Source organism: Streptosporangium sp. NPDC003464 (assembly GCF_053588315.1).
Window position 1 is genome coordinate 1 of record NZ_JBSFPS010000009.1, and the last position, 56,228, is coordinate 56,228.

Annotated in this window: 50 protein-coding genes, 1 tRNA gene and 1 pseudogene (1 of these 52 running past the window's edge); 31 read left to right on the forward strand and 21 right to left on the reverse strand. The window is 69.1% G+C overall.

The genetic code is table 11. The features are described from left to right. On the reverse strand, positions 1-1,054 hold a 1,054-nt coding region (locus ACWDS7_RS03555), incomplete at its 3' end, for a M28 family metallopeptidase (RefSeq protein ID WP_399965755.1). Between the two features lie 145 nt (positions 1,055-1,199). Then, a complete protein-coding gene (locus tag ACWDS7_RS03560) occupies positions 1,200-2,750 on the reverse strand; it encodes a M28 family metallopeptidase (RefSeq protein WP_451927950.1) in 1,551 nt (516 codons plus the stop codon). A 228-nt stretch (positions 2,751-2,978) separates the two neighbouring features. On the opposite strand from ACWDS7_RS03560, the gene ACWDS7_RS03565 reads away from it, so the two are divergent. Together ACWDS7_RS03565 and lipB are read left to right on the forward strand one after the other, a co-directional pair. Then, a complete protein-coding gene (locus ACWDS7_RS03565) occupies positions 2,979-3,170 on the forward strand; it encodes a PspC domain-containing protein (protein ID WP_306860073.1) in 192 nt (63 codons plus the stop codon). A 9-nt stretch (positions 3,171-3,179) separates the two neighbouring features. Next, positions 3,180-3,818: a lipoyl(octanoyl) transferase LipB gene (gene lipB, locus ACWDS7_RS03570; RefSeq protein WP_306860071.1), complete on the forward strand. Its 639-nt coding sequence runs from the start codon at positions 3,180-3,182 to the stop codon at positions 3,816-3,818. Positions 3,819-3,837: 19 nt separating this feature from the next. Here the strand turns inward: lipB and ACWDS7_RS03575 are convergent, their stop codons facing one another. Next, positions 3,838-5,403 carry an amino acid permease gene (locus tag ACWDS7_RS03575; protein ID WP_451927951.1) on the reverse strand — a complete coding sequence of 522 codons (1,566 nt, stop codon included), beginning with the start codon at positions 5,401-5,403 and terminating at the stop codon, positions 3,838-3,840. Positions 5,404-5,452: 49 nt separating this feature from the next. Then, positions 5,453-6,391, reverse strand: a complete 939-nt coding sequence (locus tag ACWDS7_RS03580; RefSeq protein WP_451927952.1) for a phosphotransferase family protein — start codon at positions 6,389-6,391, stop codon at positions 5,453-5,455. Between the two features lie 75 nt (positions 6,392-6,466). On the opposite strand from ACWDS7_RS03580, the gene ACWDS7_RS03585 reads away from it, so the two are divergent. The 4 genes from ACWDS7_RS03585 to ACWDS7_RS03600 all read left to right on the forward strand — a co-directional run bounded on the left by ACWDS7_RS03585 (position 6,467) and on the right by ACWDS7_RS03600 (position 12,030). Then, on the forward strand, positions 6,467-9,067 hold the full coding sequence (locus ACWDS7_RS03585) for a GcvT family protein (protein WP_451927953.1): 2,601 nt from the start codon (positions 6,467-6,469) through the stop codon (positions 9,065-9,067). Between the two features lie 260 nt (positions 9,068-9,327). Continuing rightward, positions 9,328-9,861, forward strand: a complete 534-nt coding sequence (locus ACWDS7_RS03590; protein WP_451927954.1) for a PH domain-containing protein — start codon at positions 9,328-9,330, stop codon at positions 9,859-9,861. Further along, the gene (locus ACWDS7_RS03595; RefSeq protein WP_451927955.1) at positions 9,858-11,369 is read left to right on the forward strand and encodes a PH domain-containing protein; all 1,512 of its coding nucleotides are present in this window, start codon (positions 9,858-9,860) and stop codon (positions 11,367-11,369) included. Before ACWDS7_RS03590 ends, ACWDS7_RS03595 begins: the two co-directional genes overlap by 4 nt. Before the next feature lie 49 nt (positions 11,370-11,418). After that, on the forward strand, positions 11,419-12,030 hold the full coding sequence (locus tag ACWDS7_RS03600) for a GNAT family N-acetyltransferase (protein ID WP_451927956.1): 612 nt from the start codon (positions 11,419-11,421) through the stop codon (positions 12,028-12,030). A 139-nt stretch (positions 12,031-12,169) separates the two neighbouring features. Here the strand turns inward: ACWDS7_RS03600 and ACWDS7_RS03605 are convergent, their stop codons facing one another. The 3 genes from ACWDS7_RS03605 to ACWDS7_RS03615 are packed head-to-tail and all read right to left on the reverse strand — an operon-like array spanning position 12,170 to position 14,159. Next, positions 12,170-12,802, reverse strand: a complete 633-nt coding sequence (locus ACWDS7_RS03605; protein ID WP_306860057.1) for an HAD-IA family hydrolase — start codon at positions 12,800-12,802, stop codon at positions 12,170-12,172. Further along, on the reverse strand, positions 12,735-13,403 hold the full coding sequence (locus ACWDS7_RS03610) for a hypothetical protein (protein WP_451927957.1): 669 nt from the start codon (positions 13,401-13,403) through the stop codon (positions 12,735-12,737). The genes ACWDS7_RS03605 and ACWDS7_RS03610 overlap by 68 nt, the downstream gene beginning before the upstream one ends. A 51-nt stretch (positions 13,404-13,454) precedes the next feature. Then, positions 13,455-14,159: a hypothetical protein gene (locus ACWDS7_RS03615; protein ID WP_451927958.1), complete on the reverse strand. Its 705-nt coding sequence runs from the start codon at positions 14,157-14,159 to the stop codon at positions 13,455-13,457. A gap of 155 nt (positions 14,160-14,314) precedes the next feature. On the opposite strand from ACWDS7_RS03615, the gene ACWDS7_RS03620 reads away from it, so the two are divergent. The 4 genes from ACWDS7_RS03620 (at position 14,315) to ACWDS7_RS03635 (ending at position 20,523) form a co-directional block, all read left to right on the forward strand. Beyond that, positions 14,315-18,100, forward strand: coding sequence for a protein kinase domain-containing protein (locus tag ACWDS7_RS03620; RefSeq protein ID WP_451927959.1), 3,786 nt, complete (start codon positions 14,315-14,317; stop codon positions 18,098-18,100). Positions 18,101-18,264: 164 nt separating this feature from the next. Next, positions 18,265-18,618: a hypothetical protein gene (locus ACWDS7_RS03625; protein WP_451927960.1), complete on the forward strand. Its 354-nt coding sequence runs from the start codon at positions 18,265-18,267 to the stop codon at positions 18,616-18,618. A gap of 151 nt (positions 18,619-18,769) precedes the next feature. Further along, a complete protein-coding gene (locus tag ACWDS7_RS03630) occupies positions 18,770-19,573 on the forward strand; it encodes an MEDS domain-containing protein (RefSeq protein ID WP_451927961.1) in 804 nt (267 codons plus the stop codon). Continuing rightward, positions 19,570-20,523, forward strand: a complete 954-nt coding sequence (locus ACWDS7_RS03635) for an anti-sigma factor RsbA family regulatory protein (protein WP_451927962.1) — start codon at positions 19,570-19,572, stop codon at positions 20,521-20,523. The genes ACWDS7_RS03630 and ACWDS7_RS03635 overlap by 4 nt, the downstream gene beginning before the upstream one ends. Positions 20,524-20,537: 14 nt before the next feature. Here ACWDS7_RS03635 and ACWDS7_RS03640 read toward each other — a convergent pair whose 3' ends face one another. Then, positions 20,538-20,903, reverse strand: coding sequence for an STAS domain-containing protein (locus ACWDS7_RS03640; RefSeq protein ID WP_451927963.1), 366 nt, complete (start codon positions 20,901-20,903; stop codon positions 20,538-20,540). A gap of 321 nt (positions 20,904-21,224) precedes the next feature. Further along, the gene (locus ACWDS7_RS03645; RefSeq protein ID WP_451927964.1) at positions 21,225-24,830 is read right to left on the reverse strand and encodes a galactose-binding domain-containing protein; all 3,606 of its coding nucleotides are present in this window, start codon (positions 24,828-24,830) and stop codon (positions 21,225-21,227) included. Positions 24,831-25,274: 444 nt separating this feature from the next. Between ACWDS7_RS03645 and ACWDS7_RS03650 the strand changes: the two genes are divergently transcribed. From ACWDS7_RS03650 to ACWDS7_RS03660, 3 genes are all read left to right on the forward strand, one after another. Then, positions 25,275-25,439, forward strand: a complete 165-nt coding sequence (locus ACWDS7_RS03650) for a hypothetical protein (RefSeq protein ID WP_451927965.1) — start codon at positions 25,275-25,277, stop codon at positions 25,437-25,439. A gap of 112 nt (positions 25,440-25,551) precedes the next feature. Then, positions 25,552-26,043, forward strand: coding sequence for a hypothetical protein (locus ACWDS7_RS03655; RefSeq protein ID WP_451927966.1), 492 nt, complete (start codon positions 25,552-25,554; stop codon positions 26,041-26,043). A 398-nt stretch (positions 26,044-26,441) separates the two neighbouring features. After that, positions 26,442-27,635: an FAD-dependent oxidoreductase gene (locus tag ACWDS7_RS03660; protein ID WP_451927967.1), complete on the forward strand. Its 1,194-nt coding sequence runs from the start codon at positions 26,442-26,444 to the stop codon at positions 27,633-27,635. 303 nt (positions 27,636-27,938) lie between these two features. On the opposite strand, the gene ACWDS7_RS03665 is transcribed toward ACWDS7_RS03660, so the two are convergent. Further along, complete coding sequence (locus ACWDS7_RS03665; RefSeq protein ID WP_451927968.1) at positions 27,939-29,270, reverse strand: MFS transporter; 1,332 nt, start codon at positions 29,268-29,270, stop codon at positions 27,939-27,941. A 99-nt stretch (positions 29,271-29,369) separates the two neighbouring features. On the opposite strand from ACWDS7_RS03665, the gene ACWDS7_RS03670 reads away from it, so the two are divergent. The 3 genes from ACWDS7_RS03670 (at position 29,370) to ACWDS7_RS03680 (ending at position 31,818) form a co-directional block, all read left to right on the forward strand. Beyond that, positions 29,370-30,341: an ArsR family transcriptional regulator gene (locus ACWDS7_RS03670; protein WP_451927969.1), complete on the forward strand. Its 972-nt coding sequence runs from the start codon at positions 29,370-29,372 to the stop codon at positions 30,339-30,341. Positions 30,342-30,436: 95 nt separating this feature from the next. Next, a complete protein-coding gene (locus tag ACWDS7_RS03675; RefSeq protein ID WP_451927970.1) occupies positions 30,437-30,775 on the forward strand; it encodes a glyoxalase superfamily protein in 339 nt (112 codons plus the stop codon). Between the two features lie 272 nt (positions 30,776-31,047). Then, positions 31,048-31,818, forward strand: coding sequence for an alpha/beta fold hydrolase (locus ACWDS7_RS03680; protein ID WP_451927971.1), 771 nt, complete (start codon positions 31,048-31,050; stop codon positions 31,816-31,818). Positions 31,819-32,132: 314 nt separating this feature from the next. On the opposite strand, the gene ACWDS7_RS03685 is transcribed toward ACWDS7_RS03680, so the two are convergent. Next, entirely contained in the window at positions 32,133-32,681 is a 549-nt protein-coding gene (locus ACWDS7_RS03685; protein WP_451927972.1) for a GNAT family N-acetyltransferase, read from the reverse strand. A 263-nt stretch (positions 32,682-32,944) separates the two neighbouring features. Between ACWDS7_RS03685 and ACWDS7_RS03690 the strand changes: the two genes are divergently transcribed. Next, on the forward strand, positions 32,945-33,631 hold the full coding sequence (locus ACWDS7_RS03690) for a hypothetical protein (protein WP_451927973.1): 687 nt from the start codon (positions 32,945-32,947) through the stop codon (positions 33,629-33,631). A 555-nt stretch (positions 33,632-34,186) separates the two neighbouring features. After that, a complete protein-coding gene (locus ACWDS7_RS03695) occupies positions 34,187-34,510 on the forward strand; it encodes a hypothetical protein (protein WP_451927974.1) in 324 nt (107 codons plus the stop codon). 184 nt (positions 34,511-34,694) lie between these two features. Here the strand turns inward: ACWDS7_RS03695 and ACWDS7_RS03700 are convergent, their stop codons facing one another. Next, entirely contained in the window at positions 34,695-35,174 is a 480-nt protein-coding gene (locus ACWDS7_RS03700; RefSeq protein ID WP_451927975.1) for a GNAT family N-acetyltransferase, read from the reverse strand. Positions 35,175-35,980: 806 nt separating this feature from the next. On the opposite strand from ACWDS7_RS03700, the gene ACWDS7_RS03705 reads away from it, so the two are divergent. Further along, positions 35,981-36,109, forward strand: a complete 129-nt coding sequence (locus ACWDS7_RS03705; protein WP_451928002.1) for a helix-turn-helix domain-containing protein — start codon at positions 35,981-35,983, stop codon at positions 36,107-36,109. Positions 36,110-36,707: 598 nt separating this feature from the next. On the opposite strand, the gene ACWDS7_RS03710 is transcribed toward ACWDS7_RS03705, so the two are convergent. Beyond that, positions 36,708-37,154, reverse strand: a complete 447-nt coding sequence (locus ACWDS7_RS03710) for a cytidine deaminase (RefSeq protein ID WP_306860007.1) — start codon at positions 37,152-37,154, stop codon at positions 36,708-36,710. A gap of 521 nt (positions 37,155-37,675) precedes the next feature. On the opposite strand from ACWDS7_RS03710, the gene ACWDS7_RS03715 reads away from it, so the two are divergent. Both ACWDS7_RS03715 and ACWDS7_RS03720 read left to right on the forward strand, forming a co-directional pair. Then, positions 37,676-38,263 carry an exonuclease domain-containing protein gene (locus ACWDS7_RS03715; RefSeq protein WP_451927976.1) on the forward strand — a complete coding sequence of 196 codons (588 nt, stop codon included), beginning with the start codon at positions 37,676-37,678 and terminating at the stop codon, positions 38,261-38,263. A gap of 188 nt (positions 38,264-38,451) precedes the next feature. Further along, a pseudogene (locus ACWDS7_RS03720) lies at positions 38,452-38,763 on the forward strand (tyrosine-type recombinase/integrase); the annotation flags it as partial. Positions 38,764-39,787: 1,024 nt separating this feature from the next. Here the strand turns inward: ACWDS7_RS03720 and ACWDS7_RS03725 are convergent. Further along, the gene (locus ACWDS7_RS03725) at positions 39,788-40,567 is read right to left on the reverse strand and encodes a L,D-transpeptidase (RefSeq protein ID WP_451927977.1); all 780 of its coding nucleotides are present in this window, start codon (positions 40,565-40,567) and stop codon (positions 39,788-39,790) included. Between the two features lie 216 nt (positions 40,568-40,783). On the opposite strand from ACWDS7_RS03725, the gene ACWDS7_RS03730 reads away from it, so the two are divergent. Then, entirely contained in the window at positions 40,784-41,563 is a 780-nt protein-coding gene (locus ACWDS7_RS03730; RefSeq protein WP_451927978.1) for a hypothetical protein, read from the forward strand. Positions 41,564-41,623: 60 nt separating this feature from the next. On the opposite strand, the gene ACWDS7_RS03735 is transcribed toward ACWDS7_RS03730, so the two are convergent. After that, the gene (locus tag ACWDS7_RS03735) at positions 41,624-42,046 is read right to left on the reverse strand and encodes a 2-oxo acid dehydrogenase subunit E2 (RefSeq protein WP_451927979.1); all 423 of its coding nucleotides are present in this window, start codon (positions 42,044-42,046) and stop codon (positions 41,624-41,626) included. Between the two features lie 1,483 nt (positions 42,047-43,529). On the opposite strand from ACWDS7_RS03735, the gene ACWDS7_RS03740 reads away from it, so the two are divergent. Continuing rightward, positions 43,530-44,099, forward strand: coding sequence for a TRADD-N-associated membrane domain-containing protein (locus ACWDS7_RS03740; protein WP_451927980.1), 570 nt, complete (start codon positions 43,530-43,532; stop codon positions 44,097-44,099). A 7-nt stretch (positions 44,100-44,106) separates the two neighbouring features. Here ACWDS7_RS03740 and ACWDS7_RS03745 read toward each other — a convergent pair whose 3' ends face one another. Continuing rightward, the gene (locus ACWDS7_RS03745; protein WP_451927981.1) at positions 44,107-45,399 is read right to left on the reverse strand and encodes a hypothetical protein; all 1,293 of its coding nucleotides are present in this window, start codon (positions 45,397-45,399) and stop codon (positions 44,107-44,109) included. A gap of 344 nt (positions 45,400-45,743) precedes the next feature. Between ACWDS7_RS03745 and ACWDS7_RS03750 the strand changes: the two genes are divergently transcribed. After that, a complete protein-coding gene (locus ACWDS7_RS03750) occupies positions 45,744-46,034 on the forward strand; it encodes a hypothetical protein (RefSeq protein WP_451927982.1) in 291 nt (96 codons plus the stop codon). Positions 46,035-46,295: 261 nt separating this feature from the next. After that, a complete protein-coding gene (locus ACWDS7_RS03755) occupies positions 46,296-47,027 on the forward strand; it encodes a GntR family transcriptional regulator (protein ID WP_451927983.1) in 732 nt (243 codons plus the stop codon). Here ACWDS7_RS03755 and ACWDS7_RS03760 read toward each other — a convergent pair. Continuing rightward, the gene (locus ACWDS7_RS03760) at positions 47,024-47,530 is read right to left on the reverse strand and encodes a GNAT family N-acetyltransferase (RefSeq protein WP_451927984.1); all 507 of its coding nucleotides are present in this window, start codon (positions 47,528-47,530) and stop codon (positions 47,024-47,026) included. The genes ACWDS7_RS03755 and ACWDS7_RS03760 overlap by 4 nt on opposite strands. Before the next feature lie 178 nt (positions 47,531-47,708). Continuing rightward, complete coding sequence (locus tag ACWDS7_RS03765) at positions 47,709-47,996, reverse strand: hypothetical protein (protein WP_451927985.1); 288 nt, start codon at positions 47,994-47,996, stop codon at positions 47,709-47,711. 176 nt (positions 47,997-48,172) lie between these two features. Here ACWDS7_RS03765 and ACWDS7_RS03770 point away from each other — a divergent pair, with 176 nt between their 5' ends. Beyond that, the gene (locus ACWDS7_RS03770) at positions 48,173-49,153 is read left to right on the forward strand and encodes a tyrosine-type recombinase/integrase (protein ID WP_451927986.1); all 981 of its coding nucleotides are present in this window, start codon (positions 48,173-48,175) and stop codon (positions 49,151-49,153) included. A gap of 99 nt (positions 49,154-49,252) precedes the next feature. On the opposite strand, the gene ACWDS7_RS03775 is transcribed toward ACWDS7_RS03770, so the two are convergent. After that, positions 49,253-49,326: transfer RNA gene (locus ACWDS7_RS03775), tRNA-Gly, on the reverse strand. 109 nt (positions 49,327-49,435) lie between these two features. Here ACWDS7_RS03775 and dcd point away from each other — a divergent pair. The 3 genes from dcd to ACWDS7_RS03790 all read left to right on the forward strand — a co-directional run bounded on the left by dcd (position 49,436) and on the right by ACWDS7_RS03790 (position 52,095). Then, positions 49,436-50,011, forward strand: a complete 576-nt coding sequence (dcd, locus tag ACWDS7_RS03780) for a dCTP deaminase (protein WP_306859990.1) — start codon at positions 49,436-49,438, stop codon at positions 50,009-50,011. 461 nt (positions 50,012-50,472) lie between these two features. Beyond that, complete coding sequence (locus ACWDS7_RS03785) at positions 50,473-51,090, forward strand: DUF47 domain-containing protein (RefSeq protein ID WP_012887642.1); 618 nt, start codon at positions 50,473-50,475, stop codon at positions 51,088-51,090. Then, positions 51,091-52,095 (forward strand): inorganic phosphate transporter, encoded by a 1,005-nt coding sequence (locus ACWDS7_RS03790; protein ID WP_306859989.1) that lies wholly within the window; start codon positions 51,091-51,093, stop codon positions 52,093-52,095. A 151-nt stretch (positions 52,096-52,246) separates the two neighbouring features. Here ACWDS7_RS03790 and mshD read toward each other — a convergent pair whose 3' ends face one another. Continuing rightward, positions 52,247-53,170, reverse strand: a complete 924-nt coding sequence (mshD, locus tag ACWDS7_RS03795) for a mycothiol synthase (RefSeq protein ID WP_306859988.1) — start codon at positions 53,168-53,170, stop codon at positions 52,247-52,249. A gap of 131 nt (positions 53,171-53,301) precedes the next feature. Between mshD and ACWDS7_RS03800 the strand changes: the two genes are divergently transcribed. Beyond that, entirely contained in the window at positions 53,302-55,098 is a 1,797-nt protein-coding gene (locus tag ACWDS7_RS03800; protein WP_451927987.1) for a bifunctional metallophosphatase/5'-nucleotidase, read from the forward strand. Positions 55,099-55,293: 195 nt separating this feature from the next. Here ACWDS7_RS03800 and ACWDS7_RS03805 read toward each other — a convergent pair whose 3' ends face one another. Next, positions 55,294-56,007 (reverse strand): response regulator transcription factor, encoded by a 714-nt coding sequence (locus ACWDS7_RS03805; RefSeq protein WP_306859986.1) that lies wholly within the window; start codon positions 56,005-56,007, stop codon positions 55,294-55,296. A gap of 205 nt (positions 56,008-56,212) precedes the next feature. Between ACWDS7_RS03805 and ACWDS7_RS03810 the strand changes: the two genes are divergently transcribed. Beyond that, positions 56,213-56,228, forward strand: partial view of a MoaD/ThiS family protein gene (locus tag ACWDS7_RS03810; RefSeq protein WP_451927988.1) — the 5' end (the start) only. 236 nt of this gene lie beyond the right edge of the window; 16 of the gene's 252 nt are visible here — the first part of the coding sequence; the start codon lies at positions 56,213-56,215; the stop codon falls past the right edge of the window.

Sequence of the window (56,228 nt, forward strand, 5' to 3'; positions counted from 1 at the left end):
ACCGGCCGAGGGTGGCGGTGTCGGTGCCGCCGGGGTCGGCGGTCCAGCCGGTCGCCGTCTCGAAGGTGTCCTGCCAGACGGTCACGGGCGGGGTGGCCGTCGCGGTCGTCCACACCGCGTAGGCGATCGCGTCGGCGTTGCGGTTCAGCGCGGTGTCGTTGATGTTCGCCGTGGTGTCGCACGCCCGGTGGTAGCAGGAGTCGAACGACTGCCCCGCCGTACCGCCCCAGAGGGTGGCCTGGGCGCTGGACTTGATGCCCTCCGCGCCGGTGAACGTGCCCCCGGCGGGGATGCCGACGCTGATGAACGGGCCGTAGTCGGAGCGGCCGTCGAAGTCGGTGCCCCGGGTGGCCACGCCGATCGAGGTGAAGTAGGCCTGGATCGTCGCCTCCAACTGCGCGGAGCCCGCCGGGCCGGGGCCCGAGCCGACGCCGTCGGAGTTGTCTCCGTCGTAGACGAAGTAACCGGCGTTGGGCGAGCCGACCATGTCGAAGTTCAGGTAGCCCTTGACCTTGGCCCGCTCGGTGGCGGGGAGGTTGTTGACGTAGTACTGCGAGCCGCGCAGACCCAGCTCCTCGGCGCCCCACCAGGCGAAGCGGAGGTGTTTGGTCGGGGCCAGGGCCTGGCGGGAGACCTCCAGCGCGGTCTCCAGGATGGCGGCGCTGCCGGAGCCGTTGTCGTTGATGCCCGGTCCCGCGGTCACGCTGTCGAGGTGCGCGCCGACCATGAGGATGTCGTTGGGGTCGCCGCCCGGCCAGTCGGCGATGACGTTGTAGCCGGTCGCGCCGTTGTAGGTGAACGACTGGAGGGTGGTGGTGAACCCGGCGCCGTCGAGCAGACCCTTGACGTAGTTCGCCGAGGCGAGATAACCGGGGCGGCCGTGCGCGCGGTTGCCGCCGTTGGCGGTGGCGATGGACTGGAGCTGGGTGAGGTGTGCCTTCACGTTGGCCAGCGAGATGTCCGGTGGGACGGCGGCCGACGCGGCCGGCGCGGTGAGCGCCAGGGGGATGGCCAGGATCGCCGCCATCCCGATGGTCCACAGGTTGCGCATCATGCTCCTCGGGTTGGGAGGGTGTGGGGGTCCCCCGAGCGGCGCGCACCTGGCGGGTGCGCGCCGTACAGCGTGGTGGTGCGCTTGGGTGGTGTCCCTCGGATCCGTCGCCTGCGGCGGCCGTCAGGTGGGGTCCGCGGGACACGGGTCAGCGGGCCGCGTCCTCCGGCGCCCGCTTGGCGGCCGTGGCGGACCTCGCCAGGGCGGCGGCGTCACGGTCGGGGATCGTGGACAGGTCGTAGGCGTAGAACGCGGTGGCGTAGCCGATCGCCTTGGAGTTGCGGTCGAGCGCGGCGGCGTTGATGTTGGTGATGGCGTCGCAGGCCGCGTGGTAGCAGGGGTCGTACGGGGCGTCCGCCGTACCGCCGAACACGGCGGCCTCCTCGGCGGTCTTGATGCCTTCGGCGCCGGTGAAGATGCCGCCGGCCGGGATGCCCGCCGCCATGAACGCGCCGTAGTCGGAGCGGCCGTCGAAGTCGGTCCCCTTGAAGCTCAGACCGCGCTTGCCGTAGAACTTCTCCAGCAGCTTCTCGATCTCGGCGGAGCCGGCCGGGCCGGGGCCGGAGCCCTCGGCGTCGGAGTCGTCACCGTCGTAGAGGAAGGTGACGTCGTTCGGCGAGGCGACCATGTCGAAGTTGAGGTAGAGCCGGATCTTGTCCCGCTCGGCCTGCGACAGGCCCGCGACATACTGGTCGGAGCCGAGCAGGCCCAGCTCCTCGGCGCCCCACCAGGCGAAGCGGAGCTTGTGCTTGGTGGGCAGGTGGGCCAGCTTCAGCGCGGTCTCCAGGATGGCGGCGCTGCCGGAGCCGTTGTCGTTGATGCCGGGCCCTTCGGTGACGCTGTCCAGGTGGGCGCCGGCCATCACGATCTCGCCCTTCTTGCCCCACGGGGAGTCGGCGATGAGGTTCTTGGTCTGGCCGACCGTGGTCTTGGCGTCGACCTTCAGGTGGACGGTCGTGCCCGGGGTGTCGGCCAGGTCGAGGCCGACGGCGGTGGAGGCGATCACGATCGGGAAGCCGAAGCGCCACTCGCGGATGTCGAACGAGAAGGGGTCGGTACGGCCCGGCTGACCCTCGTTGAAGAAGATCACACCGGCCGCGCCGGCCGCCTTCGCGTTGGTGGCCTTGTCGACGAACGGGCAGGTGCCCCGCTGGATGAGGGCGATCCGGCCCGGCACGAATCCGGCGAAGTCGGCGGCCTCGCAGCCCGCGGTGGAGGTGTTGGGACTCGGCGCCGGCGGGATGACCGCGTCGACCACCTGGACCTGCGCCGTGACGTCCCCGGGACTTGAGGAGACGACGGTGACGAAGTCGGCGGGGTTGGCGTAGGTCTTGGCCTCCGGCGTCACCTGCTGCAGGACCGAGGGGGAGAACTCCTCCCACGAGACCGGGAACTCCACGTCGGTGGTGGAGACCTTGTAGCCGGCCCGGCGCAGCTTGTCCTTGACGTAGGCGAGGGAGGCGTCGTATCCGGGGGTGCCCGCGGCGCGGGTGCCGCCGTTGGCGTCGGCGATCTGCTGGAAGCTGTCGAGGTGTTTCTTGACGTTCTTACCCTTGACCTGGGAGGACAGGGCCTCGGCCAGGACGTCGGGGAGGCCGGTCGCGGCCGCGCTCGCGGGTGGGACGAAGGCGAGCGGAAGAGTGACGGCCGTGACCAGGGTGGCGGTCCGGACCAGCGTGCGTTGCAGGCGCAGGCGCATAAAGCTCCTCGGGGAGTGAAACTGTGGGCCCCAATCCGTGTTAAGGCGGAAGCTACCTTGATCAATGACCTTCGCCTAGGCCCATTGGGGAGGAGTTGCGCGAATAGTTACGTGGCCCGCCCGGTCCCCGGGCCGACCCTGACAGGGTTTTCTCAGGGATGTCCCGGGAACGTGGGGGTCTTCGCCCTCCGTTCAGAAGGTGAAGACCAACGATCCGGGGAGACAGAGATGCACCGTTCGAGAAATCACAAAATCATCGCCGGCGTCTGCGGTGGGATCGCGGAGAGCCTCGGCTGGTCGCCCACGGTCGTCCGGGTGCTGTGGCTGCTGCTGTCCCTCATCCCGGGGCCGCTGTGGGTCGTCTACGTGCTCATGTGGATCCTCGTCCCCAAGGCTCCCGCGGTCCACTACGGAAAATAAGCTGAGGACATGAGGCAACGCCCCCTGTCCCTTGTCCAGGACGACCTGGTCGACTACGAGAAGGCCATGGAGCAGATGACCGACCTGGTCGGTCAGCGGCAGCGCGACGAGCGCCCCGACACGCTCTGGCTCCTCAGCCACCCGCAGGTCTACACCGTCGGCAGGCGCACGCTGGAGCAGCACCTGCCCGACCCGTCCCACGGCATCCCGGTCGTGAGCACAGGCCGCGGCGGTCAGCTCACCTATCACGGCCCCGGCCAGCTCGTCGGCTATCTCGTCGTCAAGCTCGGCGAGGGGGAGGGGATCGTCGACTACGTCCGCGAGGTCGAGCTCCGGCTCGTCCGCGCCCTCGGCGCGCTGGGCGTCCCGGCCGAACGCCGGGACACCCCGCCGGGTTCGGAGCTGCTGACGGGCGTGTGGACGGCGGAGACGGGCCGGAAGATCGTCTCGATCGGCATGCGGCAGAGCCGCGGCGTGACCAGCCACGGGTTCGCCCTCAACGTCGACGGCGACCTGGCCCCGTGGGACTGGGCGGTGCCCTGCGGCATGCCGGAGGTCGACATGACCTCGCTGAGCCGGGAGGCCCCGGCCACCGCGGACATGGACCGGGTCCGGGCCGCGGTGGCGGAGGCGTTCGAGGCGGTCTGACCGGGGGACCGCGGCCTGATCAGGCGATCGGCTGCCCCTCCTCGACCTCGACCGTGCGGCGCGGCCCGGTGAACCAGTGCCGGGCCGACAGCGCCCACCACAGGCCCACGGCGAGGACCATCAGCCCGACCACGATCGGCGCGTAGTTGACCGCGGTCCAGGTGAACGTCTCGTCTCCCGGCGTGGCGGGGTCGTCCTTGTTGAACGGCACCCCCGCCGGGGCCAGCGGCATGATGAAGTAGATCGAGACCACGACGATCTCGATGACGGCGATCCAGCACATGACCTTGTACTTCGCGCCCAGCGTCCACGGGCCGGGCTCGAAGCGGTCGCCCATCCTCAGCCGGAGCCAGATCGGGATGGCGAAGGCGATGTAGAGGCCGACGACCGCGACCGAGACCACCGCGTAGAACGCAAGGGGGGTGCCGGTCGGGGCCTTGTAGAGGGCCGGGAGGGTCAGCACGAGCGCCGCGACGCAGCCGAAGACGATCGCGTTGACCGGGGTCCGGTCCTTGTTCACCTTCGACCAGAGCCGCCAGCCGGGGATGCCGCCGTCCCGCGAGAACGCGTAGGTCATCCGGGACATCGAGGTCACGCAGCTCATCCCGCAGAAGAACTGCCCGATCGTGGAGATGCCGAAGATCACCGTGGCCAGGACCGGGGTGAGCGACGAGGTGAAGACGGCCCCCACGAAGCCGAACTCCTTGTTGACCGCGTCAACGTCGGTGGCCGCGAACAGGAACGCCAGCAGCAGGACCCAGCCGCCGATCGCGGAGTAGAAGATCGACTGCCAGAGCCCGCGGGCCGCCGCCCTCGAGGCGCCCTGGGTCTCCTCCGAGACGTGCGCGCAGGCGTCGAAGCCGGTGATCGTGTACTGGGTCAGCAGGAAGCCGAGCGGCAGCACGTAGAACCAGAACGACGTGTCGGGGAAGCCCGAGTTGTTGAAGCGCTCGGTGAAGACGAACGACAGCGACTGGTGCCGGTCCGGGCCGAAGATCAGGATGGCCACCACCACGGCCGCCCCGAACACGTGCCACCACACCGAGACGTTCTGCAGCACGGAGATGAGCCGGTGGCTGAAGATGTTGATCAGCGCGTGCAGCACCAGGATGACTGTGAAGAGGATGAAGGTGTTGCCGAGGGAGATCTCGAAGCCCTCGGCGAACCGGTTGATCGTGATGTTCATGAACGTCGCGCAGCCGTAGTCCACCGAGGCGGTCACCGCGATCAGCCCGACGAGGTTGAACCACCCGGTGAACCAGCCGTGGACCGGCCTGCCCAGCTTGGCGGCCCACCAGTAGATGCCGCCGGCGGTCGGGTAGGCCGACACCAGCTCCGACATGCACAGGCCGATGATCAGAATGAAGATCGAGATCAGCGGCCAGCCCCAGGAGATGGCGATCGGCCCGCCGTTGTTCCACGCCTGGCCGAAGGTGGTGAAACACCCGGCCAGGATGGAGATGATCGAGAAGGAGATGGCGAAGTTGGAGAAGCCGCTCCAGGTGCGGGAGAGCTCCTGCTTGTAACCGAGCTCGGCGAGCCGCTGCGCGTCCGTGTCCACAGGTGGCACCACTGGCTTGGTCATGCAAGCCTCCTTGCGTCTTACATGGGGGGTTTACTCCGGGATGAGGGGGTCATCCCGGGGCGGGGGTCCGGGGAGCCGGCGCGCGCCGGCCCCGGACGTCGTCGACGAGCCGTCCGAACCCCGGGTCGTCCAGGTCCCGTACGGCCCGCGCGAACTTGTCGGCCGCCTCCGCGTCGTAGTCGAAGTCGGCGGCCGCCGCCTGTTCCCGTAGCAGCCCGTGATGCACGGCGAACCAGAGGGACCAGGTCAGGTTGGACATGATCAGATTGAGCCTGACCCGCGCGATCAGCCGCGGGTCGGCCTCGCCGAAGTAGGCGTGGGCCAGCCGGCCGGCCAGGTCCGGATCGTAGTCGGCCTCGGCGGCGATGTCGCCCAGCTCGAAGGCCGGGTCGTTGTTCCCGGAGAGCTGGTAGTCCACGATCTTGATCTCCGTGCCGCAGTGGATGAGGTTGCCCGGCAGCAGGTCGTTGTGGCAGGGCACCGCCGGCAGCGGGTGGGCGGTCAGCGCCCGCTCGATCTCCGCCGCCGCCCGCCGCCGGTCCTCGTAGCCGTCGGGTGTCGGCAGCGCGTGGGTATGGCAGAGGGCGAGGAACTCCTCAAGCTTGCGGAAGATGGAGAAGTCGTTGACGAACCGGGGCCCGGCGTGCAGGCGGCGGCAGGCCGCCGCGATCGGTCCGGGGAGCGTCCGCACGCCGTGCGCGTCGAGGGTGGCGCCGTCGAGATACTCCAGCAGCAGCGCGCCGGGCATCCGGTGCAGGACCCGCGGGCCGACCCCGGCCTCGGCCGCGCGGAGCGTGTTGGCGATCTCCTGGTCGAGGGGGATGCCGAGGCCCGCCCCCGAGACGCGCGGATCGAGCACCCGCAGCAGCCAGCGCTGCCCGTCGGCCGCGTCCAGCCGGGCGATCCGGTGGCTGAGCCCACCCTTGATCGGCGTCTCGGTGACGGGCTGTCCGGCCCACTCCCGGACGGCTGCGAGAGCATCTGGCATGCCGCACTCCTTTGGCCTACCTTCAGACCATTGATCCGATTATCCGGACGAGTTGTTACAGAGGGGTTGCCGATCTTGGAACTTCCCAACTCTGCGCGGGCCGTCGTGATCGGCGGCGGGGTGGCCGGGTGCAGCGTGGCCTACCACCTGGCGAAGCTCGGCTGGAGCGAGGTGATCCTGGTGGAGCGGCACGGGCTGACCGAGGGGACCACCTGGCACTCGGCCGGATTCGTGGGCCAGCTCCGCTCGACCGTCACCCAGACCAAGATGATCATGTATTCGGCCGGCCTCTACCCCGAACTGGCCGAGCTGACCGGGATGGACCCCGGCTGGCGCGGGGTGGGCGGGCTCCGCCTGGCGACCACGCCCGAGCGGGTGGAGGAGTCGCTGCGGCTGGCCGGGGCCGGGGAGACCTACGGCCTGGGGCTGTCCGTGCTGTCCGGGGCCGAGGCGGGGGAGATGCTGCCGCTGCTCGACGTGCGCGACGTGCGGGCCGCGCTCTGGCTGCCCGGGGACGGCTGGCTCGATCCGGCGCTGCTGGCCAGGGCGCTGGCGGCCGGGGCGGAGAAGCTGGGCGTGCGGATCTTCACCGGCACCCGCGTGACGGGGCTGGAGGTGGCCGGCGGCGCGGTCGGCGGGGTCCGCATCGCGCTCGGCTCCGAGGAGTGGTCGGTCCGGGCCGACACCGTGATCATCGCGGCGGGGGCGGCCAGCGGCCGGGTCGGGCGGCTGGCCGGGGTGGACATCCCGATCGTGCCGATCAAACACCAGTATGTCGTCACCGAACCTTTCGAGGTCCCCTCGTCTATGCCCACGGTCCGGGACCCGGACAACATCGTCTACTTCCGCGAGGAGGGCGGCGGCATACTCGTCGGGGGATATATCCGGACTCCGGAGATCTGGGAGACCGGGCAGCCGCTGGAGGAGCCCCGGACGCTGTTCGCACCCGATATGCCGAAATTTCAAGAATCGTGGGAGTCGGCGGTGCGGCGGGTCCCCGCGCTGGGCCGTACCGAGATCACGAAGGTCGTCCACGGTCCCGAGGCGTTCACCCCCGACGGGGAGTTCCTGCTCGGCGAGACGGCGGTCCGCGGCCTGTGGGCGGCGGCCGGGTTCTGCGTCCACGGCCTGGCCGCCGCCGGCGGCGTGGGCAAGGTCATGGCCGAGTGGATCGTGGACGGCTCGCCGGAGTACGACGTGTTCGGCATGGATCTGCGCCGGTTCGGCGGCCACGCCCGGTCCGCCCCATGGGCCCGGGCCAGGGCGCTCGACTCCTACTCGAAGTACTACGACATCGTCTACCCGGGCGAGGAGCGCACCGCCGCCCGGCCGCTGCGCCGCTCCCCGGCGTGGGTACGGCACGCGGAGCTGGGGGCGGCGTTCGGCGAGAAGTCGGGCTGGGAACGGGTCAACTGGTTCGACTCCAACGCCGACGTCCCGGTGCCGGAGGAAGACTCCAACGCCGGCGCCCGGGCGTGGGAGGAAGGCCCCAACGCCGGCGCCCGGGCGCGGGAGGAGGGAGGCGGGCGGGGAACGCGGGAGTCGCCGGCGGTCCGCCCGGCCGGCTGGGCGGGCCGGATCTGGTCCCCGGCGATCCGGCGGGAGTGCCTGGCCACGCGGGACGCGGCGGGACTGTTCGACCAGACCTCGTTCGCGAAGCTCGAAGTCTCAGGGCACCAGGCTCTGATGAGACTGCAGCGGGCGTGCGCCGGGCAGCTCGACCGGCCCCCCGGCTCGATCGTCTACACCCAGCTGCTGAACGAGCGCGGCGGCATCGAGGCCGACCTGACCGTCACCCGCCTGGCCGAGGACCGCTTCCGCCTGGTCACCGGCACCGCCTTCGGCGTCCACGACGCGGCCTGGCTCCGCGGCCACGGCCTCGACGTCCGGGACGTCACCTCGGCCCACGCCTGCTACTGCCTGTGGGGCCCGCGCGCGCTCGACATCCTCGGCACGGTCTGCGACGACGACCTGACCTTCGGATACATGCAGGCCAGAGAGATCAGCGTCGGGAACGTCCCGGTGCTGGCCCAGCGGGTGACGTTCGTGGGCGAGTTCGGCTGGGAGCTGTACTGCCCGTCGGAGTACGGGCTGACCCTGTGGGACACGCTCATGGAGGCGGGCACGCCGTACGGCATGCGCCCGGCCGGCTACCGGGCGATCGACTCGATGCGCCTGGAGAAGGGCTACCGGGTCTGGGGCCTGGACATCACCCCGGAGACCACCCCCGTCGAGGCCGGCCTGGGTTTCGCGGTGGCCATGGACAAGGACTTCCTCGGCCGGTCCGCGCTTGAGGCGGCGGCCCGGCGGGACCGGCCCGGCCGGCGCGGCGGCGCGGACGGGCCCGCTCCGGACGCGCCCGCCGGAGCGCCGGACGGCCGTCGGGGGACGGAGGCTCCCGGCCCGCGCCTGCGCTGCCTCGTCCTGGACGACCCCCGCCAGGTCTGCCTCGGCGGCGAGCCGGTCCGCGTCGACGGCGCGCCGGCCTCCCGGGTGACCAGCGGCGGGTACGGCCACCGGGTGGAGCGCTCGATCGCCTACACCTACCTGCCCGCCGGGACCGCCCCCGGCGACCGGGTCGAGGTCGGCGTCACCGGCCTCTGGACCGGCGCCACCGTCACCGCCGAGCCCCTCTACGACCCGGCCTCCGAGCGGATCAGGCGCCTGCCCGGCTGATCCTCCGCCGGTCCTCGGCTGGTCCTTGACCGGTCCTCGGCCGGAGAGTGCGCTCCCGCGCCCACGCTCTCCGGCGGAGGGCCTCCCGCGACAGGCGGTGCCCGGGCGGCGTGTCAGGGCCCGACAGGCTCATGAGGGCCGGTGAGCCGGCCGTGCAGGCGCCGGGCCCGTCGGCAGTTTTTTATCCCTCGGCTCCCTCCTGTCCTTCGACTCCGCGGGCACGGGATTGCGTGTCTGTCCGCGTGTGTTAAATTTTGGCCATGCGGTCAAAAAACGAGACGAGCGGTCAGGAAGGCGGGGTCGATGGAGGGCTCAGGCTCCGGCCGCCCCGGAATCCGGTGGACAGCCGGGCGGTCCGGTGGTGGACGGGCCAGGCGGCCGTGCTCGTGGCCCCGCCGGTCCTGGTGCTGGTCCTGCTCGCTCTCCTGATCCCGCCGGCCCGGTTCTGGCTGCTGCTCCCGGCGCTCGTCATCGCGGTCCCGGGGGCCGCCTACGTGGCGGTGATGCCACGGTGGAGGTTCCGGGTGCACCGCTGGGAGACCACCGACGACGCGGTCTACGCGGCCTCCGGCTGGATCTGGCAGAAGTGGCGGGTCGCGCCGATGTCGCGGATCCAGACCGTCGACACGGTCCGGGGCCCGCTCCAGCAGATCTTCGGCCTGGCGGGCGTGACCGTCACCACGGCCTCGGCGGCGGGCGCGATAAAGATCAACGGCCTGGACCACGCCCTCGCGGCCGACCTCGTCGAGCGGCTCACCGCCCGGACCCAGGACACCCCCGGTGACGCCACGTGAACCGCGATCGAGACACGGCCGGCGACCGCCGGTATGACGGGGCGGAGCGGGTCGGCGGCGGGGCGGCCGGCCTGGAGTGGACGCGGCTCGACCCGCGGATGCCGTGGCTGAGCCTGAGCTGGGTGATCGGCCCGCTGGCGCCTGTCGCGGCCACCGCCCTGGTCGCCGGCGACCGGCTGAACCCGCAGACCGTCATCACCCTCGGCTCGATCCTGGCGGCGGCCGCCGTGATCACCTCGATCGGCCTGATCCGCTACGCCACCACCCGCTACCGGGTCACCGGCGAACGCGTCGAGCTCCGCTCCGGCCTGGTCTTCCGCAGGCGGCGGTCGGTCCCGCGTGACCGGGTGCGCAGCGTCGAGGTGACGGCCGGTCCGATGTACCGGATCTTCGGCCTGGCCGACGTCAAGATCGGCACCGGCCAGAACGACGCGGACGAGGGGCTCTCCCTCGACGGGATCTCCCGGGCCGACGCACTGCTCCTGCGACGGGGCCTGCTCGGCCGTACGGCCCGCTCCGACTCCGTCATCGCCGAGCTGCGCCCGGCCTGGATCCGCTACGCGCTGCTGAGCAGTTGGTCGCCGGCCATCGGCCTGGCCCCCTTCGGCCTGTTCTTCCGCGTGCTGGACATGTTCGGGATCAGCCCCACGGAGGTCGGCTTCCTCGGCGAGCTGTGGGCCGCCGTCACCGCGACCCACCCGGCCGTGGTCCTCGCCGTGGCCACCGGCGTCGTCCTGGCGATCGGGCTGACGGGGACCCTGCTGCTCCACGTGGAGTCCTGGTGGGACTTCCGCCTGACCCGCGGGCCCGGCCGCGCCCTCCTCGTCCGGCGGGGCCTGCTGACCACCCGGTCCATGTCGCTGGAGGAGCGGCGGCTGTGCGGGGTCGAGGTGGCCGAGCCGCTGCCGCTGCGCTGGGGCCGGGGGGCCAGGCTGAACGCCGTGGCCACCGGGCTCGGCGAGGACGACTCGACGGCCCTGCTGCCGCCGGCCCCGCGTGCCGAGGCCCACCGCGCCGCCGCCGCCGTACTGGGCGAGGACGTCTCGCCGACCCTCGCGCCGCTGCGCCCCCACCCCCGGGTGGCGCTGCGCCGCAGGGCCGTCCACGCCGTCTGGCCGCCGCTCGTCCTCGCGCCGCTGCTCGCGGGGCTCGCCGCGTGGCTGAGCTGGGTCCCCGCGCTGCTCTGGGCGGCCGGTGCGGCGCTGCTCCCCGCCGGGCTGCTCCTGGCCCGCGACGCCTACCGCAACCTGGGGCACGGACTCCACGGCCCCTACCTCGTCACCCGGTACGGCACGGCCCGGCGCAGGACGGTGGCGCTCCGCCGTGAGGCGATCATCGGCTGGACCGTCGGCCGCTCGCCCTTCCAGCGGAGATCGGGCCTGCTCACCCTGGCCGCGACCACGGCCGCGGGCAAGGGCTCCTACAAGGTCAGAGACGTCTCCGTCACGCAGGGACTGGCCTTCGCCGAGGAGGCGGTGCCCGGCCTGCTGGCGCCCTTCATCCGCTGACGTCCCGGAGGTAAGATCACCTGCGATGGAGACGGGTGGAGCGGACACGTTGGCGGACTTGCTCGCCGAGGCGTCGAGGGGACGCTTCCCCGCGCCGGACGCGGGGCCGACGATCCTGCCCCAGCCGTCGCCGCGTGACGCGGGTGTCATCGCCTTCACCGCGCACAACGTGATATTCGCCGACGTCGAAGCGTCGTGGATCCACCGGCGCCTCCCCGACGGAGACCTGTCCGCGCCGCTCGGCCCCCGCTTCCTCGGCGCCCTGGAGGGACGGCTGGGCCGCCGGCTCGACAACATCGACATGCTCGCCCTCGCCGGGCCGCTCCCCGGCCGGCCGCAGATCGCGCTGACCGAGGTGTCCGCGACCGGCCACCCGAGAGCCGGACGCGCCCGCCGCTACCGTGACGACGTCCGGACGTGGACCTGCCCGGGCGGCCTCCTCGTCATCGGGCGCGGGGTGGCGGGCCGCTGGGAGGTCGCGGTCGAGATCGATCCGGAGCACCGGGGCCGGGGCCTGGGAAGGGCCCTGGCCTGCGCGGCCCGTCAGCTCACCCCGCACCCGCTGTGGGCCCAGATCGCCCCCGGCAACGCGGCCAGCGTCCGGACCTTCCTGGCCGCTGGATACGTCCCGGTGGGCGCCGAAGCGCTGTTCTCCCCGTAGGCCGGCCTTCCCGCGGCCGGCTCCTCCGCCTCCCCGCGGGGGCCTTCACCTCCCTGCCGCTCCTTTCACCTCCCTGCGGCCGGCTCCTCCGCCTTTCCACGGCTCCCACGGCCTGGCCCCCGCTCTCCGGTGGAAGGCGCTAGACGGTGCCGAGGCAGGTGACGGTCCGGTGGACGGGGATGCCGGGGGTGGGCGGCGCCTGCGTGCGGTTCACCCAGCAGAAGTCCACCCCGGCGGCCTGCGCGCAGCCGCCGTCGCTCGCCGGCGAGTCGCCGACCATGAGCGCGTCACCGGCCTTGGCCTCCAGCAGGTCCAGGGTGTGGTGGAGCAGCTCTCCGTCGGGCTTGCGCAGGCCCACCTCGGGGGCGATCACCACGTGCTCGAAGAACCCGCCGATCCGGGTGCGGCGGAGCTTGGCCCGCTGGACATGGGCGATGCCGTCGGTCACCAGGGCCAGCCTGAACCGCCGGGACAGCCGCCGCAGAGCGGCTCTGGCCTCCGGGAACAGGGTCACGTTCCGGCCGAGCGCGTCTTCGAACGCGGCCGCGACCGAGGGGAGGGCGCCCATCCTGGCCCAGCGCTCCAGCCGCAGCTCGGCCAGGGTGATCCGGTGCTCGCGGTAGGCCGCCCAGAGCGGCTCGTTGGCGGCGTGGAAGCGCGCCAGGAACTCGGCGCGGCCCATCTGGAAGAAGCGGTGGTGCACCTCATGAAGCGCGCCGCGCTCCGTTTGGGCGTAGTCGACCACAGTCCCGTCCAAGTCGACCAGCAGCACCTGGTGTCGACTCTCCCTCGCCGAGCCCATCGCGCTCCGACAGCCGGAGGATCTCCCCGACCGTCGCCGCGTCCGCGGCGTAGATGTGCGGAACGTCGACGAAGACCCTCATTGACCCACAGTCCACCCCGAGATCGCCGGCGACCTCGTTCTGAATACTACGCAGCGGCACATAGTTCAGGTAGGAGGTGAACACGTTCTGCGACCGGAAGGCGGCGGTCATTACCAGCCGCCCGTCGCGGAGCCGGAAGGCCAGGCTGGTCAGGCAGGGCACCGCGTCGGGAGACTCGCCCGGGACGGTGAGGGAGATCCAGCCGCTCTTGGTGTACGGCTTGGCGCGCAGCACGTCGGCGACCCAGCGGAGCTGGTCGACGCCGAGGAGCTGGCGGAGCCGGCCGCCGTAGCTGTATTTGAAGGGCGGCAGGACCGCGCACTCGCTGAACTTGCCGGCGTACAGCGGGATCTTCCCCGAGTCGCCGTAGGACTCCAGGATCGGATCGTCCCAGCCGAGCCCGGCGATCTCGAACAGCACCGCCTGGGCTTCGATGATCGGGCCCCGGTCGTCCTCGGCGGGCCTGCCGCTGTCCTGCACGTGTCGCATCAGCCAGATCCACGTCTCCCCACAAGACGCGAATCTGAGGAGGTCGGGCATTCAGGTCTCCACGTTGGGGAAATGGAAGGGGTTGTGTGGGAGTCTGCGCTGCCGGGAGACGTTGGCGCGGACGTAGTAGACGAAATAGTGCAGCAGGGAGAGCAGCCCGATGACCACCAGGAGCAGGGCCGCGTTGGGTTCGGTCCTGACCAGGCCGAGCACGCCGACGGCGATGTAGGAGCTGTTGACCAGGGCCAGCATCATCACGTTGATCCCCGGCCAGGCGAGCGGCGCGTAGGTCTCGGGGTAGCGGGGGTCCACCGGCAGGTTGGGGGTCCAGCCGAGGGCCGAGAAGTGGTCCTTGAGCTGGACCACGTAGAGCAGGCGGAAGTTGTTGAGCGCCCGCGCGGTCCGCATGTGCGCGTTCACCGCCTCGATCAGCCGCAGGAACGGCAGGATGTTGAGCAGTCCGAACGCGGCGATCGTCGCGAACAGATACCACGGCACGCCGCCCCAGGAGGTCAGCGCTCCCGGATTGACCACCTTCGCGCTCGCCAGCGCGATGGCGGCGGCGAACGGGGCGGCGAGCAGGCTCATGGAGAGCCTGGTCATCTTGAGCCGTTCGTCCTTGGCCGCGAGATAGACGTGGTAGGTCCCGCTGAAGTCCACGGCCACGAGCTGGAGGAAGTCCTTCGGTTCCACGGGCAGGTCGTCGAGCCTCTCGGGCAGCGACTCCGCGGTCATGCGCGGCAACATCTTCCGCATCGGGACCCACTCTCGGGGGCTGGCGGACTTGCGCGGTAAGAAGATTTTGACGCACTTGTCAGTCGGGCGCGCGCCATTCGGCACATCTTCCACAACTTCTCCGAGCTCTCCGGCGTCTAATGGATGACGTTGCCGGGCACGGGGGTTCGCACAGCATGGGATTGACGCCGCTCGCACCTGGTGACCCTCTGCGGCTGGGCGGATACCGCCCGGCCGGACGGCTGGGCGCGGGGGGTCAGGGGATCGTCTACGAGGCATATGACGCCGAGGGCGGCCGGGTCGCGATCAAGGTGCTGCACGGGGACGTGGCGGCCGACTCGGGGCTGCGGACGAGGTTCGCGAAGGAGGCGGAGGCGGCCCGCCGGGTGGCGTCGTTCTGCACCGCCCGGATCCTCGCGGTGGACTCCGACGCGGCCAGGCCGTACATCGTCAGCGAGTTCGTCGCCGGGCCCGATCTGCGGGCGGCGGTCCGCGAGGCCGGCCCCTACGCCGGCGACGCCCTGCACCGGCTGGCCACCGCGCTGGCCACCGCGCTGACCGCGATCCACCGCGCGGGGGTGGTCCACCGCGACCTCAAGCCGGAGAACGTGCTGCTCGGCCCGGACGGGCCCCGAGTGATCGATTTCGGCGTGGCCAGGACCGACGAGATGTCGCTGACCACGACGGGCATCGTCGCGGGGACGCCGACGTACATGGCGCCCGAGGTGTTCGTCGGGCAGCGGGCGGGCCCCCCGGCGGACGTGTTCGCCTGGGGCGGGGTGCTGCTGTACGCGGCCACCGGCAAGGACCCGTTCCAGGCCGAGAGCCTGGGCGGCGTGATGCACCGGGTGCTCACCGTCGACCCTGACCTCGGCGACATCCCCGAGCCGCTGCGCTCGCTGATGGCCGCCGCGCTGGCCAAGGCGGCGGCCGACCGCCCGACCGCGCACGCGCTGCTGATGGGTCTGCTGGGCGGCGAGGACCGGACGGCCGGTACGGCCGCGCCCGGGGCCGGTACGGCCGCGCCCGGAGTGGGGACGGCGGCGCCCGGGGTGGGGACGGCCGGCAGGCCCGCGTCCGAGACCTCGCCGGCTCCGGCGGCAGAGGCGCGGGAGGCTGAGGCGCGGGAGGCCGAGGAACGGGAGGCCGAGGACCTCAGGGCGGGGGTGCGGGCCGCACGGGAGGTCCTGCCGCCCGGATCCGATCCTCCCGCGCTCGGTGTGATCGCCGAGGAGGCGTTCAGCGCGCTGACGCCCCAGCAGCAGGCCGACGCGCCCGGGGTGCTGCTCCGCATGATCGGTGACGGTTCGATCCAGCGCGTCGAGTGCGGGCCGGAGGACGAGCCGGTGATCGCCTGTTTCGCCGGGGCGGGGCTGCTGATCAGGGAGGGCACCACGGCCGTTCCGGCCGGGGCCGCCCTGCCGTGGGCCTGGCCCCGGCTGCGGGAGTGGCTGGCGGCCGAGCGCGACGGGCTGCCGGTGCACCGGCGGCTGGCCGAGGCGGCCCGGGTCTGGGAGGAGCACGGGCGGCCCCCGGGAGATCTTTACCAGGGGGAGGCGCTCCGGGAGGCGCTGCAGTGGGCCGCGACCGAGCGGCGCTATCTCGGGATCAACCTCAGGGAGCGGCGGTTCCTCGACGCCGCCTCGGCCGTGGAGCGGCGGCGCCGGAACAGGCGGCGGCTGGTCACCGCGGGGATGGCCGTGCTGCTCGCCTTCTCGCTGGGCGTGACCGCGGTCGCCCTGCGGCAGGGCCAGACTCTCGCCGCTCAGACCGAGGATCTGCAGCGGCAGCGGGACGAGTCGGCGGCCCGGGCCGCCGCCGCGCGCGCCGACGACCTGCGCGACTCCGACCCCCGTACGGCCATGCGGCTCAGCGTGGCCGCCTGGCGGATCGCCCAGGTGCCGGAGGCGCGTTCCGCGCTGCAGGCCGCGCTGGCCCAGGTGAAGGTCGACGTGTTCACCGACCCCGACGCCACCTCCAGGGCCTCCTACGTCCTCACGCCCGACGCGCGGACGCTCGTGCGGGCCCACGGCGGCGAGGTCCGCATGTACGACGTGGTCACCCACCGGCCGGTCCGGACGTTCGAGGGGGTGGGGAAGCTCGCCGCCGTGACCGCGGCGAGCCCCGACGGCTCGACCCTCCAGGTCGGCGGGCGGCTCTGGGACAGCGCCACGGGCCGGGCCTTCGGCCCGGCGATCCCTGAGGGGTCACGGGCGGAGCTGGAGCCGGAGCGGCGGCTGATCTCGGCCGTCGGCCCCGGCACGCTGGTGATGCGCCCGCTGGACGGGGGCGGGCCGCTGGTCTCGGCGACCGGGTTCGAACCGGAGGGGACCGTCTCGCCGGACGGCCGGTGGGCGGCCGTGGCCGGGCGTCAGGGCAGCGTCGAGGTCTGGGACCTGACCAGGGGAAGGCGGGTGTTCGCCCGGAAGATCGACGGCCCCGTCAGCTCCCGGGGGGAGCGGGGGGCGCCGCAGCTCGCCTTCAGCCCGGACGGCTCGACCCTCGCGGTCGGCGGCGACACCTCGATCACGTTGCTCGACCCCGCCGACGGGAGCCGGCGGGGGGAGGACTTCGCGAGCACCGGCGGCGGCGCGCTCACCTTCAGCCCGGACGGCCGCTTCCTCGCCGAGCAGGCGGAGGAGGCCCTCTTCCTCTGGAAGGTGGCCGACCGCACCATATCCGCGCGGTTCCCCCTGACGGCCGTCGGGAACGCGCGGTTCACCGCCGACAGCCGGACACTGCGCTATCCGACCGGATACGGCTCGGTCGTCTCGATCGACGTCAGCGCCGTCACCCACACCGACACCCTGAACGTGCCGCAGGAGCGCAGCGGCTGGGAGAGCGCGGTCTTCGCCCCGGGGGGCCGGGTGCTCGCCTACGCCAACCTGGGCGTGGTCCGGCTCTGGGACCCCACCCGGCTGGCCCCGATCGGCGGCCCGCTGAGCGTCGACGCGGGTTCGGCCGGGGCGTTCAGCCCGGACGGCAGGACGCTCGCCGTCCCCCGCCGGGACGGCTCGGCGGTGACCCTGTGGGACGTCGCCACCCGCAGGAGCCTGGCCACCCTGAACACCGGGGCCGGGGCCGGGGCGGTCACCGCCCTGGCGTTCGGCGGAGACGGCCGGACGCTCGCGGCGGGTGTGAGCGACGCGGACGGCACGGGTGAGGGGAGGGTGCGGATCTGGGACGTGCGCGCGGGCCGGATCACCGCGACCGTGGACGTGCCGTCCGTCCAGAGCCTGGCCTTCCGTCCGGGCGGAAGTCCGGTCGGGGGCTCCTCGGATGTCGGAAACTCCTCGGACGTCGGGGGCTCCTCGGGCGAGAGCCGGGGCGGGGGGCCGGGGGCGGGGCCGGGTGGAAGTCCGGAGGGAAGTCCGGGAGCGGGGCCGGGTGGAAGTCGGGGAGCGGGCCAGGGGCAGGGCCGGGGCGGCGACGCCGGGAGAGGGGTGCTCTCGGCGGGGGCCGACCTGGTCGCGCTCCCCGGTGGCCGGACGCTCCGCGGTCCCGCCGGGGTCGGCGGCCCGGACGTCCGGGCCGCAGCCTTCAGCCCGGACGGCCGCGTCCTGGCCCTCGGGCTCGCCGACCAGCGTGTGCTGCTGTGGGACGTCGAGCGCGGCGCGCGGCTGGGCGTCCTGGGGGTCAGGGGGTCCCAGCAGCTCCTGCGCTTCTCCCCCGACGGCCGGGTGCTCGTCACGGCGGGAGACGGAGACGGGGTGCGTCTGTGGGACCTGGCCGCCCAGCGGGAGATCGGCTCCCTCCCGGCCGGTGCGACAGCCCTCGACCTGGCCTTCAGCCCGGACGGCCGCGTCCTCAACGCGGTGGCCCGCGACGGCTCGGTCAGCCGCCTGCCGGTGGACCCCTCCCTGGTCGCCGAGTCGGTCTGCGCCCGGACCGGCACGGGCCTGCGGGCGGCGGAGTGGGAGCGGCTCATCCCCGGCGTCCCCTACCGCGAGACCTGCGGCTGATGGGCTTACCGCGAGGTCTGTGACCGATGGGCCTATCGCGAGGTCTGCGGCTGATGGGGCGGGGCGGCGAGCGGGCGGCGCGGACGGGCGCGGCCCGCCCGGACCCGCCACGGCACATGGACGGTTCGGAAGTCGCGGACGGCGGCGCTGCGTAGGCTCGTGCCGTGGATGAGAGCCAGGAATACACCAGGTATCGCCAGGACTCGGCGGTGCTCGCCGAGATCGGACGCTTCCTCGACCCCCAGGTCGCACGCCTCACCGTACGGCTGTCCGGCGACCTGGCGCGGGCCGCGGTCGCCGCGTGGGACCGCGACGAGGAGGCGGAGGCGGGCGAGGAGACCGTCGAGCAGGCCCGGGTCCGGGACCGCGCGGCGTCCCTGGCGCTGATCGGCCTCGCGGTGTCGGACCGCGGCGTCGCCTCGGGCGCCGAGGTCGTCGTGGAGCTGGACGTGACGGAGGTCGCGGCCGCCCTCCTGGCCGCCTACGACGAGGACGTCATCCCGCTGGAGTCCCTCTGACCCCGTGACGGCGGCCCCCCGGGCCGCCCGGCGGTCGCCCCGGGACTCCCGCCGGCCGGCGCACGACCTGCGGTGCCGTACGGACGCAATAAACTGGCGCTGGGTGTCACAGCGAAGGCGAGGTGATTTCGCGGTGCGCAAGTCAGGGGCCATGCCGACACTTGATCCGGTGGATGTCGGCGAGCACGTGTGCTGGGTCGTCGATCCGGCCCAGGGATACACGGCTGCCACCTCGACGTTCCTGGCCGACGGCGAGCTCTTCGGTGACAAGGTGGTCATCGTCGGGTCGTCGCTGGACCCCGCTCCGTCGGCCGGCCTCCTGCGGGACGCGATGGTGGTCGACCCGCGGCTGGTCCGTGGCGTGGACCCGGTGCCGGACATGAGTTCGATGCTGGGCCTGGTGCGGCGCGAGGCGGCCAGGGCGGGGCGCCAGGGCTACCGCGCGCTCCGCGTGCTCGCCGTGATGGACGAGCTCGTGCCGCCGGACGCGGGCCTGGACATGCTGATCGACCATGAGCTGCGCCTCGACGAGTTCGTGGCCGACAGCGCGGCCATCATGGTGTGCGCCTACGGCCGTGACCGCTTCGGCGCCGCCACGCTGGACCACGTGGCCTGTGTCCACCCCCGCGAGCTGGGCAGCGGCTGGGCAGGGCCGTCGTTCCGGATGTTCAACTCGGGTCCGGGCCGCTGGAGCGTGTGCGGGGTGGTCGACTCCGACGGCGCCGCGGCCTTCAGCGCCGCACTGGCCGCCGCCGCGGTGCTCTCTCCGGTGCTGCGGCTCCGTTTCGACGAGCTGGAGCTGATGGACGCCGCGGGGATGCGCGCACTCGTGGAGGCCGCCGCCCGTGCCCCCGTCAGCAGCATCACGGTCGAGGGCGCGAACCCGACAGTGCGGTCGTGCTGGGAGATGCTCGGCTACAGCACCTACGAGGCTCCCGTGGAGCTGACGCCATGACCACCCAAGTCACCGGTGCGGAGGGGACAGCGGGCCTCCGCCACGAGCTCTACTCCTACTCGGGGGAGGCGCAGTTCCTCGACGGGGCGCTGTCCTTCATCGAAGACGCGCTGGCCGCCGACGAGGCCGTCCTGGTGTCGGTGCCCGAGAGCAGGGAGCAGATCCTGCGCGCCGAGCCGGTCGGTTCCGACCCCCGGGTGGTGTTCCTGGACGTCTCCCAGCTGGGCCGCAACCCCGCCCGGCTCATCCCCGCCTGGCAGCGGTGGATCAGCGAGCGGACGGAGCAGGGGCGTCCGGTGCGGGGGATCGGCGAGACCGACTGGAGCGGGCGCGGCGCCGCGGAGATCGAGGAGCTGCGCTACCACGAGTGGCTGCTGAACCTGGCCTTCACCGGCTCGCCGGCGTGGTGGCTGCTGTGCCCCTACGACACCGACACGGTCGACCCCGGGATCATCCGGGCGGTCAGCCGGTGCCACCCGTTCGCCCTGGAGCAGGGCGTCCACCAGGAACATCCGGACTACGTCCAGGCGCCCTTCGCCTGGGAGGAGCTGGAGTCGGCCTGCGACCCGTCGGAGGAGTTCCGCTACGGCAGGGGAGACCTCGCGGCCGTCCGGGACAAGGTCTCCGCCTGCGCCATGCCGCACGGCCTGCGGGGGGAGCGGCTGCGGGAGGCCCTCGTGGCGGTCACCGAGGTGGCCGGCAACAGCATCGCCCACGGGGGCGGGTACGGGACCCTCCGCACCTGGGTGCGGGAGGGCACGCTCGTCTGCGAGTTCCACGACGACGGGGTGATGACCGATCCCCTGGTCGGCCGCATGGTCCCGGCCCCCGGCCCGCTGAGCGGCCGGGGCATGTGGCTCGTCCAGCAGCTGTGCGACCTGGTCCAGGTCCGGTCCGCCCCGGAGAGCGGCACGACCGTCCGCCTGCACATCGTCATCCCCCCGCTCTGAGCCCGGCGGCGACGTCACCGGTCCCGCAGGGCCTCCTCCACGGAGGCGAAGATCGTGAAATAGGGCAGGAGCCCGGTGGTGGTCAGCATGTGGCGCAGGGTGCGGCTCACCCCGGCCAGGGACAGGTCGGTCTTGGTCTCCTGGCTTCTGCGCAGGATCCACAGCAGCTCGGCGAGCCCGGTGGAGTCGCAGAAGGTGAGCCCGGTGAGGTCGAGGACGAGCGCCGGTGTCGCGCCGGGGTCGCCGCTCCATACTTGGGCGAGTTCCCGCCGGAACATCGGCGCGTAGTCGTAGTCCAGCTCGCCGACCGCGCGGACGACGGTGGCGTCTCCGTGTGAGCCGGACGAGATGAGGAGCGTGGCCGCGCCTTCGGATGACATCGAGAACTCCTTAGACCCGCAGTTCACAGGGCGGGCGTTCCCCCTGTCCTACCAGGTATGCGGCTCCGTCGATCCATGATGACTGAGAATCGTAGGAGATTGACCTGTTCCGGGAGGAATCGGAGTAGGGCGGGCGGGGAGTGCGGGCCGGGGCGGCTCTGCCGCCGGGCGGGGAGTCCGGCCGGGTCACCGAGCGGGGAGTCCGGCCGGGGCGGCCCTGCCGCCGGGCGGACGGGAGTGCCGCCGGGGCGGCCCCGGCGGCACTCCCGTCCCTTCTCACATGTGGTCACATGTGACCGTCCGCCCCGCCGGCCTGCCGGCCTACGGGTTGGTGGTGATGGTGAACGTCGACGTCGTGTTCTTCACGTTCGTGGCGTTGTTGCTCAGCCTCAGGTTGTTGAAGGTCACCGAGCCGACCGCCGGCCCCTGGCCGGCCTCCGGCATCTCGTTGGCCCAGATGCCGAACCCGGACTTGGCGTCGTAGGCGTCCCCGCTCTTCCGGGCGCCCGAGATCGAGACGTTGGTGAAGACGGTGTCCTTGATCGGGAACTGCGGCTGTCCTCCCACGTAGTTCGTCTGGAACATGATGCCGCTGTAGGTCGGGTCCACGATGTCCACATCGCTCACGCGGATCCCCTGGAACACCTTCGAGGCGGAGAAGATCCAGATCCCCGGGAAGGTCTGCCCGTTCCAGAAGTGGCCGCCGGCCCGGACGATCGAGATGTTCTCGAACCTCGTCGGCGGGTCGGCGCCGAAGCCGTTCATCGGGTAGCCGAAGTCGAGCGAGCTGATCGTGATGCCGGAGTAGACCAGCGTGTCGGCGATGTAGATGTTCCTGAAGACGTTGTCGTATCCGCCGTAGACCGCGACGCCGGCCGCGCGCCAGGTCAGGATGGACGTCAGGTTCTCGTAGACGTTGCCCTTCATGTCGGAGCCGCCCGCGTCGATGGCCGAGAACAGCGCGAAGCTGTCGTCACCCGTCGCCCGGGCCTCGTTGTTGGTGACGAGGTTGTCCGTGCTGCCGTTGGTCATGTTGATGCCGTCGGCGAACATGTTGCGGATCCGGGAGTTCTTGATCGTCACCCGGTCGGTGTTCGCGCCCCAGTACAGGCAGACCATGTGCTCGTTCCAGATGTTGTCGATCACCACGTCGGAGACGTTGGAGAAGTCGAACACCTTGCCCGGACCGTCGATGCGCGAGGTGTAGTTGCCGAAGTAGGCGAAGTTGGCGAACGTGGACCCCTTCGCCGTCCCGTCCGCGCGGAATCCGACGTCGGTGTTGTCCTGGGTCGACGGCGCGCGGAACTGCGTGTACCAGGGACCGGCGCCGATCACCTTGACGGCCTTGCCGTACACCTGGAACTTGCTCGCCGTCTGGTAGGTGCCCGGCGGCAGGTAGACACCGACGAGGGTGCCCGTGGCGTCCATCCGGACCTTGTCGAGCGCGTTCTGCACGTCCTGGTGCGCGAAGCCCGCCGGCACCGTGTACTTGGCGGGGTCGGGGTTGGCGATCGGCGACACCTGCTCGAGGTTGATGAAGTCGATCGCGTACGTCGTCGTGTTGGCCGGGTCCTTCTGCAGCCTGATCTTGCTGCCGGCCAGGACGGTCGTCCCGAGCATGACGTTGGCCTCGTCGTAGATGTGACGCGGCCCGCCCGCCCCCGGCGAGTTGCCGGGAGCCGTCTCGTTCCCGTACAGCCAGGCGTACTTGGAGGTCAGGTTGATGGGCTTGAGGAAGGTGCCGTTGACGTAGACGTTGAGCGTCGAGTCGATCCCGCCGCCGCCCGGCGCGTCCGGGATGGAGAAGCGCGTGACGAGGGTGTTGGTGTCCGCCTTGGCGGTGAACTCGACGTAGCTGCCCGTCGAGTTCAGCGTCACCGCCCTGCGGCCGGACGCCTCGCCCGCCAGGTCACCCACGGTCCGGTTCGGGCCGATGACAGCCGCCCCGCCGCCGACGACGGCCTCCTCGGCCTCGTACATGTCGTAGGGCATGTTCGCGCCGCGCCCGACGAAGAACGGGTGCGTGCTGGTGTTGTTCTGCCGCTTCACCGGCAGCTCGTTGGCGTCGTCGGCCAGCACCACCTTGACGCTGTACTTGCCGTTGGCGGCCGTCCAGGTGCCCAGATTGACGGGGTTGGTGGTGGCGCCGGCGGCGATCGGGCCGGTGTGGGAGCCGGTCAGCGTGCGCACGACGGCGCCGGTCGCCGTGTTGGTGACCGTCAGCGTGATGCCGTGGGCGCCGCCCGCGGAGGCCACGGTGCCCTGGTTCTTGATCGCGACGGAGAAGGTCACGACGTTGCCGTTCGCCGGGTTGCTCGGCGTCCAGTTGACGGGGGAGACGACCAGATCGGAGCTGTCGACGGGCCTGACGACGACCGGGGAGGGGCTGGTGAAGGCGTTGTCCGTCTCGTTCTGCTCGATGACGTCGCCGCCCTCGTCGACCTTGGCGCTCAGCGGGTAGCTGCCCGCGTCACGGGGACCGGCGTCGGCCGAGACGGTGCTGGAGGCGCCGGCGGCCAGCGCGCCGACCGAGGCGGTGCCGACCTTGGTGGTGCCCAGGTAGAAATTGACGTCCGTCGCGCCGGAGGCCGCCGTCCCGGTGTTCTTGACCGTGGCCGACAGCGTGACGGAGTCGGTCTCGACCGGAGCCGCGGGAGCCGACGACATGCCCGTGATCGTCAGGTCCGGGTTCGGGGCCGGGGTGCCGATGACCTGGAACTCGGCGACCTGCCCGGCGGGCGCGCCGGAGTTCGTGGTGATCTTGAGCTGGACGTCTGCGACCCTGCCGGTGACCGGGATCGTCACGGTGTTGCCGGAGGCGGGGTTGAAGGTGTGGACCGCCGCGGAGGACAGGTTGGCGAAGGAGGAGGAGCTCTGCCCGCGACCGAGGACCTGGATGGTCTGCGTGCGCGTCCCCCACACGCTGTCGGGGTTGAGCTTCAGCACGACCGAGTTGACATCGGCGTCCGCGCCCAACCGCACCGTGAGCGTGTTGGGGTAGCTGCCGCCGTTGCCCTCCCAGTAGGTGGTCACATTGTTGTCGTTGGCGTTGGTGGCCACGAAGGTGAAGACCGAGGACGAGGCGGTGATCGGCTTGCCGACGGCCAGGTTCGAGCCGCCGCCCCCGCTGCCGCTGCGGGTGACGGTGTTGCTGGCGGCCGACTGGTTGCCCGCGGCGTCCTTCGCCTTGACGTGATAGGAGACCGTCGCGGTGTCGGGCTGGCTGTCGGTGTAGGTCAGGACGTTGCCCGCCACGCTGCCGCGCAGGACGTTGTTGGCGTAGACGTCGTAGCCGGTCACGCCGACGTTGTCGGTGGAGGCGCTCCAGGTCAGCTTGATCTGGCCGGAGGCGGGCTGGGTGTAGGCCAGGTCGGCCGGCGCGGTGGGCGCCTGCGGGTCGCCGGTGGCGGGGCCGTACACCTCGAACTCCGACAGCTGCCCGGCCGGCCAGCCCGTGTTCGCCGTGATGTTCAACCGTATGTACCGGGTGGTGACGGTGGCGAAGCTGATCGTCACCGTGTTGCCCGTGGCCGGGTTGAAGGTGTAGCCCGCGGACGGGACGACGGTGGTGAAGGGTGGGCCGAGCGTGCTCGTCTGCACGTTCAGGGTCTGGGTCCTGGTGGCCCAGTCCGCCGCCGGCGGCAGTTTCAGGACGATCTTGTTGACGCCGGCCGAGGCGCCGAGGTCCACCTGGACCCACTGCGGGAAGGCGTTGTTGGCGCTCTCCCAGTAGGTGGCCTGGTTGCCGTCGGTGATGTTGGCGGCCGTGTAGGGATTGTTGGAGCTGCCGGCCGAGGCCGCCTTCCCCGCCGCCAGGTTCGGGTCGGCCACCGCCGCGGCGGGGGAGAGGGGCCCGAACAGGGCGAGCAGGCTGGTCGCGACCACCGCCGCGACCAGCCGTAATGACGTTACGTGCTTGTTTCTCATGGCGTTCCTCTATCTCTCGTCTGGAACGACGGACGCGGTGAGGAGGCGGTGACCTCCGCCGCAGGACGCACTCGGCCGCTGGAGGGAATGACCGGCGGGACCGGTGGGACCGGCGGGACCGGCGAGGGGGTGAACGTCGGGACTACGCGGAACCTGGGCGGACGGGGTCCGCGACCGTAGTCGTCGGGTGGCGATCGGACGCGCAATGCCGGAGCCGACATCACTGGGTCCTCTCCGTGGGGCGGAGCGGGCGCACGGACACTGCGTGTCCTGGCAAAAGTTGCGAGGAACAGCTAGAAAGTAACAGCAGTTTGCAAAAATCTTGCATCGTGCTGGCCAAATGTTAACTACGCGCTACAGTCGCGTCAACGGCTAGAAAAGGGTGGTTTTCTATGGCATATCGATTTGCTGCTGAGCTGATGGAGATTCCGCCGGGGTGGGCCGGTGAAGGCGATGGCGGTGACGATGGTCGCGGTCGCGGTCGCGGTCACGGTGGCGGTCACGGTGGCGACGGCGGTGTCGGTTGCGGTTGCGACGGTGCCGGTTGCGACGGCGGTGGCGCGGCCGGATCCGCCTGTTCCGCCCGCGGAGGGCATGGGGCGAGCGTGACCGCGACATGAGTTTGCTTTTCACCCAAGTCGCGAATGATCTGCGCATGACTCATGAAATAAATGACGGTCGGCGTCGTGGGATACGCCGGACCGCCTGTGGCCTGGCATTCATGTTGGCATGCGGCCTCTGCCCGGCCGTTCCGGCGGCCGCCGGGGCCGTCACCCTGAATACGCCGCCGGTCCCGGCCACGCCCGCCGTCTTCACACTGGGGTCGCTCAAAAGCTCGACCTATGTCATTCACCGCGGGCGCAAGACATGGGCGCAGTTCACCATGGACGTGAGGGTGCACAGCCAGAACGAGGTCCCGGTGACCATCACCGGGATCGGCCGGAGCGGGGCCGGACTGAAGCTGCTCTCTCCCGAGAAGCGGGACCCCTATGTCCTGGAGCCCGGGCAGAGCGTGAGATTCTCCCTCAAATATGAGATCACCAGCTGCAATGCCGTCCAGCAGGGAGATTGGCCGATACCGATCCGGGTGCGGACGGACGACGGGGAGAGCATCGCCTACGCCTCCCTGCTGCTGTCCAAAATCGCGCCGAAATACCGGGTCAACGCGCCCTGGCAGGCCGCCCTGGCCGAACAGGCGTGCACCGCTCGCTGACGGGATCGCCCCTCCCCGGCGAGATCGGGACAGCTCCGGCGAGATCGGGACAGCTCCGGCGGGACCGGAGCGGTCCCCGGTAGGCATCAGCCCGTCCGGACCGCCGGCTCCCGGACCGCCGGCTCCCGGAGCGCCCAGCGTCCCACCACCGGATACTCCACGAACGCGGTGCCCCACATCCGCCACGCGTTCGGCAGCATCCGGCGGTGCCGTGGCCACGGGTGGACCATGCCGTTGCGACATGGGTCATGTCTGTGACATGGGTCATGTCGCGGCGTGTCACGTCCACCGTGACGGCATCCGTCTCATGCGGTGAGCCCGATGGGCGCTCGGGACCGGCGGTGACCGACCGCGGCGGCCGGGCGACAGGCCGAGCGGCGGGCCGGGAGGAGACGAGGATGTCCAGCGAGATCACAGTCATCGGCGGGGGACTGGCGGGTCTGGTGGCGGCCGTCGCGAGCGCGGAGGCGGGGGCGGCGGTGACCCTGCACGAGGCCCACGCCTCCCTCGGCGGTCGCGGGCGCGGCACGCCCGCCCCGTACGTCGCCCACGAGGGAGCGCATGTCTTCTACGCCGACGGTCCGCACTGGACATGGCTGGCCGAGCGGGGGCTGACCGGGAAGCTGGGCAGGCCGCCGCTGCGCGAGACGCGGGCGGGTTTCCTGTGGGAGGGGCGGCTGCGGCGCCGCCCGCCGGCCGGGTTCCTCCGCATGGTCACGCTGGGCCGAGGCCGCAAGGCACCCGTCGACCGCGACTTCCACGGCTGGGCGGCCGAGAGCTACGGGGAGGAGACCGCCCGCCAGGCCGCCAACGCCATCAGTGTGGTGACCTACGACGCCGACACCGGGAGGCTGTCGGCGGCCTTCGTGTGGGAACTGCTGCGCCGGGTGTTCGCGCCCAAGCCCCCGGCGGTGCGGTGGGTGGTCGGCGGATGGCAGGCGGTGATCGACCGGCTGGCGGCCCGTGCGCGGGAGCTCGGCGTGCGCGTCGAGCTGAACTCCAGGCTCACCGAGCTGCCCGGTCATCCCACGATCGTGGCGACCGAGCTGTCCTCGGCGCGCGCGCTGCTCGGGGACGCCTCGCTGCGCTGGGAGAGCGGCCACTGCGTCATGCTCGACCTCGCGGTGTCCCGGGGCGGCGGCGACCTGTTCATCTGCTGGGACCTCGACGGGGGCGGCTTCCACGAGAGCTACTCGATGCAGGATCCGACGGTGGCGCCGCCCGGTGAGTCCCTGTTCCAGATCGACATGCCGGTGCGCTCCAGGGAGAGCCGGGCGGACGCCCGGCTACGCCTTGAGACCCTCACCGACCTGGCCGTGCCCGGTTGGCGCGAGCGGGTGACCTGGCAACGGTCCGCCACGGCCCGGGGCCGCACCGGAGCCCTGGATCTCCCCGGACACACCTGGCGCGACCGCCCCGCGATCGACCGGGGCGACGGGGTGTTCCTCGCCGGCGACATGGTGGCCGCCCCGGGCATGCGCGGGGAGATCTCCATCAACAGCGCGATCCGCGCAGCGGCAGGCGCGGTACGGGCGGCCGCCGCACGGCCGCACCACGGCCGCGCCGGCTCCGCGCCGAAGCTCCCGGCGTAGACGTCGGCGGCCACGCCGCGTGCCCGGCGAGCGTACGGCGGACGTCCCCTCGGGCGAATGTACGGCGGACGGCGTCTGGCGCGCGGCCGTGACGGACGGGTGAACGGGACGGGCAAACGGGACGGGTGAACGGGGAGCGTCGTGAGGATCGGATCCGACGACAATCTCGGGCTGCCGAGCGGTCTCTCCTCCCGCATCGGCTGTATGGAAGAGGCCCGCCGCCACTACCTCCGGAGCGGCCGGGGAACGTGCCCCTGACACGCGGCGGCCCTCGGTGAAGCCGGGAGAGCCGCCTTCACCGTCCTAGCGGGCGGTGGTGGGCTCGGGGGTGGTGGCGGGCGGAGCGGTGGCGGGCCCGGAACTGGTCACGGCCTCGGGGGTGGTCACAGCCTCGGAACTGGTCACGGCCTCGGAACTGGTCGCGGCCTCGGGGGTGGTCGCGGTTTCGGAGGGGGTGGCGGCCATGCGGCGGACGATCGTCGGGGCCAGGGCTCCGACTCCGAGAGCGGCGGCGATGCCCGCGACGGCGCTGAACCACCAGACCGCGGCGGGGCCGACGGAGGCGTAGACGGTGGTGCCCAGACCCAGGGCGACGAATCGGGCGATGCCCCAGGTCCACTGGTAGCTGCCCTGGTAGCGGCCGCGGGCGTCCGCCGGGGCGAGGCCCGCGATGATCGCTCCGGGGATGCCGCCGACCATCGCTTCGCCGATCGACCAGAGCACGACGGTCCCGGCGTACGACCAGGCGTCGTGCGCCACCCCGGTCAGCGCGATGCCTGTCGCGGCGAGCGCGCTGGCCCCCACATAGACCGGGATCTGCGGGAGCCGGGCCAGGACGTTCGTGGCGACCGGCTGCAGCACCACCACCAGGACCGCGTTGAGCGTGGCCATCAGGCCGAGCGTGGTGGCGGGCAGGCCCCGGTCGCGGATCGCGAGCGGCAGGCAGACCTCGGTGAGGGAGTAGACCACCAGGCCGGTGCCGAGCAGCGGGAGCAGCGCCCGCATCAGGGGATCCCGGTACACCACCCCGTAGCCCGTCCCGCTCCCGGAGCCGGTGACCCGGGCGGCGCCGCCGCGTCCACCGGGCAGCAGCGCGACCACGATGAGCGCGTGCGCCAGCGAGGTCACCGCGTCCAGCGCGAACAGCAGCCAGTAGCCGTGCGACGCCAGGAATCCGCCGAGGATCCCCGCCGCGGCGGTGCCGAGGTTGACCGCCCAGTGGAACAGGGAGAAGGCGGCGCGCCGCTGCTCGGCCGTCACCGCGTCGGTCAGCATCGCGCCGGAGGCCGGGCCGACCATGGAGCCTGCCGCGCTGAGGAACATGGCCGCGAGGGCCAGCGTGACCACGTTCGGAGCGGCGAACAGCAGGCCCTGCGCGACAGCCGTCCCGATCAGCCCGGCCAGCATCGTGGGGCGTCGGCCCAGCCGGTCGGCGAGCAGACCGCCGACCACCGGGCCGATCAGGTTGCCCGCGCCCAGCGCGCCCAGGACGTACGGGGTCTGCTCGGTGGGGATGCCGCGGCTCCCGAGATAGAAGACCAGGAAGGGCGTGACCACGTAACCGAGCCGGTTGACCACCGTGCCGGCGAAGACGATCCATGCGGTCCGGGGCAGCCCGCTGAAGGTGGAGAGCATGACGGGAATCCTGCGTCCCCCGTAGACTCACCACCAATGATTAAGCTCACGCTTAATCTACGGAGCCGATTGAGCGCACACTGAATCCATGGAGTAGCCATGCTGGCCGAACTGGCCTTCTCCGCCGACGATCTGGCCCTGACCCGGTTCACGGTCTCGCCGATGTGGGAGGTCGTCACCAGTTTCCGGCTGCTGGCAGCGGGCCCCGCGCATCCGGTGCACCGCGCCTGGATCGATCAGGTACGGCCACGGGTGGCCGCGGCCGGGCTTGACTCGGGCTGGCTGGCCGAGCTGATCCCGCCCACCGGGTATCTCCCCGACTTCCTCACCCCGCCCTCCCGCGAGCCGGCTCCCGCCCTCGACGCCGAACTCGCCGCCATCCGGGCCACCCCGGCCGACCAGGTGCTGAGCGACCTCGACTACCTCGGCCGCACCGGACCCCGCTGCCAGGCCCTGCGCGCGGACCCGGAGCCGCGGCTGGCCCGGATCTCGGAGGAGATCGAGACGTACTGGGAACTGGCACTCGCCCCCTACTGGGCGAAGATCCGCGTGGTGCTGAACGCGGACGTCTTCCACCGTGTGCGCCAGGTCGCCGAGTACGGCGTGGGCCGCCTTTTCAACGACCTGCATTCCACGTTGAGCTGGGACGACAACACCCTCCGGATGGTCCGCAGGCACTGCGGCATCACCCGGGAGGCCACTGGGCCGGGGCTGCTGCTGGTCCCCTCCGCCTTCGCCGTACACACGCTCACCTGGTCGCGCCCGCCGGGACCGCCCCAGCTCGCCTACCCCGCCCGGGGCACCGGCACGCTGTGGGAGCACCGCCCGGTGAAGCGCACCGAGGCGATCGCCGCGGTCCTCGGCCGCTCCCGGACCATCCTGCTGACCGAGCTGGAGGCCCCGGCCTCCACGACCGAGCTCGCCCACCGCACCGGCATCTCCACAGCCGGGGTCTCCCAGCACCTCACCGCCCTGCGCGACGCGGGTATGGTCAGCGCCCACCGTGCCGGACGCTCGGTCCTCTACGCCCGTACGGCGGTCGCGGAATCCCTTCTCGCCGCGACCGCCTGAACCGCACGGCCCCCGGCCGGAGCACGGTGGTCACCGGCGGCCCGACCACGTCCACCGCGCAGGTGAACGGCCTCGGGCGATGGAAAGATGACCCCATGGATGAAGAGATCATCCCCATCTTTCACGTCAAGGACGCCGGGGCAGCAGTCGACTGGTATGAGCGCCTGGGCTTCGTCAAACAGTGGGAACACCGCTTCCAGCTTGATTTCCCGGCGTTCGTCGAAGTCGCGCGGGGTCGTGTCCGGATCTTCCTGTCGGAGCACGAGGGCGACGCTCGCCCCAATACGTTGATCTACCTCTGGGTCCGTGATGTCGACGCCGTCGCCGTCGAGTTCGGCGTCCAGGTGCGGGAGGTTCCGTGGGCGCGCGAGATCGAGCTGCAGGACCCCGACGGAAACCGGCTCCGTGTGGGGACGCCCAGCGGCGCTGACTGACAGCGCCGGTGGCCGTCTACGAGAAGCTCGGGTGAGCTTCAGCCCGGCGGGGTGGCAGCAGCGCGGGAACGCCGTGCGAGGACCGTTTCCGGCGCGCACCCCGCACGGGAGCCATGGTGTGACGTCCTCGGCATGCCGCGAAGACGGCGCCGCCCGATGGGAAAAGCTGTGGCGACTGCTGCGCCGAGCTGTTACGAAGGGCGGCGGACAGGGGCGCGGGACAAGGGCGCGGGCGGAAGGCGGCGGGCGACGTGGGGGCGATCAGGAAACTCGTGATCAGCGATGTGCCGGTCGTGGCGGAAGACCATGGTGGGCACGGCAGGGATGTGCTTCTCCTGCATGGTGGCGGGCGGACCCGCAGGGATTGGGACGTCTTCGCGGAGCTTCTCGTGGACAGGGGGTTCCGGCCGGTGTCCATGGATCTACGTGGCCATGGCGAGTCGGGCGCGGCGCCCTGGTCGTGGCGGGAAGTGCTGGTGGATGTCGCTGCCGTCGTGGAGGAGTTCGGACTCCGCCGGCCGGTGATCGTTGGGCACTCCCTGGGAGGCATGGTCGCCACGCTCTGGGCCGGTGAGCATCCGGAGTGCCCGCTCGCGGTCAACCTCGACGGTCACGGCAATCCGACACAACCGGGGCAGTTCCACGGTCTGGACGAGGTCTCGGCGGCGCGCGCGTGTCAGGAGATGACCTCCTTCCTGGGCGAGATGGGGCAAGGGCTCCCGGAGTCATTCCTTCAGATCATGCGAGAGATAGACGCTCTCGACCTCTTCGCCGCCTATCGCGCTGCGCGCTGTCCGTTACTTGTCGTCAGCGGTGATGCGATGGCCTTCGCGGGCGTGTTCCCCGAGCCTCTCGTCCCTGCCTGGAAGGCGTACTGCGCGTGGGTGGAGCACGAGCTGGAGGCCGTCGTGCGAGAGACGTCGTCGGTGCGAGCAGTCTCCTTGCCCACCGGGCACGACCCGCATCGTGAGGACCCGGAGGGGTTGGCGCGTCTTCTGGTAGAAGACCTCGCCCGGTGTGATGGGGGACCCTGGAGCGGGTGACGAGAATCGGACCCGCACTGTCAGCGCGGGGACCATCTGCCGACCTTGCTGTCCTGGGCTGGGAAAGCCGTCCTGAGCTGGGAAAGCAGGTGTGCAGGTCAGGGCGGGCCGTGTGACCGTGGGTCCCCGTGGGTCCCCGTGGTTCCCTGCGGTTCCCCGTGAGTCCCCGTGGTTCTCCGTGTGTCCCGCCTGTCCCGCCTGTTCTGGCAGGCAGCCGGCACGCGGTCACGGCGGATGCCCTGCTGGGTTCAGGATCATCCGGGGGCTCTGTGACCGGCAGACTCTTCGAGAGGGCGGTCAGGACCTGGGGCCGATCATTCGTCTGGGCTTACGAGTTCGTCCTCCCAGTTCGGGGGAGTAACCGTCCCGGAAAGCCAGTCACGCCGGAGGATCGCGTAGCCGATCGAGTCATGGCGGAAGCCGTCGGGACCTGGCCACGCCTCTCGGTAGTGCGACTCCTTCGCGTAGCCGCTCTTGCGGAAGACTGCCCGCATCGCGTGGTTGTCCTGGCGAGTCGTGCCCTCGATCCTCATGATGTCGGGCAATTCGGTGAAGAGGTGGTCGGTCAGCCAGGCCACCGCCTCCGTGCCGATGCCCCGCCCCCGCCAAGCCTGCCGTACCCGCAGGTCGAACATGGGAGTGTCGTCGGCGAGGTCCTGTAGCTTGACCAACCCCGCGCGCTCGCCGTTTACCAGCACCCAGAACGTTCTTGTTTCCTCGTTGTCATAAAGGCCTTCGACGGCCCGGCGCTTGACCGTCTCCCGGTCCTGCGTCCCCGCATGGAATGGCCATTCTTCTTCGGTCAGGAAATTGACGAGCGGTTCTACGTCCTCGGGCGAGAATCTCAGGAACTCGATATGCACTCCTTGATCCTCTCCACCGGCTATGCATTGGTCAAATGCGTTCCTGTCCCGTCCGGGAGTGGCCAGAGACCGCAGGCCAGGACCCATGCTCAGACGGACACTCTTGGAGGCAACGGCAGCAGGACCAAGAGCTCTGGAGGATTGTGGGCGATGACAGACCGCTTGTAACGGCCCTCCGTCGATCTCTCGACGGGAGCATGCGTACCGGGTGTCCTCGCTACCGTTCATGAGACAGGCGCGGAGCCGGGTCGAGGAGCGGATCAATGAACAGGGCGCTGGCCACTGACCTGACGGCCCTGCGAAACGCTGTGAATGACGAGCCGGCGAGTACGGCGGGAGCGTGGGCCGCTGGGCCTGCTGCCGTGGAGGGGTTCCTCCGGAGGATTGTCGACGATCTCGACCGGCTGCCGTCGTTGATCGTCCATCACGCGGAGTTCGGGCATTACGGCTCGGGATATGCGTCCTACGTCGATGTCTTCCTGACCAAGCACGAAGGGTCGATGCGCCGCTCCGCGGACGGCTGGACAGAGGTCGAGGGATTACCTCTGACGCTGTGCCGGCTCGCTCCATTGGCGGCACGCTTCGCACTCGACGTCCGGTCGTCCGGACCCGGTGGTAGTGGCGCCCGCGGCCTGCCCAGGCTGTCGGAAGTCACGGATACGGCCCCTCCGGGGTGGGAGCAGGAGCACCGCCAGGTCGACCAGGTGCTCGACCGGCACAGGATCGCCTTGCTCGGCTTGTCCGGGGCGAAGGCAGAAGGGATGATCAGGTCCCTACCCCAGCCGCCGACAGACCGATTGACGGTGAACACACCGTTAGCGATCATCTCGGAGCCGGAGCGCCCCCGCCGGAGGCTGCCGTCTGTCCTTCAGACTGCGGGGCTGAGTGATGTGAGGTGGACGTGTCTGCTCGTGATCGCAGATTGGCCCGGGGCGCTTCTTGGTCTCTGACCAGGTCGGATTTGAATGAAGGGCTCGGTGAAAGCTTTGAGCACGTTCGTGAGCTGAACTTCTGGGGTGAAGTGCCGCACTACTGGGTGTTGCAGGCCTACTGGCGTCCTGGACAGGCGGGCGGCCTCCATCCAGAGGTCTATGGGATTGCGGTGAGCGTCTATCCCATTCGTTCGGTGGATCGTGCTGAGGTCCGGCGGGAGCTGTGTGAGACCGCTCTGCCGGCGCTGCGGGACTGGATAGCTCATGCGGTGGCGACTTCTGAGACGTGGAAGGCCGTACAGCATGCGCGTTCGTGGCGTTGGACCGAGGATGGGGTGTTGGAGTCGCAGGAGTCCTGAGAACTTGGTGGCGGGCCGGTGGTCTGCGAGGGCGTTTGGTTCGGCGGGCGCGTGGTGCGGCGGAGGCCCGGGGCACCGCCGGCCAGGACCGGCGCCCACACCGCATGTCTGGACGGCAGGCGCCGGAGGGCCGGGTACGGCGGCGCGGCACACCGCCGCCTCGACCCCTGCAAGAACAATTCGGCAACCTCTTTTCAGAGGACGGTTTTTCTGAATGGCGAAGGAGCTGATCTGGATGGATCTCAGGGTGATGCAGGTAGCTCTTTTGGGGGTCTCATGCCTGATTGCTGCGCTTGGCGTCTACACCTTGGCGACCAATCGGGTGCCTCGCCTGCGCTTCCTTCCCCGTGACCCCCGTAAGCCTCGACGCTATGGGTGGGGAGTGATTCTGATAGCGCTCTTCGGCTTCACGGGAGCGCTGGGTCAAGACGTGATGGAGCCGGGATCTGGGCCGGACCTGGCGTTGCTCGTACTGTCGTATGTGTTTTTCGTGCCGGGAATAGTGCTGGTGATGCTTTCGGGGAAGCGGTCTCAGTAGTCTCTGTGCTTCCCGGCAAAGCATCGGACGACTTCACCGGATAAGCGTTGGCCGAGTAGCTCGGGGGGTGCGCCAAGCGCTCTGCGGGCTGTGAGGCACCGTCCGTGGAACTCCTCGGCCAGAGCCTCGCGACGACAGCGCTGGCGTAGGCCCTCAGCCGTCACGGCGGGAGGTCCCCACGGGCTCAGTCGTCGGCGGACAGGCGGAGTTCCAGGATCTCCTCCTCGCCGAAGGTCTGCCCGGTGGGGGCGAATCCGGCAGAGGTGTAGAGAGCCTTGGCCACGACGTTGTCGGCGCGTACGCCCAGCCGCAGTACCGGCGCGCCGAGCCCGTCCCGCACATGCGCGACGATCTGCCGGAGGGCGGCCCGGCCCAGGCCCTTGCCCTGGTGAGACTTGTCGATCATCAAGCGGTACAGCCACACTTGGCCGTCGTCGGGATCGGGGCCATACATCGCGAAGCCCACGGCGCACTCGCCGTGCATCACCGCCTGGGTCACGAAGCCCGGCAGAAAGCGGCTTTCGGCGATCGAGTACAGGTTTGATGCGATGAGGTCGGACTGGTCGTCGGCCACCGTCAGGTCGGCCACGTCTTCCCAGGTCTCCCGGCACAGGTCCTCTAGGCGCACATGAATCAGCATGAGGTATCCATAGTCGATCTTCACGTGGGTCGTCATGTGAATTATTCGCACAACCGCCTGAGATCCGTCCGCGCGGCCTCGTGAGGGTGCGGATCACGGGCCGCCATCCAGGACGGACCGGCGGATCCGGCACGTGATCAACGCCGTTTGGGAGGACTGGGAGGACTGGGAGGACTGGGAGGACTGGGAGGAGCATGCATGGGGACATGGCACACCCGCGCATGTGTCCGCATGCTTGATGGCCTCGTCCGTCATCGATTCTTCCTGCCGGAGAGAGCCGAGCATTTTCGGGACGTGATACCTGCCATCGCCATAACGTTCACGTTATGAACTGGGGAGAGGTGGAACTGGGGCCAGAGGTCGATGAGTGGTCCGACATGCTTGATCAGTAGGGCCAGGAGACGGCGGCGTTCTACGTCGATCTGCCGGCCGAACGTGGCGTCCTGCTGGATGAGCCCTACCTCGTCCCTCGTCAGCTCCGTGGCAAGCAGCGTGAGCTACGTTTCCACCTCGACCGGGAGGTGGTACGGATCACTTACTGGATCGCACCAGGTCGACGGATCATCATGTCGACGGTGTCCCACAAACAGCGGATGCGTGAGTTCGCCGAGATGAGCGGGCGTGGCGGGCCATGCAGTGGTGTATCGCCGATGCGCACACGGCAGACGAGGAGTGAGCGGCATGGGCGAGCGCAAGAGCTGGGGCGCCAAGCGGGCTGAGGTCATGAGCCGCCCGGGGGCCGAGCGGCATACGAGGCGGCCAGGATCCGCTTCGAGCTGGGTGAGGCGGTAAGGCTACGTTCTGAGCAGCTCGGCCTGACCCAGAGCGAGCTGGCCGAACGTACGGGGTTGAAGCAGCCGGCGGTGGCACGATTCGAGGCGGGCGGGACGACGCCGACCATCCCAATGCTGGATCGGAAAACACTGAAAACAAGGCCCAGATCGGGAAATCATCCCTGATTCGGGTCTTTCTGGCTTGGAGCGGGTGACGGGAATCGGACCCGCGCTGTCAGCTCGGGAAGTCTCTATCGCGCTTGGTCGCTGAACTGGGAGGACGCTGCCTGCGGGGGAGTGGGGTGAGTGACTGTGATTCCCCCTTGATCACCCTCCTGACGGGCACGCAACGGGCACGCGCGGGGCAGGGGTCGTCCTGGTGCTCGGTGGGCCAGGGGTGAGGCACGAAGCCTCGCCCCGTCGATCGCCCCCAACCCTGTACGGAGATCAGCCACCGCCAGGCGATCGTCAGGGCGGCTCCATGGATCTGGTCTGCGACAGTCAGGCAAGGTGAGCTGAGAGCGAGGAGCGAACAATGTTCGCGATGGCCGAGCTCATTGTTCTGGGCGTCTGGCTCCTTATAGAGCTGACCCTGTTCCTCATCATCTATGGAGCCGTGAGGTTGGCACTTAAACATGACCATCGGAGCCGAGGACTCTGAAACGGCGAATATCGGCCCACGGCTGTGTGTTGTCGACGGGCCGTGCGTACCTGGTCCACGTGACCATCCCGTCTGTTGTTTGCCCACTCAAGGGGGAAATGGGACAGGGCGTTTTCGTGCCTGTCAGGAGGAGTGGACTTCAGGGGCAGGCCAGGCGCCATCTTCGGTGAACTGCGATCCCCAGTAGAACGGGTTCACGTCGCGAAGAGTGCGAACGCCCCATCCCGTCACGTTGGAGTCATCGGGCACACCGACTTGTACGTCAGGGCCCCACAGAGCCAAGCGCTCCTGGCAGATGCCGCACGGAGGAAGGACGAGGACGCCGTCACGTTCGGAGGCCCGATAAACGCACACGGAGGCAGTGACCTTCTTGTTGAGCGTGTAGGCCTGGCAGATGGCGCCAGTCTCATGGCACAGGGACACTCCGCCATTGAGATTGTCCAGACCGACGCTGGTGAGGATCTGCCCATCCTCCAGGTAGACGGCCGCGGCACCACCCGACTCATCAGCCGGCCACCGCCGATTCATCTGTGCGATGGCTGCGTCGACAAGGGCTTGATCAAGCTGCATGCAGGCATCGTGCCACATCAAGGCGGTCAGATCCTTGCCGCCCAGGGCTCGAAACCATCCCTGACCTGGGCCTTTGGGGTGGAGCGGGTGACGGGAATCGGACCCGCGCTGTCAGCTTGGGGATCGGCTGCTGGCGTTGGTGGTCTGAGCTGGAAAAACAGGGGTGCAGGTAGATGGGGCGCGGTTCCCCGTGAGTTCCCGTGGATGACCGGGGTTCCCCGCCTGTTCTGGCACGGATCTGGCACGTGATCAAGGTGCTGGTCTCGTGTCTTGCTACGGCGTCGTGCTCAGCTGCTCGGTGGGCCGGGGCTGAGGGACGGAGTCCCGGACCGTCGATCGCCCCCAACCCTGTACGGCGATCATCCACCGCAAGGCGATCGTAGAGGGTACCGCTCTAGGGCACGTTCCTAGTTCAGATCAAGGCATGAGGTCCAGCTCGAAGAGGTTGCGTTGGCGGTGACGGTGTGGGCATGTGGAAATTGAGATGTCAGAACCGGGCGCGCATCCTTACCCTCGGCCCCATGCGCCACGAATCAGCCCTGCTGAACGTCATCGATGTGGAAGCCACCTGCTGGGACGGACAGCCGCCGCCCGGCTCTGTGAACGAGATCATCGAGATTGGTCTCACCGTCGTGGACGTGCTGGCACGGCGCCGCGTGTCCCGGCACCGTGTCTTGGTCCGCCCTGTCCGGTCGGCGGTGAGTAACTTCTGCACTGAACTGACCGGCCTGACCCAAGCCGAGGTGGAACGGGGCGTCACCTTCGCCGAGGCATGCCGGATCCTCGTCGAGGAGCACGAGGCCGGGAGGCGTCCCTGGGCGAGCTGGGGCGAGTACGACCGTCGGCAATTTGCTCGGCAGAGTCAGGCCACCGGGGTGGCCTACCCGTTCGGCTATCCAACGGAACGCACCCACACCAACGCCAAGGCCGTATTCGCCGCGGCGTATGGGCTGCGTAAGAAACCCGGCATGGACCACGCTCTACAGATCGCCGGGCTGCCGCTCGAGGGACGCCATCACCGCGGCGAGGACGACGCGTGGAACATCGCGGCACTCGTTCTCGATCTGTTGGGCCGCAGGGCATGGCCAGTCACGGCCACAGTCGTCTAGAGAAGTGCCTCGACCTGGACGCGGGGACGGTGCGGGTCGTGGCCTCCACCACCGAGCTCAAGGACGGATCGGTGACCATCGGGCCGCCAAGTCCGCCGCCGGGACGCGCCCGGTGGCCCTGCCCGAGGTGGTGATCTCGGAGTTCCGCCTTCACCTGGGACCCCTACGTTGGAGACGGCGACGAGGCGTTCGTCTTCCTCAGGGCGAAGGGGGCCATGTTGCGACGGTCGACCTTTACCCGGCCGTGGACCAAGGCGCTCAAGGAGGCGGGCCTGACCGGAGTCCACTTCCATGATTTGCGCCACATGGGCAACACGTTCGCCTCCCAGTCCGGTGCCACGCTCCGAGAGCTGATGAACCATATGGGCCACTCGACCACGCGGGCCGCGCTCATCTACCTGCACACCGAGGGGGACCGGGATCGGAGGGTCCCCGGCGGGACGGGGAGGCTCGCCGAGAAGGCCCTCAACAAAGGAAGCCAGGAGGGATCGGGCACGTAACGGGCACGGAAGGCCGGAATGGAGTCTGGAGAGATCGAAAGCCAGGTCGGGAAGATGTCCCTGACCTGGCTTTTCATAGTGAGAGCGGGTGACAGGAATCGAACCCGCGCTGTCAGCTTGGGAATTGCAGCGATCACCGGCTCTGGACCTCGGGTTGCCTGGTCAGCGGCACTCTCGGGCCGATCGCGAGTGACCGTGGCCACCCCCTCGTTACCGGGCTTAATGGCACGCTAATGGCACGGTGGTCAAGCCCTGACGTGCGTCTCTACCACTCCTTACCCTCCGCCAAGCGCTGTTCCTTCATCACGCCGATGGAGCTGCTGATAACTCGCAGCACAGTACGCACATAGTCACGCTCGACACCAATGCGGGTATGGAAGTCCCACTCATCGAGGTGGATGCCGTTGCAGACCTCATTGAGAGCATTGTTGATGGCGAGAGCGTCATCCGGGCGGAGGTTTTACGGTGATCATGTCAGCGTTTACTCGGGTGACTTCCACATAGGACATTGTCCAGATAGTGGTGCACCGCGCGTACCCACCCTGTCTGATCGTCCCGTCTGCCGTCGACCGACCCGAAGGGGGAGCGGGCCAGGGCCAGGGGTTCAGGTGGAGCGCCCCGCTGGACGAATGATCTGGCACCCGTGCCCCTGGTCTGCTCGGCTTGTTCCGGATCGATGGCGGGCGGGATGATCAGGCTCCATCTCAGCCCCGAACAACTCGCGTCGATTGCGCCGCTCTTTCGAGGCATCCCGGAGCCGGAGCGCTCCCCACGAGGGGTCCTGCCTCCGGTCACATGTGCCTTGGCTGTGCCGGAGGGGGACTTCAACCAAATCCCCATGGTCTTTGACCACCGAGTTCCTCGCCGGAACCGTTGGAGCGTGACATGCGCTCCGACCGCTGGATCCGGCACACCACGACCGCGAGCGTCCTGCTCGTCGCTGACGCCGCCGTCGTCTCTTTCCGGCACATGCACGAGCTCGCGTTGGTGCGTGGCAAGGACCCGTCGGCCGCCGCTCTCGTCCTCAGGGAGCGATCAGAACCGGAGTCCCCAGAGGCAGTCCTGCCAGCACCTTGAGCGCGCGAGCAGGCACCCTGACGCAGCCGTGCGTGACCGCCTGGCCGAACACCTTCGGGTCCGGCCAGCCGTGGAAGGCGACCGTGCCGGGACCGCCGCCGAAGGTGTCGAGCGTCGGCGAGTGCGTGCCGAGCGGCAGGATCAGCGGGCTGTAGGCCTTCGCCTTCGGCGACATCAGAGCCAGCATGAAGGTCCTGCCGACCGGGGTGGGTGTCTCGGAACCGCCGACGGCCACCGTCCAGGTGCCGACCTTCTTGCTCGCGTTCATCACGGTCAGCTGCCTGGTGCCCAGCTTCACGATGGCGCGGTAGCGGCTGCGCGCCTTCTTCAGGCCCTTGGCCTTGATCCAGCCGGTCACGTGGTTGGGCTTGCTGGGCAGGAGCACGCGGTACCAGCCCTTGCGCGCCTCCACCACCGGCACCCAGGTCTGGCTGCCGAGCTGCTTCGCCGGGAGGGTGGCCGCGGGCTTGCCGCCGGGCAGGGCGTAGACGGCCACCGTGCGTGCGGGGTGGACCACGACGCCGCTCAGCTTGCCGTACGTGTCGGTGTCCTGCGGGAGGCCGCTCAACTCCGTGAACGTGGTGGCCTTGGGGAGTGCGGTCGCCGTGACTGAGGCGCCGACGGCGAGGGTGACGGGCGACGCGGCGACGCTGGCGGGGGTCGAGGCGACGAGGCTCATGGCGACGAGCGCGGCGCCGATGAGGCGGCGGGAGGCATCGAGCGGCACGATCGGCTCCTGGGGTTCTATGACACATACGACACGAACGCGTAACCATCTGACTCGGCTAGATAACGGTTTGGAACGTTTGAAGGGCCTTGGTCAGTGGGTGTGACATTTTTACACAGATGAGCCCCATGAGGCTCCAGCTCTCATACACCCCGAGGTGCGGTCGTGACACCCCCCAGACTCTCTCCAGTCCGTCGCTGGATCGCAGCGGCACTCATGCTCGCAGTGGCAGCGCTCGCGGTGCTCGCCATCTCCAATACAGCCTCAGCGGGAACGGTCCAGGGGAAACCGAAACCGCCCGGCGACAACGGCGACGTCAAGATCCACAAGTGGACGACGCCGGAGGACGATCAGCGCAATGAGCCGCACGTCTGTGTGTTCTACCTGGTCGGGTTCAACTTCGACGCGGCCGAGCAGGTGAGCTGGAATATCAAGTCCTGGCCGCCCACGGGCGACAAGACCACGGTGAAGAGCGGCACCCTCGTGCTCGACGAGGACGGGCATGGCCGTACCGTCGACATGACACTGCCGAACGGGCACTACAAGCTGTTCTGGACCTTCGCGGGGAAGCACGGCGCGCCCAAGCACAAGGTGTTCTGGGTCAAGTGTGAGCCCACGCCGACGCCCACGCCGACGGTGACGCCCACGCCGACGGTGACGCCCACGCCGACGGTGACGCCCACGCCGACGGTGACGCCCACGCCGACGGTGACGCCCACGCCGACGGTGACGCCCACCCCGACGGTGACGCCCACGGTCACTTCGACTCCGACCCCGACTTCCACACCCACTGCGACGCCCACTCCCACGCGGACGCCCACCTCGACGCCGACGCCGAGCAGCACGCCGACCCCCACCCACTCCGATAAGGGTGATCGCGGGACGGTGATCCACGACTGGACCGAGTGGGACGAGAACGTCACGCAGACGCAGGACGAGCCCAAGCCCGCGCCCACCCCGACGCCGGTGAAGACCGACATCCCGGTCACTGGCTGACAGGCGACACCGAACGACGGAGGGCCCGGATCAACGCGATCCGGGCCCTCCGTCGTCTTCTCAGCTCCAAACGAGCATGCGCAGCGGATCCACGAGCATCGCCCCCACGTCGCGGAGGAACAGCGAACCGAGCTCGCTGCCGATGATCCGGTGATCGAACGACAATGCCAGCGTGGTCACCTTCCGTACGGCGAGCTGACCGTCGACGACCCACGGCAAGTCCTTGATCTGGCCGAACGCCAGGATCGTCGACTCGCCCGGGTTGATGAACGTGATCGTGCCGCCCGACATCTCGGCCGGCTGCGTCTTGCCCGACCGCGCGGCTCCGGTCAGCTCACCGAGCGTCCTGGCGAGTACGCCTTGCGCGGCTGCATGTTCCGCGGAGTCTGCACTCGCCGGATGGAAGGCAACTGGGCGAACCAGTTGCCTTATCACCGCTGTCGCTATCCGCAGGAGTACGGTATAGCCAACAAGATCGACCATCCCCGCAGCGTCAGCGCGAGGGAGGACGGGGTCCTGCCCCACCTGGACCGCTGGCTCGCGGGGTCACGTCCTCCGGCAGGACGGTACTCCCGTCGACCTGGAGACCTACGACTACGTCCGGGCGGCCCCCTCCGGCGCAGTGGCTTCAACACCCGCACGCGCTGGGTCATCGAACAGGCGCCAGAAATGATCAAGGCCCGGGTCGGGATCATTCCCCTGACCTGGGCCTTCAGTCTTGGAGCGGGTGACGGGAATCGAACCCGCGCTGTCAGCTTGGGAAGCCTCTAACGATCTTGGATGTCGAGCTGGGGAAACGTTGACCTGCGGGGGAGCGCTCCGGCTGCCCGTGATTCCCCGTGAGTCCCCCTTGATCACTCTCCTGACGGGCACGCAACGGGCACGACACGGCGACTGCTCAGCCTCGATGCTCAGTGGGCCGGGGCTGAGGAACGAAGTCCCGGACCGTCGATCGCCCCTGCCACGCACTTAGGCCAACCATCGCAAGGCGATCGTGAGGGCGGTACCAGCCTCGATCCGCAACTCGACAATTGTGACCGTCCCAGAGCCGACATACCGCCGGCGGAATCCTCTGTTGCGGTGAAGCTGTTCATGGAACAGTTCGCACCATGGAGAAGTATCGACGATCGATCTGGCACAAAGCCGCTGTATTTCTCTCGTGCCTCAACATCGGCTGGTTCGCTGCAGGTGCCTACTTCGTCCTCGTCATCGATGAGAACCGGCGGGCATGGCCCCCGTCTCACATATACGTTTGGTTGGGAATTCTCCTGCTGGGGATGTTGAGTCGCTCGATTGGTGCAGTGCGGTACAGGGCGCGGTCTGCGTCTGAGCTGAAATCGTCGGAGAGCGCGGCGGCTGGTGCCGGTCTCAAGGACACTGCGGGCACCGCCTAGCGACTGGGCGGTACCGAGTTGGCCTGGCGGCGGCGTGCCGGTGGTCGGCGCGTTTGTTGGGTACGGCGGGTGCGAGGTACGGCTACGGCCCGGGGCGCCGCCGGCCGGGACCGGCCCCCAGGCCGCATGCCCGGACAGCGGGCGGCAGAGGGCCGGGTACGGCGGCGCGGCGCGCCGCCGCTTGATCTCTACAAGAACAATTCGGCAGACGTTCATTGATGCAGGGTAATTCGAACACGTTTTCACTCTCGACAAGCTGTTCTGATGCGTTCATACTCGGCGGCAAGGTGTCGTTTTTCCGAAAGGAGCACTGTGTCTTTGATAAGGCGGGAAAGGGGAGACTTGAGTCGTCAGCCAATATTTGATGCTATTAGGCGTCGCTATCCCGACCTGACAAAAGAGCAGTGCGACATGCTGGCCGAAGAGGTCGTCAAGAATATAGCTAAAGCCATTCGCGAAGGAAAGAATATAGGGACATTTGCGCAGCTCCCCAATGGGGATATAGAGATAAGCATGATATCGGTAATTGACAATTTCGTCGACCGCACAATTGTCGCGAAGTAGGTGAATTAATGGCGGAGGGTGGTGATGTTCCGTCGATGGAGATGCACTTATTGAAAGATTTAGGTGACCGTCTTGCTTTGGTGGAGCAGACTATCACTTTGCAGAGGGGGGTGGATTCGCGTCTTGAAACTTTAGTTGAGGTTCCAGATGCGCCAAGTGCTGATGATCGAAGAGCACGAGTGCTGGGTGATGCGACCCTTGAGCGCTTGGCAAGTAAGAGCTTCATGTGTGCTCAAATCGCCATGTTTACTGGACTTGCACTGATTGTCTTCGGCGCTGTTTTGGTTCCTTTGCAGCCTGATCTTTTAGGTAAGGTTCAGGTGGGGGTGGCGAGTGGGATTGGGGCGGCTGTCACCCTCTATATTCGTGCGACATTTCTGCGGATCTTTAATAAAATGGCAGATGAGTTTAGGTTACTGAATGAACTGGAGCGGAAGCGCGCCAGTGAGGATAATCATTGGCACGCTGTTAAGGTTATTCTGGGAAAGGCTGATACGAAGGGTGCGGCGGCGTTGATCCGTGCGCTTCCCGTACCCTCGGTAGAGGATGGCGGGCCTGCGACAGCTAAGAGCCCATGAACTTCTCTTAGTCGATTAAATATGACCTTCCGCTGGTGAGTGCACGGCGTGCGGTGACAAATCGCTCATGAAACTGCATGGCAAGAGATTCGCGACGATAGTGTTGACGTAGAACGCGGTCGAGATCTCCGGCTCGGTTAACGAAGTCCGTGAGGGACTTGCGTTCGATGTCGAAAGCGGCCATACCCTGTTCCACGGCGGCATCAAGGTTGCCGCGTCGAGCGTGGACGATACCGAGGTCGATGTGGGCGTCGGCGACGCGCATGGGGGCGTTGGAGGTGCCGTCCGAACGGGTGTGCATTTGGATCGTCTCAAGAGCGTGTTCTTCGGCGCGGTCGTTGTCCTCAAGCCAGGTGTAAGCGGTAGCGGCATAGAAGACCCACTTGGCGTGGTCGAACACGAAGTGATGGTCGGGGTTGCTCGGAAGCGGGAGCGTAGCGAGGATGTCGGCTCCACGGGTGAGGGCTCTGTCGGCTTCCCGGCGGTCACCGATGCGGGCCAAACCGCGGGCCTCTTGCAGGGTGAGTTGAACCATGGCGCTGGATTGGCCGGCGGCGGCCTGGCCCATGCGGGCGGAGGTCACTACATCCTCGTAACGGCCTTCGGCCAGGGCGAACCACGCAGACATCTCGTAAGCCCAGCCCATGAGTTCGCCGTGCCCGACCTGGCGGCCCATCTCGTAGGCGGCACGGCGGGCGGTCTCGGCCTCCTCCCGCTCGCCCAGGTCGTAATGGACGCATCCCAGTAGCGCGGTCAGCCATCCGGTGATGACCAGGAGTTCGCGGTGCTGGTCGAGCGTTACCCGACCGGACAGAAGCCGGGTGATCTGGGCGAGACGCTTCTGTGTCCGGTCGCGCAATGTGGCGGCGGAAACGACCGGATAGGCCCGGCACAGCAGGGCGACGGCCTCGGAGAGCGCTTCAAGTGTGCCGTTCCCGACATCGGACGCCTGGAGTTGCTGGGCGAGTTCCATCGTTCCGTACAGGTCGGCCTCGGCCCGGAGCGCGTCCATGGGAGGCATCACGGTGGCCTCGATCAGGCGACTCTGGCCGCGCCGGTTCTGGCGGAATCCCAGGGCTTCGGGTTGCAAGCCGGTCAACTGAGTGAGGGCGAGTCGATAGGAGGTGTGCGGCCAGGAGACCTCGCCGGCCTCCCACCGTCTGATCCGCTCCTCATCGCAATTCAGACGTTCAGCGATACCGGCCGGAGTGGCGTTAATTCGGTCGGCCATATCAGCGCGAGTGAGCTGGTGCTCATTACGCCACGCTCGGAGTTGGACATTCGGGATGTTGTCTGGCATCTCGGGTCTTCCTCGCGGCTGGGGGCTCAAGAGGAAAGAAGGGGGGCTTTTCGGGGGTCCTGCCATTCATGAATTGCCGGTGGACTTGCCATCAAGCAACCACGGTACGTCAGCCCGCCTTCCGCCGCAGGGAGCGCGGATCAAAACGAGGAGATGGCGACGGTGACCCGGCCAGACGAGACCAGCGAGACACGCCCCTGCCCTGCATGCCGGGGACGTGGAACCAAGCTGCGCAGCTCGCGCCGTGCCCTTCTCCTTGGCGAGAGCAGCGATGACCACGAGACGTACGGAGAACAGGAATGTCTCGACTGCCTCGAAAGCGGCCGGGCCGAAGGGAACGTGAGATGAATCCGATCATGCAGGCGGCTGCGGCCCATCTGTCCGAACAGCAGCAGCAGAGTGAGGCCCTTCTCCTCACCCTCCTACGTGATGCGCTGCTGCCGCTCGGGGTCCGGGCGGAGCTGCGCGACAACGACACCGCGCTGATGATTCCCCGTCCACAGGTGGGGTTGCCGGTGTGGGTGTTCGTCGGCTACGGCGGTGCCTACTTCTCCTGGCAGTCCGCCGAAAAGCGCCACCCGGTGAGCGACGTGCCGGGCGTTGCTCAGATCTTGGCCGACTACATCGGCCTCTAGGCAGGCGCGGCGGGGCGGTGAGCTTCCCGGTCAGGAGGGGTCTGGGGAGCGTTACCCCCGCCCCGTCGCGCCTTTCATCTCCCGGCAGGCAGACAGGCCGGTGCGTGCAGCCCGCCCCCGTAGCGCACGCCTTCCCCCGCTGTCTGCCTGCCGGGACCCTTGCTTTCTCCGGTCTGCCTGTCAGCGGTGGCGTGACAGGTAAGGAAAGCCAAGTTACGCTCTAACTTGGTAAAACAACCTGTCGGGTGATGGACTGTCGTAATGTCGCTAGAGTCCGTACCGCCGAAGTACGCACAGCTCGTGCAGGCGCTGCAACGGCGCATCGAGTCGGGGACCTACCCGCCGGGCTCGCTACTGCCCAGCGAGAACCAGCTCATCAACGAGTTCGGCGTCTCCCGGCCCACCGTCGTCGCCGCCCTCCGGGTGTTGCGCGAGCAGGGATGGATCGACTCCCAGCAGGGCAAGGGCCGGTTCGTGCGCGGCCGTCCGGCGATGGCCTCGGCGGAACAGCCCCGGCCCGGACAGGCGTACCTCACCGCTCCCGAGACCGCCTCGGCCGGTGAGGTGCTCGAAGCGGCGGCCGTAGCCGCACCCAACCGCATCGCCGCCCTGCTCAACCTTGCCCCGAAGACCAAGGCGTTCCTGCGCCGGCGCCTCATCAGCCGGGACGGCGAACCGACCGAGGTCGTCTCGGTGTGGGTGCCGCTGGAACTGTCCGAGGGCACCGACCTGACCAGCGCCGACCCGCTCCCACAGGGCCTTCGGGAACACCTCCAGTCCCGCAAGGGCGTGCGGTTCGACCACATCGTGGAACAGATCACCGCCCGCATGCCCGCCACGGACGAGGCCAAGCAGCTCGGCATGCCGAAGAACACGCCGCTGCTGGCCGTCTACGGCGCGGTCCGGGACGCCTCCGGCCAAGCCCTGGCCGTGGTGGAGGTCCTGCTCCCGGCCGATCGCCACGAGCTGGAGGATGCATACCCGCTGAGTTAGGCCGATTCGGGCCGGGCCAACGCGAAGCCGAGCATTGGCCATACCGTGCCCTTGGCCTCTTGGCGACCGTCGCGCTGTGGATCACGCCGATAGCCTGCGCGTAGGGCTACTTTCTGCGATGCCACGTTGTCTTGGTGTGCGCGCAGGCGGAGTTCGGTCAACGTGGTGTTCTTGAAGATCCACGCAGTGAACAAGACCAGAGCCCGGGTCGCTGCTCCCTGCCCCCGGGCCTCGGGTGCCAGCCAGTAAGACACCTCTCCTGCCTGCCCGTTATGGGCCAAGGCGATGTTGCCCAGAGGCGCGCCAGAGGCCGCGTCACGGATGAGAAAGCCCTCTTCGTTGTCGGCGCTGCGCAGGCGATCGATGGCGGCTTGAACCTGTGCGGCGTCCAGAGTCGGCGAGTCGGTAGTGAAGCGCTGAATCTCTGGGTCGCGCACAGTCTCCGCATACCAGGCCGCGTCCTCATCGCCCCACGGCTCCAAGCGCACAACCCCGTCGTCCACGGCTCCAGTTTTCCAGTGCGAGGTCTGGGGCGGAAGGCTCTTGATGTACCTGTCACAACAGTTAGAGGGGTGTTCCCTGCTCCTAGGCACTTGACCTAGCAAGTTTCACAGCCTACTTCAGAGCACCACTTGATAGGTTAAGTGCCTATCACTCGGTAAGAGGAGTGCCATCATGGCTCTACAAGGACCCATCCTCGTCGGCTTCGACATGGTCTTCCCGCACGGCTGCTAGGTCGTCGGCGAGGTCGAGCCGGTCAAGGACTTCGACGCCTCCACCAACGGCCGGTTCGTCCAGTCCCGCGACAAGCAGTCCGGAGAGCTGGTGTGGCAGGTCGCGGTCATGGACGCCGACCCCACCGTCAAGCCCGGACAGAAGACCGTGGCCGTCAAGATCCTCGCCCCCGTCCAGCCCGTACCCCCGGCACCCATGCCGGGCCTGCCCTTCACCCCGGTCGAGTTCGACCACCTCACCGTCACCCCCTACGTCAACGGCACCGGACGCCTCGCCTACTCGATCAAGGTCCGCACGATGCGCGCCCCCGTTCCGCCGCCACTCCCGCTCCCACCAAGAACACCGCCACCACCGCGAAGCACGTCACCCTGTATCTCGGCAACACGGCCGTAGGGAAGCTCTCCACCGCGATGGTTCGGCAGTGGCGGGCCGATCTGCTCGGCAACGGCGTCTCGGTCTCCATGGCGGCCAAGGCATACCGGCTGTTGCGGGCCGTACTGATGACGGCCGCCGAAGAGGACCACATCATCCCGCGTAACCCGTGCCGGATCCGCGGGGCCGGCGATGAGCACGCCCAGGAGCGGCCGGTGTTGACCGTGGCCCAGGTCTTCGAACTGGCCGATCTCGTGGGCCGTCGTCCGGTCGGCAACGTCCGCAAGCTCAAGGACAACGCCTACCGGCTGCGCTTCCAACGGCACGGGGAGATGCGGGCCCATCCCGAGGTCTTCACGAGCCGTGCCGACGCCGAGCGGGCGCTGTGGAAGATGGGGATGGAGGGCCGGGCCGACTGCACCCATGACCGGCGCTTCCGTGCTGTGGTCCTGCTGGCCACCTTCGCAAGCCTGCGGTGGGGCGAGGTGAGCGCGCTCCGCCGCAGTGACATCGACCTCGATGCGGGGACGGTGCGCGTCCGGGCGGCCTTCGTCGAGCGCTCCACAGGTGAACTGGTCCTCGGTTCGCCAAAGTCCAAGGCCGGGCGTCGCGTCGTCGGCATCCCCCAGGGTGTCATTCCGGCGTTGCGGGAGCATCTGGCCACCTACGTCCAGGACGAGCCCGGCGCGCTCGTCTTCCCCGGTGCCAAAGGCGGACCACTGCGACGCAGCGGCTTCAACACCCGTACGCGCTGGGTGGACGTGGTCAAGGAGATGGGTCTCCCCGGTCTCCACTTTCATGATCTCCGGCACGCGGGCAACATGCTCGCCGCCGAGTCCGGTGCGGGGCTCAAGGACCTGATGGCCCGGATGGGTCACGACAACGTGCGCGCCGCGATGATCTATCAGCACGCCGTACGGGGTGCCGACAGGACGATTACGGACGCGATCGACAGGCAGATCATCGAACGTGAGGACGGCGAGGACGGCCCGGCTGGAATGCTGGCCCCGGTGAGCTGATCGAGAGCTAATGGCACGCTAATGGCACGTGAAGATCAACTAGCCCCGAAACAATCAAGGCCCGGGTCGGGAATCTATCCCTGACCTGGGCCTTTGGAGTGGAGCGGGTGACGGGAATCGAACCCGCGCTGTCAGCTTGGGAAGCTGATGTTCTGCCATTGAACTACACCCGCAGCGGTCTGCCGCGTCCCCCACTGTAGCGGAAACTCGCGCAACTCTCGCAGTCCGTGGGGCAGAGTTTCTCGGTCTGCCCGGGGGCGTGGCGTTGGTAGGTTGCCTCACGTGCTGCTTTCCGATCGTGACATCGCCGCCGAGATCGAGTCCGGCAGGGTCAAGCTAGACCCCTTCCAGCCGGAGATGATCCAGCCGTCCAGCGTCGACGTGCGTCTGGACCGTTACTTCAGGGTCTTCGAGAACCACCGGTATCCGCACATCGACCCGGCGATCGAGCAGCCCGACCTCACGCGGATGGTCGAGCCCGATGGTGACGAGCCGTTCATCCTGCATCCCGGCGAGTTCGTGCTGGCCAGCACCTACGAGGTGATCACCCTTCCGGACGACATCGCCTCGCGGCTGGAGGGCAAGAGTTCACTGGGGAGGCTCGGCCTGCTCACCCATTCCACCGCGGGCTTCATCGACCCCGGGTTCAGCGGGCACGTGACGCTCGAACTCTCCAATGTCGCGACACTGCCGATCAAGCTCTGGCCCGGCATGAAGATCGGCCAGCTGTGCATGTTCCGGCTCAGCTCGCCCGCGGAGCACCCCTACGGCTCGCAGAAGTACGGCTCGCGGTATCAGGGGCAGCGCGGCCCGACCCCGAGCCGTTCCTACCTGAACTTCCACCGGACCGACATCTGAGGCTTCCGCCGGATCCGCGTCCGGAGTTTCGGCGGCCCCGCCCCTGAGGCCCTTGCCTGAGCCCTTGACGGCCCCGCCTCTGAGGCCTTGCGGGCCCCGCTCCCGAGGGCCCTGGCCGGTCGGGCGCGGCCGAGGGGCGGTGGGGGCCGTAGGGCGCCGTGGGGCGCCGTGACGGAAATCACTCTGACCTTCCCCGGGGGCGGGTGGGGCAGGGGTGGCGACACGCCGGTTTCCGGACAGGGGGCGGCGCCCCATACTGGGTCAGCTTCGGCATAACATGGCCAAAACCAGCAAAACGGTCATCGGAAAGATGCCGCCAAGGCTCCCTCAAGCCGAGTGTCGCCAGGTATATGCCGGGTAGCGACAACTGGAAGAGTAGGCGTCTAGCGGGTGAAGTTCGTATTTCCGCTGGTAACCCGTACCCTTCTCTGCGGACCATCCCCGCACATCTGGAGAACGACGTGCGCCTGCGTCTCACACCTAGTGAGGACAGCTACTACGACTTGTTCGCCGACTCGGCGAACAACCTCGTCACAGCGTCCCGTCTGTTGGTAGAGATCATCAGCGACGGATCGGACAGGGAAGCCCTGGCCGAGAAGATGCGCGCCTGTGAGCACGCCGGTGACGAACGCACCCACGCGATCATGAACCGGCTCAATGAGAGCTTCATCACGCCCTTCGACCGCGAGGACATCTACCGTCTCGCGTCCAATCTCGACGACGTGATGGACTACATGGAGGCCGCCGCAGACCTCATCGTCCTGTACCAGATCGACCACCTTCCCAAGGAGGTCGTCCGTCAGGTCGAGGTCCTGGAGCGCGCCGCCGAGCTGACCGCCGAGGCCATGCCCCGGCTGCGCTCGATGAGGAACCTGAACGAGTACTGGATCGAGATCAACCGGCTGGAGAACCAGGCTGACCAGGTTTACCGCCGCCTTCTCGCCAAGCTCTTCGGCGGGGAGTACGACGCGTTGACCGTCCTCAAGATGAAGGAGGTCATCGATCAGCTGGAGATGGCCGCCGACGCCTTCGAGCACGTGGCCAACACGATCGAGTCGATCGCGGTCAAGGAAAGCTAAGTGGACCTCACGCTCGCACTCGTCATCGGCGTGGTGGTCGTGGCGTTGGCGTTCGACTACACCAACGGTTTCCACGACGCCGCCAACGCGATCGCGACCTCTGTCTCGACGCGCGCGCTGACGCCGAGGGCCGCTCTGTTCATGGCCGCCGCCATGAACTTCCTGGGCGCCCATCTCGGCACGCAGGTGGCGGCGACCGTCGGCAAGGGCATCATCGACGCTCCGAACGGCAGCCACGGGCTGGTGATCGTGGGCTCCGGCCTGATCGGCGCGATCGTCTGGAACCTCATCACCTGGTACTTCGGGCTGCCCTCCTCAAGCAGCCACGCGCTGATCGGCGGCCTGGTCGGTTCGGCGCTGGCCTCGTCGAGCGCCGTCCACTGGGACGGCGTGGTGGAGAAGGTCGTCATTCCGATGATCCTCTCCCCGGTGATCGGCTTCACCCTGGCCGCGATCATCATGATCGCCATCCTGTGGGGCTTCCGTCACTCCCAGCCCGCGAAGACCAACCGGGGCTTCCGCCACGCGCAGACGGTCTCGGCCGCGGCCATGGCCCTCGGCCACGGTCTGCAGGACGCTCAGAAGACCATGGGTGTGATCTTCCTGGCGCTCGTCGTCGGAGGGTTCCAGAAGGACGGCGACCCGATCCCGCAGTGGGTCATCCTCGCCGCCGCGACGGCCATCTCCCTGGGAACCTACGCCGGTGGGTGGCGGATCATGCGGACGCTCGGCCGCCGGATCATCGCGCTCACCCCGCCGCAGGGGTTCGCCGCGGAGGCCGCCGCGGCGACCGTTCTCTACACCGCGGCCATCGGCTTCGGCGCCCCCATCTCCACCACGCACACGATCACCAGCGCGATCATGGGCGTCGGTGCCACCAAGCGGCTGTCGGCCGTGCGCTGGGGCGTCGCGGGCAACATCGTGACCGCCTGGGTCCTCACGATCCCGGCCGCCGCGCTCGTCGCGGCGCTGTCCTACTACGCGCTCCACTGGATGGTCGAATAACCACCGCCGGATGGTCGGACGACCACCGCGGCAGGACGCCGGTCGGGGCTTCCCGGCCGGCGTCCCGCCGTTTCCGGGGGTTCGGCGTCCCGCCGTTTCCGGAGGGACGCCACCTTCCAGAGCGCGGCCGCCGCCTTCAGAGCCGCAGGCGTCACTTCCGGTACATGACGTCGACGTCCCACTGGGTGAACCCCAGCTTCTCGTAGAGGCGGATCGCCGCCGTGTTGCTCTCGTCGGCGTACAGCATGACCTGGGCCAGGCCCCGTGACCGCAGGTGGGACAGGCCCGCGAGGGTGAGCGACCTGCCCAGCCCGCCGCCCTGCTCGGCCGGGTCGACCCCGACCACGTAGACCTCGCCGATCGGCTCGTGCCCGTGGCCGCCGTCGCCGTGCACCTTGGTCCAGTGGAAGCCGACCAGCCGGCCGTCGCCGGCGGACCCGGCCGGGCGCTCGGCCAGGAAGAAGCCCGCCGGGTCGAACCACGGCTCCCGCTCGCGCCGCTTCAGGTCCTCCAGCGTCCACGTCCCCTGCTCGGGGTGGTGGGCGAAGGCCCTGGCGTTGAGCGCCACCCAGGCCTCCTCGTCGGAGGAACCGGGCTGGAAGGTGCGCAGCCGTACCCCGTCGGGCAGTTCGAAGGCGGGGAGCGCCGCGAACAGCGAGCGGCGCATCTGCCACAGCGATCTGATCCTGGCGAATCCGGTCGACAGGGCGAGGGCCTCGGCCCCCGGATGCCCACCGTGCGCCCACAGCCGCAGCCGTCCCCCGGTCTGCTCCAGTACGGCCTGCAGCAGCCGCCGGCCGTGGCCCTTCTCCCGGAAGGCGGGGTGGATCACCAGCTCCCCGCTGGGCCCCTCGACCGGGTCGGTGGGGTCGAGGTGCGCGTAGCCGGCCAGGTCGTCCCCGACGTACAGCAGCACGGCCCTCGCCCGCTCGTCGCCGCCGTAGCGCAGGTGCAGCATCACGTGTTCGTTGAGCGGTCTGACCCCGTCCGTCTCCGTGGCGGCCTCGACCACCGTGAGCACGGCGGCCACCTCTCGCTCGTCAAGTCGTCCCCGATGTTCCACACGCACGTTCATGTTCTGGACTCTAGGCGGACCCGGACTTCATCGGATCGCCGGGTACTGGCAAAAAGCGCCATCTTCTAGTCAGGCGAATCGTTACCTCTTAGACATTCCACGCATGGGTTGCCGCCTTAATGTCGTGGTTCATGATGTCTCGCTCCTTCCTGCGATTAGCCACTGCCGGCGTTCTCGCCGGAGCCGGTCTCGTGCTCGCGATAGGGCCGGCCGAGGCGGGCAACAGGGCCGCCAAGACGGTCCCCGTCCGCCTGCTGTCCCTCAACGACTTCCACGGCAACCTGGAGCCGCCGACCGGCTCCTCCGGCCGCATGGTCGACGAGAACGGCGCCACAGTGGACGCGGGCGGCGCCGCCTACGTCGCCACCCACCTCAAGCAGTTGTCGGACAAGAACACGCTGAAGGTCGCCCAGGGGGACCTGATCGGCGCCACCCCGCTGATCTCCGCGGCCTACCACGACGAACCGTCGGTCGAGTTCCTCGGCAAGGTCGGCATCACCGCCTCGGCCGTGGGCAACCACGAGTTCGACGAGGGCTACGGCGAGCTCAGGCGCATCATGCGCGGCGGCTGCCACCCGGTGGACGGCTGTTCGCCCGCCGGTGAGTGGAAGGGCGCGGACTACACCTATCTCGGCGCCAACGTGATCTTCAAGCGGCCGGACGCGGCCGCCGAGAAGGAGGCGCTCGCCGCGCTCGGCGGTCAGAGCACGGACTCGCTGCGCGGGTTGCTGGAGGAGTACGGCATCCCGGCGCTGCCGCCGGTCACGGTCCGCTGGATGAACGGCGTGCCGGTCGGCTTCATCGGCCTGGTCACCAAGACCACCCCGAACATCGTCACCTCCGAGGGCATCAAGGACCTGGAGTTCATCGACGAGGTCAAGGCGGCCAACGTCGCCTCCAAGCTGCTCAAGCTGGTCGGCGTCAAGGCCCAGGTCGTGCTGGTGCACGAGGGTGACCAGGTCACCCCGAACCAGTCGCCCGACGCCTGCAGCGCCCAGCCGGGCGCGGGCAACCGGATCGCCACCCAGGTGGACGCCGAGATCGACATGATCCTCAGCGGCCACTCCCACCAGGCCTACCTGTGCACGGTGACCGACCCCGCCGGCGGCGCCCGCCTGTACAGCCAGGGCGGCTCGTTCGGCCGGGTGATCACCAAGGTCGACTTCCAGGTGGACGTCCGGACCCGCGACGTCGTGCGCTCCTCGGTCGTGGCCGACAACCAGGTCGTGACCCGGACCGTCACCCCCGACCCGGAGATCTCCGCGTTCGTCCAGACGTGGAAGGAGAACGTCGCGCCGGTGGCCAACAAGCCGCTCGGCAGGATCACCGCTGACATCACCAACACCGCGTCCCCGTCCGGCGAGTCCTCCTTGGGCAACCTCATCGCCGACGGCCAGCTCACCGCCGCCAAGACCGGAGGCAACGCCCAGATCGCCCTGATGAACCCGGGCGGCGTCCGCACCGGCCTCACCTACTTGGGCTCTCCCGCCGGCGAGGGCGACGGCGTGGTGACCTACGGCGAGGCCTTCACGGTCCAGCCGTTCAACAACCTCGTGCAGGTGATCACGCTCACCGGTGCGCAGCTCAAGACCATTCTCGAGCAGCAGTTCACCGGCGGGCCCAACAACCAGGCCTTCACCAAGATCCTGCAGCCGTCGTCGAACTTCACCTACACCTACAGCACGGGTGCGGCGTGGGGTTCGAAGGTCTCCAACCTGAAGATCGACGGTGTCGCCGTGACGGACACCCAGACCATCCGGGTTGCCGCCAACAACTTCCTCGTCGGCGGCGGTGACGCCTTCCTGGGCTTCAAGGACGGCACGGACCTGTGGAGCGGCCCGCTCGACATCGACGCCTTCGCCGCCTATTTCGCTGCGAACCCGTCGATCACGCCCCCGGTCCCCAACCACATCACCGTCACCCCCTGATCGCCGCCCCGGCTGGCCGGGCCGCCTGACCTCGTCGGGGCCGGCGGCCCGGCCAATCGGAAAGGCCCAGCGGAAAGGTCCACCGGACGGGTGTCCGGCGGACCTTTCCTCCGGTCTGCGTCAGGGACAGGGCCGATGGCAGGTAGTCCGTGTCAGGGGTACGGCCGGCGGCGGGTGGTCCGTGACCGGGTGTGGCTAGTGGCGGGCGGGCTCGCGCTCCTCGGCGGCCTCGTTGCCCCGCTCGGGCACGAACCGGTAGCCGACGTTGCGCACGGTGCCGATCAGCGATTCGTACTCGGCACCGAGCTTGGCGCGCAGCCGCCGGACGTGGACGTCGACGGTCCGGGTGCCGCCGAAGTAGTCGTAGCCCCACACTTCCTGCAGGAGCTGGGCGCGGGTGAAGACCCGGCCGGGGTGCTGCGCCAGGTATTTCAGGAGCTCGAACTCCTTGAAGGTCAGGTCCAGCGCGCGGCCGCGGAGCCGGGCGGTGTAGGTGGCCTCGTCGATCGACAGGTCGCCGCTGCGGATCTCGTCGGGGGCCTCCTCGGCGGCCGACAGGTTCAGCCGGCCCACGGCCATCCGGAGCCTGGCCTCGACCTCGGCGGGGCCGGAGCTGTCGAGGATCACGTCGTCGGCGCCCCACTCCGCGGTCATCGCGGCCAGGCCGCCCTCGGTGACGATCACCAGGAGGGGGCAGTCGATGCCCGTGGTCCGCAGCAGCCTGCACAGGCTCTTGGCGTGGACGAGTTCGCGGCGCGCGTCGACCAGGACGGCGTCGGCCGGTGGCGCGTCGATCAGCGCTGACGCCTCCGCAGGCGCGACCCGGACCGAGTGCAACAGCAGCCCCAGCGCCGGGAGCACCTCAGTCGAGGGCTCAAGGGCGTTGGTGAGCAGCAGGAGATTGCTCACTATGCCTCCTTCCCGCGTCGTGCCGGCGATAGCCGTACAAACACGTAAGGACCCGGGGGCTACGTCGCCCAGGTCCCGTAGTAGGTGAGGATAGCCCACAAGGATGAAGCGTCCACTTGACGTCCACCTGATGAACACTCGTTTCTCCGGTGGATTCATCGTAATGACGTGGTGACCGTGCGTATGCAGGAGGGGTGGTTCACAGATGGCCAGGGGCACGA

Excerpts from the sequence above, each read along its gene's own strand:
- ACWDS7_RS03560 (WP_451927950.1), bottom strand. The coding sequence starts at position 2,750 with ATGCGCCTGCGCCTGCAACGCACGCTGGTCCGGACCGCCACCCTGGTC.
- ACWDS7_RS03565 (WP_306860073.1), top strand. The coding sequence starts at position 2,979 with ATGCACCGTTCGAGAAATCACAAAATCATCGCCGGCGTCTGCGGTGGG.
- lipB (WP_306860071.1), top strand. The coding sequence starts at position 3,180 with ATGAGGCAACGCCCCCTGTCCCTTGTCCAGGACGACCTGGTCGACTAC.
- ACWDS7_RS03575 (WP_451927951.1), bottom strand. The coding sequence starts at position 5,403 with ATGACCAAGCCAGTGGTGCCACCTGTGGACACGGACGCGCAGCGGCTC.
- ACWDS7_RS03580 (WP_451927952.1), bottom strand. The coding sequence starts at position 6,391 with ATGCCAGATGCTCTCGCAGCCGTCCGGGAGTGGGCCGGACAGCCCGTC.
- ACWDS7_RS03590 (WP_451927954.1), top strand. The coding sequence starts at position 9,328 with ATGCGGTCAAAAAACGAGACGAGCGGTCAGGAAGGCGGGGTCGATGGA.
- ACWDS7_RS03610 (WP_451927957.1), bottom strand. The coding sequence starts at position 13,403 with ATGCGACACGTGCAGGACAGCGGCAGGCCCGCCGAGGACGACCGGGGC.
- ACWDS7_RS03615 (WP_451927958.1), bottom strand. The coding sequence starts at position 14,159 with ATGCGGAAGATGTTGCCGCGCATGACCGCGGAGTCGCTGCCCGAGAGG.
- ACWDS7_RS03620 (WP_451927959.1), top strand. The coding sequence starts at position 14,315 with ATGGGATTGACGCCGCTCGCACCTGGTGACCCTCTGCGGCTGGGCGGA.
- ACWDS7_RS03630 (WP_451927961.1), top strand. The coding sequence starts at position 18,770 with ATGCCGACACTTGATCCGGTGGATGTCGGCGAGCACGTGTGCTGGGTC.
- ACWDS7_RS03635 (WP_451927962.1), top strand. The coding sequence starts at position 19,570 with ATGACCACCCAAGTCACCGGTGCGGAGGGGACAGCGGGCCTCCGCCAC.
- ACWDS7_RS03640 (WP_451927963.1), bottom strand. The coding sequence starts at position 20,903 with ATGTCATCCGAAGGCGCGGCCACGCTCCTCATCTCGTCCGGCTCACAC.
- ACWDS7_RS03645 (WP_451927964.1), bottom strand. The coding sequence starts at position 24,830 with ATGAGAAACAAGCACGTAACGTCATTACGGCTGGTCGCGGCGGTGGTC.
- ACWDS7_RS03655 (WP_451927966.1), top strand. The coding sequence starts at position 25,552 with ATGTTGGCATGCGGCCTCTGCCCGGCCGTTCCGGCGGCCGCCGGGGCC.
- ACWDS7_RS03660 (WP_451927967.1), top strand. The coding sequence starts at position 26,442 with ATGTCCAGCGAGATCACAGTCATCGGCGGGGGACTGGCGGGTCTGGTG.
- ACWDS7_RS03665 (WP_451927968.1), bottom strand. The coding sequence starts at position 29,270 with ATGCTCTCCACCTTCAGCGGGCTGCCCCGGACCGCATGGATCGTCTTC.
- ACWDS7_RS03670 (WP_451927969.1), top strand. The coding sequence starts at position 29,370 with ATGCTGGCCGAACTGGCCTTCTCCGCCGACGATCTGGCCCTGACCCGG.
- ACWDS7_RS03675 (WP_451927970.1), top strand. The coding sequence starts at position 30,437 with ATGGATGAAGAGATCATCCCCATCTTTCACGTCAAGGACGCCGGGGCA.
- ACWDS7_RS03690 (WP_451927973.1), top strand. The coding sequence starts at position 32,945 with ATGAACAGGGCGCTGGCCACTGACCTGACGGCCCTGCGAAACGCTGTG.
- ACWDS7_RS03695 (WP_451927974.1), top strand. The coding sequence starts at position 34,187 with ATGGCGAAGGAGCTGATCTGGATGGATCTCAGGGTGATGCAGGTAGCT.
- ACWDS7_RS03710 (WP_306860007.1), bottom strand. The coding sequence starts at position 37,154 with ATGCAGCTTGATCAAGCCCTTGTCGACGCAGCCATCGCACAGATGAAT.
- ACWDS7_RS03715 (WP_451927976.1), top strand. The coding sequence starts at position 37,676 with ATGCGCCACGAATCAGCCCTGCTGAACGTCATCGATGTGGAAGCCACC.
- ACWDS7_RS03730 (WP_451927978.1), top strand. The coding sequence starts at position 40,784 with ATGCTCGCAGTGGCAGCGCTCGCGGTGCTCGCCATCTCCAATACAGCC.
- ACWDS7_RS03735 (WP_451927979.1), bottom strand. The coding sequence starts at position 42,046 with ATGGTCGATCTTGTTGGCTATACCGTACTCCTGCGGATAGCGACAGCG.
- ACWDS7_RS03740 (WP_451927980.1), top strand. The coding sequence starts at position 43,530 with ATGGCGGAGGGTGGTGATGTTCCGTCGATGGAGATGCACTTATTGAAA.
- ACWDS7_RS03745 (WP_451927981.1), bottom strand. The coding sequence starts at position 45,399 with ATGCCAGACAACATCCCGAATGTCCAACTCCGAGCGTGGCGTAATGAG.
- ACWDS7_RS03750 (WP_451927982.1), top strand. The coding sequence starts at position 45,744 with ATGAATCCGATCATGCAGGCGGCTGCGGCCCATCTGTCCGAACAGCAG.
- ACWDS7_RS03755 (WP_451927983.1), top strand. The coding sequence starts at position 46,296 with ATGTCGCTAGAGTCCGTACCGCCGAAGTACGCACAGCTCGTGCAGGCG.
- ACWDS7_RS03770 (WP_451927986.1), top strand. The coding sequence starts at position 48,173 with ATGGTTCGGCAGTGGCGGGCCGATCTGCTCGGCAACGGCGTCTCGGTC.
- mshD (WP_306859988.1), bottom strand. The coding sequence starts at position 53,170 with ATGAACGTGCGTGTGGAACATCGGGGACGACTTGACGAGCGAGAGGTG.
- ACWDS7_RS03800 (WP_451927987.1), top strand. The coding sequence starts at position 53,302 with ATGATGTCTCGCTCCTTCCTGCGATTAGCCACTGCCGGCGTTCTCGCC.